The 57,671-nt window shown below is 46.5% G+C and carries 47 protein-coding genes (2 of these 47 cut by a window edge); 34 read left to right on the forward strand and 13 right to left on the reverse strand.

Annotated features, from left to right (window positions below; genetic code table 11):
- On the reverse strand, positions 1-651 hold the beginning of the coding sequence (locus tag MKZ13_RS05210) for a DUF5689 domain-containing protein (protein WP_339185339.1). It extends 2,097 nt beyond the left edge of the window; the window shows 651 of its 2,748 coding nt (coding positions 1-651); the start codon lies at positions 649-651; its stop codon lies off the left edge, out of view.
- A gap of 261 nt (positions 652-912) precedes the next feature.
- Positions 913-1,389 (reverse strand): RNA polymerase sigma factor, encoded by a 477-nt coding sequence (locus MKZ13_RS05215; protein WP_076213502.1) that lies wholly within the window; start codon positions 1,387-1,389, stop codon positions 913-915.
- A 215-nt stretch (positions 1,390-1,604) separates the two neighbouring features.
- On the opposite strand from MKZ13_RS05215, the gene MKZ13_RS05220 reads away from it, so the two are divergent.
- From MKZ13_RS05220 to MKZ13_RS05255, 8 genes are all read left to right on the forward strand, one after another.
- A complete protein-coding gene (locus MKZ13_RS05220; RefSeq protein WP_036606313.1) occupies positions 1,605-2,318 on the forward strand; it encodes a response regulator transcription factor in 714 nt (237 codons plus the stop codon).
- Entirely contained in the window at positions 2,315-3,781 is a 1,467-nt protein-coding gene (locus MKZ13_RS05225; RefSeq protein WP_339182393.1) for a HAMP domain-containing sensor histidine kinase, read from the forward strand. The genes MKZ13_RS05220 and MKZ13_RS05225 overlap by 4 nt, the downstream gene beginning before the upstream one ends.
- A complete protein-coding gene (locus MKZ13_RS05230; RefSeq protein WP_339182395.1) occupies positions 3,778-4,941 on the forward strand; it encodes a hypothetical protein in 1,164 nt (387 codons plus the stop codon). The genes MKZ13_RS05225 and MKZ13_RS05230 overlap by 4 nt, the downstream gene beginning before the upstream one ends.
- A 219-nt stretch (positions 4,942-5,160) precedes the next feature.
- Entirely contained in the window at positions 5,161-5,844 is a 684-nt protein-coding gene (locus MKZ13_RS05235) for an ABC transporter ATP-binding protein (protein ID WP_221818935.1), read from the forward strand.
- 18 nt (positions 5,845-5,862) lie between these two features.
- Entirely contained in the window at positions 5,863-7,233 is a 1,371-nt protein-coding gene (locus tag MKZ13_RS05240) for an ABC transporter permease (RefSeq protein ID WP_221818936.1), read from the forward strand.
- Between the two features lie 28 nt (positions 7,234-7,261).
- The gene (locus tag MKZ13_RS05245) at positions 7,262-8,338 is read left to right on the forward strand and encodes an efflux RND transporter periplasmic adaptor subunit (RefSeq protein WP_339182398.1); all 1,077 of its coding nucleotides are present in this window, start codon (positions 7,262-7,264) and stop codon (positions 8,336-8,338) included.
- A 570-nt stretch (positions 8,339-8,908) separates the two neighbouring features.
- Positions 8,909-11,353, forward strand: a complete 2,445-nt coding sequence (locus MKZ13_RS05250) for a glycoside hydrolase family 6 protein (protein ID WP_221818938.1) — start codon at positions 8,909-8,911, stop codon at positions 11,351-11,353.
- A gap of 557 nt (positions 11,354-11,910) precedes the next feature.
- Positions 11,911-14,247 (forward strand): rhamnogalacturonan lyase, encoded by a 2,337-nt coding sequence (locus MKZ13_RS05255; RefSeq protein ID WP_221819300.1) that lies wholly within the window; start codon positions 11,911-11,913, stop codon positions 14,245-14,247.
- 202 nt (positions 14,248-14,449) lie between these two features.
- On the opposite strand, the gene MKZ13_RS05260 is transcribed toward MKZ13_RS05255, so the two are convergent.
- Positions 14,450-15,076, reverse strand: coding sequence for a histidine phosphatase family protein (locus tag MKZ13_RS05260; protein WP_221818939.1), 627 nt, complete (start codon positions 15,074-15,076; stop codon positions 14,450-14,452).
- A gap of 181 nt (positions 15,077-15,257) precedes the next feature.
- Here MKZ13_RS05260 and MKZ13_RS05265 point away from each other — a divergent pair, with 181 nt between their 5' ends.
- From MKZ13_RS05265 to MKZ13_RS05285, 5 genes are all read left to right on the forward strand, one after another.
- Positions 15,258-16,274: a helix-turn-helix domain-containing protein gene (locus tag MKZ13_RS05265; RefSeq protein ID WP_221818940.1), complete on the forward strand. Its 1,017-nt coding sequence runs from the start codon at positions 15,258-15,260 to the stop codon at positions 16,272-16,274.
- Positions 16,275-16,557: 283 nt separating this feature from the next.
- Complete coding sequence (locus MKZ13_RS05270) at positions 16,558-17,409, forward strand: PRD domain-containing protein (RefSeq protein WP_221818941.1); 852 nt, start codon at positions 16,558-16,560, stop codon at positions 17,407-17,409.
- A gap of 197 nt (positions 17,410-17,606) precedes the next feature.
- Positions 17,607-19,448, forward strand: coding sequence for a beta-glucoside-specific PTS transporter subunit IIABC (locus MKZ13_RS05275; protein WP_221818942.1), 1,842 nt, complete (start codon positions 17,607-17,609; stop codon positions 19,446-19,448).
- A gap of 27 nt (positions 19,449-19,475) precedes the next feature.
- Positions 19,476-20,240 carry a ChbG/HpnK family deacetylase gene (locus MKZ13_RS05280; protein ID WP_221818943.1) on the forward strand — a complete coding sequence of 255 codons (765 nt, stop codon included), beginning with the start codon at positions 19,476-19,478 and terminating at the stop codon, positions 20,238-20,240.
- A 171-nt stretch (positions 20,241-20,411) separates the two neighbouring features.
- Positions 20,412-21,917, forward strand: a complete 1,506-nt coding sequence (locus MKZ13_RS05285) for an alpha-glucosidase/alpha-galactosidase (RefSeq protein WP_339182404.1) — start codon at positions 20,412-20,414, stop codon at positions 21,915-21,917.
- 48 nt (positions 21,918-21,965) lie between these two features.
- Here MKZ13_RS05285 and MKZ13_RS05290 read toward each other — a convergent pair whose 3' ends face one another.
- Positions 21,966-22,556, reverse strand: coding sequence for a hypothetical protein (locus MKZ13_RS05290; protein WP_339182406.1), 591 nt, complete (start codon positions 22,554-22,556; stop codon positions 21,966-21,968).
- A gap of 89 nt (positions 22,557-22,645) precedes the next feature.
- On the opposite strand from MKZ13_RS05290, the gene MKZ13_RS05295 reads away from it, so the two are divergent.
- The 7 genes from MKZ13_RS05295 to MKZ13_RS05325 all read left to right on the forward strand — a co-directional run bounded on the left by MKZ13_RS05295 (position 22,646) and on the right by MKZ13_RS05325 (position 27,624).
- Complete coding sequence (locus MKZ13_RS05295) at positions 22,646-23,005, forward strand: PadR family transcriptional regulator (protein ID WP_047841826.1); 360 nt, start codon at positions 22,646-22,648, stop codon at positions 23,003-23,005.
- Entirely contained in the window at positions 23,002-23,697 is a 696-nt protein-coding gene (locus tag MKZ13_RS05300) for a permease prefix domain 1-containing protein (protein WP_339182409.1), read from the forward strand. Before MKZ13_RS05295 ends, MKZ13_RS05300 begins: the two co-directional genes overlap by 4 nt.
- A complete protein-coding gene (locus MKZ13_RS05305) occupies positions 23,694-24,251 on the forward strand; it encodes a DUF4825 domain-containing protein (protein ID WP_339182411.1) in 558 nt (185 codons plus the stop codon). Before MKZ13_RS05300 ends, MKZ13_RS05305 begins: the two co-directional genes overlap by 4 nt.
- Positions 24,252-24,383: 132 nt before the next feature.
- On the forward strand, positions 24,384-25,154 hold the full coding sequence (locus MKZ13_RS05310; protein WP_237176757.1) for an amino acid ABC transporter substrate-binding protein: 771 nt from the start codon (positions 24,384-24,386) through the stop codon (positions 25,152-25,154).
- Between the two features lie 112 nt (positions 25,155-25,266).
- The gene (locus MKZ13_RS05315) at positions 25,267-25,926 is read left to right on the forward strand and encodes an amino acid ABC transporter permease (protein WP_221818950.1); all 660 of its coding nucleotides are present in this window, start codon (positions 25,267-25,269) and stop codon (positions 25,924-25,926) included.
- A gap of 33 nt (positions 25,927-25,959) precedes the next feature.
- Positions 25,960-26,715: an amino acid ABC transporter ATP-binding protein gene (locus MKZ13_RS05320; protein ID WP_339182415.1), complete on the forward strand. Its 756-nt coding sequence runs from the start codon at positions 25,960-25,962 to the stop codon at positions 26,713-26,715.
- A 567-nt stretch (positions 26,716-27,282) separates the two neighbouring features.
- The gene (locus MKZ13_RS05325; RefSeq protein WP_237176756.1) at positions 27,283-27,624 is read left to right on the forward strand and encodes a DUF4190 domain-containing protein; all 342 of its coding nucleotides are present in this window, start codon (positions 27,283-27,285) and stop codon (positions 27,622-27,624) included.
- Between the two features lie 124 nt (positions 27,625-27,748).
- Here MKZ13_RS05325 and MKZ13_RS05330 read toward each other — a convergent pair whose 3' ends face one another.
- Positions 27,749-29,935 (reverse strand): YhgE/Pip domain-containing protein, encoded by a 2,187-nt coding sequence (locus MKZ13_RS05330; protein WP_339185341.1) that lies wholly within the window; start codon positions 29,933-29,935, stop codon positions 27,749-27,751.
- 76 nt (positions 29,936-30,011) lie between these two features.
- On the reverse strand, positions 30,012-30,590 hold the full coding sequence (locus MKZ13_RS05335) for a TetR/AcrR family transcriptional regulator (RefSeq protein ID WP_339182418.1): 579 nt from the start codon (positions 30,588-30,590) through the stop codon (positions 30,012-30,014).
- A 650-nt stretch (positions 30,591-31,240) separates the two neighbouring features.
- On the opposite strand from MKZ13_RS05335, the gene MKZ13_RS05340 reads away from it, so the two are divergent.
- The 3 genes from MKZ13_RS05340 (at position 31,241) to MKZ13_RS05350 (ending at position 33,073) form a co-directional block, all read left to right on the forward strand.
- Positions 31,241-31,501 carry an AbrB/MazE/SpoVT family DNA-binding domain-containing protein gene (locus MKZ13_RS05340; protein ID WP_100528578.1) on the forward strand — a complete coding sequence of 87 codons (261 nt, stop codon included), beginning with the start codon at positions 31,241-31,243 and terminating at the stop codon, positions 31,499-31,501.
- A gap of 2 nt (positions 31,502-31,503) precedes the next feature.
- Positions 31,504-31,902 (forward strand): PIN domain-containing protein, encoded by a 399-nt coding sequence (locus MKZ13_RS05345; RefSeq protein ID WP_221818954.1) that lies wholly within the window; start codon positions 31,504-31,506, stop codon positions 31,900-31,902.
- A gap of 394 nt (positions 31,903-32,296) precedes the next feature.
- Positions 32,297-33,073 carry a hypothetical protein gene (locus MKZ13_RS05350; protein ID WP_339182420.1) on the forward strand — a complete coding sequence of 259 codons (777 nt, stop codon included), beginning with the start codon at positions 32,297-32,299 and terminating at the stop codon, positions 33,071-33,073.
- A gap of 182 nt (positions 33,074-33,255) precedes the next feature.
- On the opposite strand, the gene MKZ13_RS05355 is transcribed toward MKZ13_RS05350, so the two are convergent.
- A complete protein-coding gene (locus tag MKZ13_RS05355) occupies positions 33,256-34,992 on the reverse strand; it encodes a HAMP domain-containing methyl-accepting chemotaxis protein (RefSeq protein ID WP_221819304.1) in 1,737 nt (578 codons plus the stop codon).
- Between the two features lie 457 nt (positions 34,993-35,449).
- On the opposite strand from MKZ13_RS05355, the gene MKZ13_RS05360 reads away from it, so the two are divergent.
- The 3 genes from MKZ13_RS05360 (at position 35,450) to MKZ13_RS05370 (ending at position 40,148) form a co-directional block, all read left to right on the forward strand.
- Positions 35,450-37,408: a CotH kinase family protein gene (locus MKZ13_RS05360; protein ID WP_339182422.1), complete on the forward strand. Its 1,959-nt coding sequence runs from the start codon at positions 35,450-35,452 to the stop codon at positions 37,406-37,408.
- Between the two features lie 371 nt (positions 37,409-37,779).
- A complete protein-coding gene (locus MKZ13_RS05365) occupies positions 37,780-39,468 on the forward strand; it encodes a methyl-accepting chemotaxis protein (RefSeq protein WP_339182424.1) in 1,689 nt (562 codons plus the stop codon).
- Positions 39,469-39,503: 35 nt separating this feature from the next.
- Positions 39,504-40,148: a Vat family streptogramin A O-acetyltransferase gene (locus MKZ13_RS05370; RefSeq protein WP_221818959.1), complete on the forward strand. Its 645-nt coding sequence runs from the start codon at positions 39,504-39,506 to the stop codon at positions 40,146-40,148.
- Positions 40,149-40,487: 339 nt separating this feature from the next.
- Here the strand turns inward: MKZ13_RS05370 and MKZ13_RS05375 are convergent, their stop codons facing one another.
- Both MKZ13_RS05375 and MKZ13_RS05380 read right to left on the reverse strand, forming a co-directional pair.
- Positions 40,488-40,760: an HU family DNA-binding protein gene (locus MKZ13_RS05375; protein ID WP_036606368.1), complete on the reverse strand. Its 273-nt coding sequence runs from the start codon at positions 40,758-40,760 to the stop codon at positions 40,488-40,490.
- 103 nt (positions 40,761-40,863) lie between these two features.
- Complete coding sequence (locus MKZ13_RS05380; RefSeq protein ID WP_017690333.1) at positions 40,864-41,064, reverse strand: cold-shock protein; 201 nt, start codon at positions 41,062-41,064, stop codon at positions 40,864-40,866.
- A 169-nt stretch (positions 41,065-41,233) separates the two neighbouring features.
- Here MKZ13_RS05380 and MKZ13_RS05385 point away from each other — a divergent pair, with 169 nt between their 5' ends.
- The 7 genes from MKZ13_RS05385 to mglC all read left to right on the forward strand — a co-directional run bounded on the left by MKZ13_RS05385 (position 41,234) and on the right by mglC (position 51,025).
- Complete coding sequence (locus tag MKZ13_RS05385) at positions 41,234-42,136, forward strand: tyrosine-type recombinase/integrase (RefSeq protein WP_339182427.1); 903 nt, start codon at positions 41,234-41,236, stop codon at positions 42,134-42,136.
- A gap of 334 nt (positions 42,137-42,470) precedes the next feature.
- Positions 42,471-44,204, forward strand: coding sequence for a response regulator (locus tag MKZ13_RS05390; protein WP_339182429.1), 1,734 nt, complete (start codon positions 42,471-42,473; stop codon positions 44,202-44,204).
- 26 nt (positions 44,205-44,230) lie between these two features.
- Positions 44,231-46,027: a sensor histidine kinase gene (locus tag MKZ13_RS05395; protein WP_339182431.1), complete on the forward strand. Its 1,797-nt coding sequence runs from the start codon at positions 44,231-44,233 to the stop codon at positions 46,025-46,027.
- Entirely contained in the window at positions 46,005-47,177 is a 1,173-nt protein-coding gene (locus MKZ13_RS05400; RefSeq protein WP_339182433.1) for a substrate-binding domain-containing protein, read from the forward strand. Before MKZ13_RS05395 ends, MKZ13_RS05400 begins: the two co-directional genes overlap by 23 nt.
- Positions 47,178-47,348: 171 nt before the next feature.
- Positions 47,349-48,410, forward strand: coding sequence for a galactose ABC transporter substrate-binding protein (locus MKZ13_RS05405; protein WP_036672480.1), 1,062 nt, complete (start codon positions 47,349-47,351; stop codon positions 48,408-48,410).
- 74 nt (positions 48,411-48,484) lie between these two features.
- Positions 48,485-49,990, forward strand: a complete 1,506-nt coding sequence (locus tag MKZ13_RS05410; RefSeq protein ID WP_339182435.1) for a sugar ABC transporter ATP-binding protein — start codon at positions 48,485-48,487, stop codon at positions 49,988-49,990.
- A gap of 15 nt (positions 49,991-50,005) precedes the next feature.
- Positions 50,006-51,025 carry a galactose/methyl galactoside ABC transporter permease MglC gene (mglC, locus tag MKZ13_RS05415; RefSeq protein WP_339182437.1) on the forward strand — a complete coding sequence of 340 codons (1,020 nt, stop codon included), beginning with the start codon at positions 50,006-50,008 and terminating at the stop codon, positions 51,023-51,025.
- A 279-nt stretch (positions 51,026-51,304) separates the two neighbouring features.
- Here mglC and MKZ13_RS05420 read toward each other — a convergent pair whose 3' ends face one another.
- Positions 51,305-51,640 (reverse strand): hypothetical protein, encoded by a 336-nt coding sequence (locus MKZ13_RS05420; protein ID WP_339182439.1) that lies wholly within the window; start codon positions 51,638-51,640, stop codon positions 51,305-51,307.
- A gap of 274 nt (positions 51,641-51,914) precedes the next feature.
- Here MKZ13_RS05420 and MKZ13_RS05425 point away from each other — a divergent pair, with 274 nt between their 5' ends.
- Positions 51,915-53,471, forward strand: coding sequence for an ATP-binding protein (locus tag MKZ13_RS05425; RefSeq protein ID WP_339182441.1), 1,557 nt, complete (start codon positions 51,915-51,917; stop codon positions 53,469-53,471).
- A 359-nt stretch (positions 53,472-53,830) separates the two neighbouring features.
- Here MKZ13_RS05425 and MKZ13_RS05430 read toward each other — a convergent pair whose 3' ends face one another.
- The 3 genes from MKZ13_RS05430 to MKZ13_RS05440 form a co-directional block, all read right to left on the reverse strand.
- On the reverse strand, positions 53,831-55,663 hold the full coding sequence (locus MKZ13_RS05430) for an ABC transporter ATP-binding protein (protein WP_339182443.1): 1,833 nt from the start codon (positions 55,661-55,663) through the stop codon (positions 53,831-53,833).
- A complete protein-coding gene (locus MKZ13_RS05435) occupies positions 55,656-57,440 on the reverse strand; it encodes an ABC transporter ATP-binding protein (protein ID WP_339182445.1) in 1,785 nt (594 codons plus the stop codon). Before MKZ13_RS05435 ends, MKZ13_RS05430 begins: the two co-directional genes overlap by 8 nt.
- 83 nt (positions 57,441-57,523) lie before the next feature.
- Positions 57,524-57,671: the 3' portion of a MarR family transcriptional regulator gene (locus MKZ13_RS05440; RefSeq protein ID WP_339182447.1), read on the reverse strand. The gene runs 287 nt beyond the window's last position; the window shows 148 of its 435 coding nt (coding positions 288-435); its start codon lies off the right edge, out of view — the gene reads right to left on this strand; the stop codon is at positions 57,524-57,526.

The raw sequence follows: 57,671 nt of genomic DNA on the forward strand, positions 1-57,671 counted from the left end.
GGCTACAGCCGATACCCCTTCTGTGATGCCGAAGGCTTGATCTGCCGGTACGACGATATTGGCGTTGATATCGCCAAGTGCGTTATAGCGGAACCGTACGCCAAAGTTATCGGACAACCAGTCCGAGCCGGTTACATTTTGCATCACTTCAGAATTACGCTCATCAGTGCTCATACCTTTGGCTGGATCTTCGAATGCTCCCCGACGATAGCCGTTGATGACCTCAGAGCCATCCCAGCGGTTTTTGTTACGGTCGGCATTATAGTGATCTCCAACAAAGAAGATGCTGCCGCCTGTTTCAACATATTGTTTAAGTGCTGCTTGTTCGGATGTTTTGAAAGGAATTTGAGGCTCTGCAATAACGAATACGTTATACTCTTTCAGATCATCATAGGTAAATGGAGTTGTCTTGCGAAGTTCTTTGACATCGTAACCATCATTCGCGAGTGCATTCCCGAAGTCGGAGAAACCTCCATCAATCACCCAGTCTGCAGCTCCAGCCGTTTGGCCGTGAGAGTTGTCGAATAGTACTTTCTTACCTGCATTTTGGTTCACAATCTTTGCCTGGATGAACGGTGCCGGGTCTGTCGGTCCTTCCGCATGAACCGATGCATCTCCGTTCCATAATCCGATCTGAAGTGGCAAAGCCATGGACAATGCCAGGAGTGATTTTAAAAATACTCCTCGCATACCTGTTAATTTATCCAACCAAATCCCTCCCAAATATTAGTTGATTCATGAGTTCGTCCATATTCTACCACATGAAAATCTCACATAGTCATAACAATTTGTAAAAATTAACTCGATATTTGTAAAATTGGGTCTTTTGACATATCCATAGGTAATTCGATCCTGTCTTTATTTATCCAATCTACCTTCGTATATTGATTTCGGCATTAAAAAAGCCATCTCTTATGAGATGACTTTGGCCCGAATTCGATTGACGGCATGGAAGACAGAGGATTTAATCATACCTTCACTCCGATTCACCAGCTCTGCCGTTTCCTTAATGGAGTATCCATGGATGAGGCGAAGTTCTAATATTTTACGATGTTCGGTGTTGTTAATATGGGAAACAAGATCATGAACACCTTCGCTAATTTCAAGGTGGGATGTATCGACGTGGTGGGTAGGTACCTCCAGACGGCTGTCTCGTCTCAGTGTACGGGTCCGCCTGCGGAAGCTGTCCATCGCCAGGTTACGGGCAATGCGTTTGAGATAATAGAGAATGCGATCTTCAGGGATATCCACGGTAACGTTCATTAATCGAATGAAACAATCCTGTGCCAAATCTTCTGCATCTTGCGGTTGTTTGACGATATGGGATAGATACCTCGTGATTTCTGATTTATAGTTGATATAAGCTTCATTAATTCGTGTGCTGTTCATATGATGTGAATCCCCCTTGGATACAGATCAGGCATGGGTCCGGTCTGGTATGAGTCTCTTATGATCCAAGTATATCGGGAGGTTGTTTCCAAAAGGTTCAGAGTTGTATCGGAGTTGTAACATTTCGTGCTTCCCTCTATCCAAGCATACGGCTTGGGATACAAAATATAGGCAGATGAAGGAAATTCATAGAGCAGGGAGATTACGAAAGTATCATGAGACAAAAAGAGATTTTAATTATTGAGGACGAGGAGTCCATTCGCGATATTTTGTCCTATTCGTTACGTAAGGAAGGATTTGAGATCAAGGAAGCAGCTACGGGAAAAGAGGGCCTGGATCTGCTTCGGGATTCGAAGCCGGATCTGATCCTGCTGGATCTGATGCTGCCGGATATGAGCGGTTTTGATGTGTGCAGACAATTATCTGTGAACTCCAAGATACCTGTCATCATGATCACTGCGAAGTCGGACATGCTGGACAAGGTACTTGGCATGGAGCTTGGGGCGGATGATTATATCACGAAACCTTTTGATATCCGGGAGGTGGTTGCGCGCATTCGGGCGATTTTTCGCCGGATTGATCTCATCAGCGAGACACTGGAGAATCAGTCCTATGAGGTTGTAAGGCTAGGCAAGCATATTGAGATTCGCAAGGATGAACGGGAAGTGTGGAAAGACGGGGAACGGGCAGGACTTACGAACAAGGAATATGATCTGTTGTTATTTCTCGTGACCCATCATCGTAAGGTTCATACACGTTCTGAACTGCTGGACAAGGTATGGGGATTTGATTTTGCAGGGGATACCCGAACAGTGGACATTCATGTGCAACGGATTCGCAAGAAACTGGATAGTGGTGTGCAAGGCATTTCGATGATTGAAACGGTATTCGGTGTGGGGTACAAGCTGAATATTCAGGTACAGACATGAAGTGGACGATCCAGTTCAAAATGGTGGTGTTATTCTCTGTCATCGTCTTTATCGGATTCTCCGTTCTGCTGATTCTATCCAATAAGGTAGCTCAGGAGAATATGTACCGGGAAGTGCATGAGGATATGGTGCAATCCAAACGAAATCTGGACATCGCGCTGAATCAATACTTCCTGATCCATAACAAACGAATGAGCAGAGACTCGCTCGAAGCCGGAAGTCGCGAGCTCGCGGAGCAGATTGGATCAGCCGTTGGAGGGGAGATTACAGTATTTCGTCCTGATGCCTCGTCATACGGATCGGTGGGCAACGAGGTTAACGTGGCTAAGCAGTCTGACCATCCTGATATGGAAGAAGCCAAACACTCCCGAATCGCGTACACCACAGTTGTGGATAAAGGCCAGGTCACGGCCAGTCTGTCCTTCCCGCTCCAGATGGATCAACAATTGATTGGAATCGTACAGATGGAGAAGGATTATACGGATTTGTTCAAACGCAACCTTCGTTTTCAAAATACGATCAAGCTGTTCGCAGCGGTTATTTTTGTATTTTTATTTATCGCATCTATCTTTATTTCCCGGAAAATTACACAACCCATCCGTGTACTCACGAAACGTTCTGCCGAAGTGGCCCAAGGGAGTCTGAACGCAGACATCCAGATTACCACCAAGGATGAGATCGGTGAACTGGCTTCAAGCTTCACCGTCATGATTGATCGGATAAGGGAGCAGATTGATGTGATTGAGCGGGAGCGGGATGAAGTGAAACAAGTACAGGCGCGAAGCAAAGTCTTTTTTGACAATGTGACGCATGAATTAAAGACACCGCTCACGACGATTCTGGGATACGCCCAGATTTTGCGAGATAACGGATTCACCGATCAGGACTTTTTTGACAAAGGCATGAATTATATTATCAAGGAAAGCCAGCGTCTCAACACGATGGTTGCTGATATTCTGGAGGTGTCGGTCTCGTCTGCGGTCATTCAGGCGTACCGATTTGAACGTATAGATGTATCGGACATCATTCGTGAAGCTTGTGAGGACATGTCGATTAAGGCGGGCAAGTACAATATAGGCATCCATTATGAGCTGGAGGAACATCAGTATTTACAGGGAGATCGGGATAAGTTGAAGGAGGTCTTCCTTAACGTTCTGGATAACTCAATCAAGTACAGTGATGTGAATTCAATCATCGAGGTGCAATCTTTCCGGTTGGCTGATGTCATAGCTATCGTAATTCGTGATCAGGGAGAGGGTATTGGTGCTGAGGCACTTCAGCATGTATTTGAACCTTTTTACCAGGATAAAGAGATCAATAGGGCGGAGAAAGGCAGCGCGGGGCTCGGCTTGTCTATTGTGAAGAACATCGTTGAACGTCACGGAGGAACAGTGGAGATGAAGAGTATCATGCGTCAAGGGACACAAGTAAATATCAGTCTTCCGGGGGAAATGAACACATGAGACATCCCGGATTTTGGCGTAAAAACCGCGACAGATTGATGCTGTCAGGGCTGTTAATTGCATTTGTCAGCGGAATCTTCGGGATTGGCAGCCTGTTCAGTATCGCAAACCTCAAACCAAGAACCGTAATTTTGCCAGGTGAGCAATTCAATAGCCGTCTGGCGCCGCCACCGAGCAGCACAATTCAGATCGAGTCAGCTACCAAGATTCCAAATGACTTTCCGATCTTTGATTTTGAAGTGGTAGACCGGAACACGATTATATTAAATCAACTGGAATCTTCCTATTCCAGACTTCAGTTGTCTCTCCTGCATCTGGATGATAATGAAGTGAAGAGTATTGCGAGTAATACAGATTACGGTGTAGCGATCAGCCCGGATCACAAGAAGATCATATACTCCCAATACCGGGCGGGTCAGACGCTGAAGACGACGTATGAGTATGTGATTGAAAGCGGGGAACGTCGCAAGCTTCCGAACGACAACTCCTATTATAGAGTGTTTGTAGGGAACGAATCCTACATCGGTCAGGATGATCTCTTATTCAAACAAGTAGATCTGAGCCAGGGGACGAGTCAAGTCATCTACACATATGATGAGCTGATGGACATGTTCACAGGACCAAGACAAGGGAAAAGTTCGAATGATACGTTTATCGTGATGGATGTCTTGCAGGTTAGTGAAGACCTGAAACAGTTTTATATGCTGGTGATGCTAAAAGACAATTATGCCATCTATCGTGTATCGCTTGAGGACGAGCATGAAGTGATGGCATATGCTGCAATGGAAGACATTCAACAATTCAAGTTACTGAAAAGTGGTGACATGCTCATCCAGGGAACGATGAATAAGGTACAGGGGCTGTATCGGTATCGTGCAGCACAGGAGCAGTATGATCTGGTATTAAAAGGTTCCATCTGGAACTTCGAACTGGATGCAGAGGAATCGCGAATCGCATACTTTTACCCGATGGATAATCAGAATCAGAAGAATGAGTTGCATATTGCCTACCTGAATGACAGCAATCTTTCGTCGGATACGGTGATCTACCGCAATATTGATAACTTCATCAATCTGAAATGGAATGACGATGAGCTATTTGCAGTGGGCAGCACGATGGATAAAAGTGAGATGTACCGCTTTAGTTTTAGAGCCTGGTAAGCGGCAAAAGGTACAAGAATATTAGACCTTGGGTCTGGATGGAGCTGGCGATAGCTACTCTGCGGACAAGGTCTTTTTGTTTTGATATTTTACAAGTTGGATACAACTCCGGCCAGTCCGGATACATCTCGACCCTATAATAAAAGGGAATGTACGACGCGAATCTTTACATAACAACCTCTGTACATATTTAGTAAGTAGAAAGGAAGACATGTAGCAATGCTTCAAGTTGAACAGTTATCCCACTCGTTCCGCAATGGCCAGGGAACCGTGCCGGTTCTTCAAGATATCAACCTGACGATTGGAGAAGGCAAGATGGTGGCCCTGCTGGGCAGTTCGGGTTCAGGCAAGTCTACACTGCTTAATCTGATGGCGGGGCTGATGAAACCGGATCAGGGCAAGATTCTAATTGCTGGACAAGATATTGTACGTTTCAGTGAAAATCGCCTGGCGGAGTTCAGGCGCAATCATATCGGGTTTATTTTTCAATCCTATGAGCTGCTGTCCAATCTTACGATCCGGGAAAATGTAGAGTTACCCTTGGTGTTCATGGGTGTAAGCCCTTCGAAACGCAAAGCAAAAGCATTGAAGCTGTTGGAGCAGGTTGGACTGGGGGAAAAGGCAAGCTTATTCCCGTCCCAGTTGTCGGGCGGTCAACAACAACGTGTCAGTATTGCACGTTCGCTCATTACCGAACCTTCGGTGATCTTTGCAGATGAGCCGACGGGAAATTTGGATACCGAGACGGAGGAAGAGATCATTGCGATTTTGCAGCAGCTTAACCGGGATATGAATACAACCTTTGTGATTGTGACACATGAAGCAGAGGTCGCCGAGCAGATGCAGGTCGTTCTTACCCTGCAACATGGGATACTGGTCGAAGAAGCTGTAAGGAAAGTTTGAGGCAAAAGGAGAGGAAATGTGAGAATACGGGATGTAGCACGTATGGCCTGGGGACAGATCATTCGCAGAAAAATGGTCACTCTGTTGTGCATGATGGGGCTGTCCATCGGCTCTGCCGCCATGATCATTGCACTTAGTGTGGGGCAGTCCGTACAGACCTATAGCGAGAGAACATTAAACGACAATTACAAGATGGATGAGATTACGATTACGCCCAATGAAGGCATTCGTACAGGGAACGGCAAGGGGAGCGGTCAGACATCGAAGTTTGAACGGGGCGCGTTGACGTTGGAAAAGATCCAGATTATCCAAAGGCTCCCCCATGTGGTTGCCGTGGCTCCCATGTTAAAGCTGGATTCGCTGGAAATGGTGCTTCCAGATGGTCGCAGTACCTATGTTGAAGTCATTGGTACACAGCTCGAGACCCTGGGTGGGTTTGGATACAAGTATGCTGAGGGGCGTGGTGCGGAAGATGGTCGTATGGCGGTGACCAGTTATGGGACCGCATTCGGACTCGTAGACCCGAAAGTAACTCAGAAGTTATTCGAGCAGTTGAATGCTGATCCATACAACAATGCGCTTTTGGAAGAGTATATGGCGATTGCATCGAAGCAGGATCAGCTCGTCCAGCAGCATGTTCAATTTCGATATGAAGACTTTGTGAATGCAAGCAAAACCAGAATGAGCGGCTCCATACGTGTATCTGGAGAACTAATGAAACCCTCCAATATGGATGATATGACTGCTCAGGGTGACAAAAAAGTATATCTGCCACTCGATACAGCTCGTGCATTGCAGGATGAGCTTGGATTGCAACAGACAGACAATAGTTCGGCCAAACATCTTAACTCGGCCTTGGTCAAGGTAGAGGATAAACGCTATGTATCTCAGGTGGAAGAACAGATCCAAAAGCTAACGTTAAACACACAGAGCAATCTGTTCCAGGAGGAAGCGATGTCAGGTCAATTGGCGATGTACCAAAAAGCGGCATTGGGCATCGGTGGTTTTATCATGCTGCTGGCCTCATTATCCATTATTGTAGCAATGATTATGTCTACGCATCAACGGCGTAAGCAGATTGGTGTAATGAAGGTGCTGGGCGCAAATCTGTGGCAAATCCGCCAGATGTTTATTACGGAAGCAGCGATGCTTGGATTAATGGGCGGTGTGGCTGGTGTGGGGATTGCCTTTGCTGCCCTCGGCGGGGTGAACAGTCTGCTGGCGAGTCAGATGGCAGATCAGATGAATGGTCCGATGACCGTCGTTATTCAGCAGTCGGCTCTGCCACTGGGCATCGTTTTTGCTGTTCTGGTTGGCATTGTATCGGGTATATATCCGGCAATCAGCGCATCTCGGACCAATGCATTAACTGTGATCAAATCGATGTAATTTTATCAGCGAAAGGGAAATAGGGCACATGAAGAAATGGATTAAAATCATCATCACCGTTGTACTTTTGGCAGGTGCGGGGTACTGGTTATATGAAAAGTACAAGCCAAAACCGGAGGCACCTATAGAGATGCCACCCCCGATTACCTTTGATGTGACACAGGAAACGATGACGCAAACGATACAGGTGAAGGGGAAATCCGTATACACCGATCAGACGGATATCTTCGCTCCGTATGCTTCCAACATCAAGCAGTGGAACGTGAAAAGTGGTGAGCAGGTGAGCAAAGGCGATATCCTGTTCACCCTCGATACTTCCACGTTGCAAACAGAAGTTGAACAGTTGCAGAGTGATCTGGAGAAAGCCCAGCTGGAAAATAAGATGAATCAGGTTAGCTTGGATCAGGCGAATATGAGTGAGACGCTTGGCGTGACGGAAGAGGAGCGCAAGAAGGCATTTGCAGACCGGGAAGGCAAACGCCTGACGAATGAATTGAATCAAAAAGCATTGGTTCTCAAGGAGAAGGAGATACAGAAAAAGCAGGCAGTGATAAGTAAGTCTGTTGTATATGCTTCCGCTTCCGGTATATTTCAGATGAATGAAGAGGATAGCAAGACACGTGCGGTGACGGAAGGACAGCTGATCGGATCCATTACAAATATCAGCAAACTGAAATTTATGACGATCGTCGGTGAGGAAGAAATGTTCAGGCTCAAGGTGGGAATGCCGGTTAAGGTGCGAATGACAGCGCAGAAAGACCTGCAATTCACCGGGAAGGTGAGTAAGGTATCCAAATTCGCCCGCAAGAGTACCGATACGGACCTCAAGCAAGCTTCACAGTTTGACGTGGTCATTGATCTGAAGCCGGACGCCAGAATGTATGGAGGCGTGAGTCTGGAAGGCGATATCGAGACAATGCGGAAGGATAAAGTGACGGTAGTGTCCAGTCTCGCGATCATGCGGGATCAGACTGAGCCTTACGTACTGTTAGACAAAGGGAACGGACAGACCGAGCCGCTGACGATCCAGGCTGGAATGGAAACGGGGGACAAGACGGAAGTGGTTAGTGGGTTGAAACCGGGAGACATTGTCGTTTTACCGTAGACGTAGGAAACTATGAACAAGGCATTATATGTAATGACTAGCTAGACGAGCGGTCGATTCGACCTTGAAAAACACAAGGTTCATTGTGGCATATGGCCATGATGAGCCTTTACTGTGGTGAGGGGCAAGGGATGTTCAGATTCCTGCCTGGATTATGGAAAAAAATATAATTAAATTTATATAATTCAATTTACAGTAATATTTACATGTCGTATAATTAGAACATAAGGAGGTGACACCGAACATCATGTTTGTAGATGGATAGGCGAAGACCTTTTTTTTAACTGCTTGAAGAAAGCGCTTACCCGATTTAGGAATCAGACATCCCACAAGTCTTTTTTCACACTTCTTCATGTCTAACACACGTACAACCACACCCACCATATTATACTCATTCGCATGATTCGCCCTCACACACTATTTGTTTGCTCAAGATTCCAGTTATACAACCATTTCTTTTGGAGGTGATACAACCAACTCATCCGAACGTTCTCTTCGTGCGAAGCATCATAATGACACAGAGGATCAGACATGAGTACAACCCAATCTAACTAAAGGAAAGGTGGAACTATGAAGACTAAATTGAAAACCAAATCGAGAGGTAAGAAGATCCTGCGCAAAGGTGTAAAACAAATGCTTGCAGCAACGCTGCTCGCTGCGGGGATTTTCCCTGGACTGTCTCCAGGCTTGACTCAGGCCGCTGAAGCACATGTGGATAATCCATTTGTAGGGGCAACCGCTTATCTGAACGAGGATTATTCAGCTCTCGTGGATACATCCATTGCGATGACCAATGATGCATCGTTGAAGGCCAAGATGGAGACAGTCAAATCGTACCCAACCGCAGTATGGGTTGACCGGATTGCTGCAATCTATGGCGGGACGGACAACGCTGGTCGCAAAAGTGTAGAGCAACATCTGGATGCCGTTCTCGCTCAAAAGAAACCGGGTACGCCTATAACGGCTTCATTTGTTATCTATAACTTGCCTGGACGGGATTGTCATGCACTCGCATCGAATGGTGAACTTCCACTAACACAGGCAGCACTGCAGACATATAAAACAGATTATATTGATGTCATTGCAGATATCTTTGCAGATCCGAAGTATCAGGATATTCGTATTATTGCCGTCATTGAACCGGACAGTCTGCCTAACCTTGTGACCAACCTGAGTACACCAGCTTGTGGTCAAGCCAGCTCAACAGGTATCTATGAGGCGGGTGTGAAGTATGCATTGGACAAGCTGCACGCCATTCCGAATGTGTACAACTATCTGGATATCGGCCATTCCGGCTGGCTTGGATGGGATAACAACCGTTCTGCAGCAGTCGCGCTGTATACAAGTGTTGTGCAAGGGACAGCCGCGGGTCTGAGCAGTGCAGATGGCTTCATTACGAATACAGCGAACACCACACCGCTGGGGGAGCCGAACCTGTCTAACCCTGATCTCAATATCGGTGGACAACCGATTAAATCTGCCAAGTTTTATGAGTGGAATCCTTATTTTGACGAAACCGATTTCACCGCTGCGCTGTATGCCGATTTTGTACAAGCTGGCTGGCCAAGCAGTACAGGTTTCCTGATTGATACTAGCCGGAATGGCTGGGGCGGGGTAGACCGTCCAGCATCTGCTACGGGCAGCAACATCAACGATTATGTGAATACCGGACGTGTAGATCGCCGGGAGCATCGGGGGAACTGGTGTAATGCCAGTGGCGCAGGTATTGGTGAAGCACCTAAGGCTGCACCAGGACCAGCGCATCTGGATGCTTATGTATGGGTGAAACCTCCTGGTGAATCCGATGGCTCCAGCTCTGAAATTCCGAATAACGAAGGCAAAGGTTTCGACCGGATGTGTGATCCAACCTTCACAACGCGGGATGGTGTATTAACAGGTGCATTGCCTAATGCCCCAGTATCGGGCCACTGGTTCCATGATCAATTCGTGGCACTGGTGAAAAACGCATTCCCTGTACTGCCTGCCAGTAACGGTGGAGGCAACCCTCCGGGCGGAACAACAGCTCCGGCAGCACCAGCAGCATTGACGGCTTCTGGCGGTAATGCCCAGGTCTCCTTGACGTGGACTGCTTCCACAGGGGCTACAAGTTATAGTGTGAAGCGGGCACTGAGTGCATCAGGTCCATTCACAACAATTGCAGCTAATGTAAGTGGAACGTCTTACAGCAACACCGGCCTGATCAATGGTACAACCTATTATTATGTGGTAACAGCAACAAATGCAGTAGGTGAAAGTGTTAACTCTGCAACAGCAACAGCTACACCCGTTGCAGGTGTGACGGCGCCAGCAGCACCGACTGCTCTCACAGCAACCGCAGGCAATGCACAGGTGAGCCTGACGTGGACCGCTTCTACAGGTGCAACAAGTTATGATGTGAAACGCGCGCTGAGTGCATCAGGTCCGTTCACAACGATCGCCACGAATGTGAGTGGCACGTCCTACACCAACACTGCCCTGACGAACGGCACAACGTATCATTATGTGGTAAGTGCAGTGAATGCTGCAGGGCAAAGTGCCGATTCCGCTGTAGCTTCCGCGACACCTCAAAGTGTCGTTGTACCAACCAGTGATCTTGTCGTGCAATATCGTGCTGGAGATACCAATGCTCAAGATAGCCAGATCAAACCGTATTTCAACATCAAAAACCTGGGCAGTACTGCTGTGAATCTGAGTGATCTGAAGATCCGGTATTACTTCTCCAAAGAAGGCTCAGCTGCGATGGATTCTGCCATCGATTACGCTCAAGTTGGCGGAGCCAATATCCAGCGGACCTTCACAGATTCGTATGTGGAGCTGAGCTTCACATCTGGCGCTGGCAGCATTCAGGCTGGTGGACAGACTGGAGACATCCAGCTTCGCATGTACAAAACAGACTGGTCCAACTTGGACGAGACGAATGACTACTCCTTCGATCCAACGAAAACATCCTATCAGGATTGGAACAAGGTAACACTCTACCAAGGTGGAAACCTGGTATGGGGCATTGAGCCTTAAACTTTATTTGTAACTGTCTTAACCGCGATCCTCTGTGTGTTAGAGGATCGCGGTTTTTTGCTATGCATTACAAGAGTCATCTGGAAAAGGGATAGAAGAAAATCCGGAGATAACAGCGATCATAAGAACGATTCGTAACCGGAGCGGCTATCCCTCACAGTTGCAAGTACTTTTTTTCAAAATGTCTCCTATAAACACTGATTATTGATCGTTTTGGACGGATATTTGCCTAGGGTCTGGTAAGCAGGATGTCTATAATAGAACCCGATGGGCGAGATCACCTCGCTCGGATTGGAAAGAGAATGGAAGGGGGACCGTACTCTGGTAGTCGGGCAAGCTGATTTCTCTTTTTTAATTTTGTAAGCGTAATCATTGCGGGTTGAAACCTTCTTTCGAAGAAGGCCTCTATGAATTATCGAACGTCCAATCATTATCAATGTGTATATGCGTCACCTATTCTGTCTCAAGGAGCGTGAAGGTGGATGAACTCAGGAACAACAGCGCCGGTACATAAGGGATCGGTGTCAGGTCGACAATCAGGTCGCAGGAAGGCACGTATGCCACTTGCAGCCAAGGTGCTCTCTTCGGCACTCAGCGTAGCTTTGCTCATTGGAGGAACAGCTGGCGTTACGGGAGCGGAAGCTTCGAACGGTAATGGGGCGCCGGAGGCCAGCCTGCAATCACATAAGGGGGGCAGTCACGTGAAAGAGATTCAACTGGAATATCTGGATCGGGGTTTGGTGGCTGCATCGACATCTGAAGGTGTTTTTCTCAGTTGGAGATTGCTTGGTGATGAGGCCACAGGGTACAGCGACAACGGGCTGACAGGTACGGACTTCAACGTCTATCGTGATGGCAAAAAGATCGCTACCGTCACCGACAGCACCAACTATGTTGATGCCGCGGGTAAATCGTCTTCCCGTTATGAAGTGGCAGCGGTGAACAAGAAGGGCAAGGAAAGCAAACGCAGTGCATCCGTCAAACCTTGGGCGAACGGATATGTGGACATTCCACTGCAAAAACCGGCTGATGGCGTGACGCCAGCAGGAGAAGCCTATACGTATTCCGCCAATGACATGAGCGTGGGTGATGTGGATGGGGATGGCCAATATGAGTTTTTCGTCAAATGGGACCCTTCCAACGCCAAGGACGTATCGCAAAAAGGGTACACCGGTAAAACCTATATTGATGCTTACACCCTGGACGGACAATTGTTGTACCGGATCGACCTTGGGGTCAACATCCGTGCAGGTGCTCATTATACACAGATGCTCGTTTACGATTTTGACGGGGATGGCAAAGCCGAGATGATGTTTAAGACCGCTCCGGGCACAAAGATTATTAAATATAACAAAAAAGGAAAAGTAACCTCCGAGAAGTACATCACACTTCCCAAGCAGGATCGCAAGGCAGGGTACTCGAACGAAGATGATTATCGTTTAAGTGCGGATGGTTACTACGATCACGTGGTGGATATGTTCAAGAACTGGCATAAACATGATGAGGTTGTGAAGGGCAACTGGCCTGCGACATTGGAAGAGGCTTTTGGAATGGAGAAAAAGTATAACTACCCATTATCTCAGCAAGATGCCGAGAGCCTGGCCGACTACTTCATTGATGTGTATGCGGTAGAACGCAGTAACCGAAATGAGCTGCGCAAGTTTGAAGGTTTTATCGTGGATGGACCGGAGTATGTTACGGTATTTGAAGGAAAATCAGGCAAAGAGCTGGAGACCATTCCATATGAACCCGAGCGTCATGATGATGGTCTGATGTGGGGCGATTATGCCATGGCACGGATTGAACCGGGGAATCGAGTGGACCGTTTCCTGGCAGGAGTGGCCTATCTGGACGGCAAGAAACCGTCTGCAATCTTTGCACGCGGATACTATACACGTTCGACGATGGTTGCCTACAATTGGGACGGCAAGAAGCTGAAAAAGGAATGGAAAGTGGACAGCGGCTGGACGCCAATGAAGAACCCATTCAATGACGGACCGCATGGTGTGGATGGCACAGATCCGCAGTATGGCTCCATAACAACCCAGGGAGCGCACTATTTCAGTGTGGCGGATGTGGATGGAGACGGCAAACAGGAGATTATCTATGGCTCCGCTACGATTGATCATGACGGCAGCGTGCTGTACAGCTCCACAGACCTGATGCCTGCCGAGAGTGCTGCGCCGGGAACCATTGCCCGTCTGGGTCATGGGGACGCACTTCATGTGGCAGATATCGACCCGGATCGTCCGGGACTTGAGATTTTCATGGTTCACGAGGGCGGCCCGTGGGCGCCGTACGGCTATTCCCTGCGTGATGCGAAGACCGGAGAAGTGATCTACGGTGGATACACAGGGAAAGATACCGGTCGCGGCATGGTGGGGGATGTTGATCCGACTCGTCGTGGACTGGAGACATGGGCTGTAGGCTTGTGGACAGCTAAGGGTGAGAAAATCAGTGATCAGATGCCGGGAACGAATATGAATATCCGTTGGGCTGGTGATATGACGACACAGATCGTTGATGGTGCCATCGACGTCACACCTACAATCAAAGACTGGAATCGTGGCACGTTGCTGACGGCAACAGGCACATTGACCAACAATCACACCAAAGGTACACCTTCTCTCGTAGCTGATATCTTCGGGGATTGGCGGGAAGAGATGTTGGTGAGAACCACGGACAGTTCAGCGATTCGTATCTATCTGAGTACCGAGAAAACGGACCGCAAATTGTACACGCTGATGCATGATGCGATGTATCGTGTGGGCATTGCCGGACAGAACAGTGGATACAACCAGCCTTCCTATCCGTCCTTCTACATGGCATCGGATATTGACTGGTCCAAAGTAACGCTGCCTAAGTTTTACACGCCAGGTAAGGGTGGAAAGTAAGCAGACCGGATGAGCAATAGCAACATAACACATGTTCAAGATCAGGCTGTAACGTAAGGAAGCATCGTTAGTTTTGAGAGTTAGCATCGAAGCTTGGAAGCTCTGGAATCCCAATGTGTATAGCACATGGAGGTTTCAGAGCTTTCTTCACATTAGGATCTGCGAAACAGACCTTGGCGAGTTCCCAGCCACCCATGTTACGTCATTCTTTTACATCGTTGGAGTCTAAATGCTCGGTAGAAGCGAACGCTTTAATGGTGTAATTTCCTTGATCATAGATCAATGTGGTAATGGAGCACTCGGGGATCAATTGGTTCTGCATAGCTATAAAATTGGAATGCCAGACGTTAAGCTCGCCCTCGCTAAAGGTTTGCACCAGAAAATCAGTAATGAGTCCACCATGTGCAACCACAATAATGTTACTGTTCTCTGGCTCTTCATTAGCTAATGCGGTTAGGAGGGAGGCCAGACGTTCACCAGCCTGTTTGGCCGAGTCTCCCACGGCTGGAACGTAATCTGGATCAGACGTACATCGATCCCACATTGCAATGAATTCTTCGAATGACTGATCGGGGCAATCGCCCCAATTGGCACGTTCGCGCAGGCGAGGATCTTCGGTTATATGGGAATGGGTGTGGCGGGCAATCATATTTGCGGTTTCTTGGGCTCGTCGAAGTGGGCTGGTAAGGATTTTAGTAACGGGAAAGGTAGCTCTGGCAAAATGAAGTGCCGTGGCTTCGGCTTGTAAGACCCCTTCGGAAGTGAGGGAGACATCACCGATTCGTCGTTCTTTGAGACCATGTCTCACGAGATGATAGGTGGTACTCATGCGTGGAAACCTCCTTAAGTATAGATAATTTACACAGATAATTAGATGATATACTAATTATATATTTATCTAATTTAACAATGCAATAAAGCTTTTAACGAAGACAGTTTATATTCAACCTACGGAATTGTTACAATGGAGAAAATTGAGGATCGATCGTCGCAGGAATGGAGGCATGGACATGAGCATCAGAAAGCGTTGGACAGGAAGCCTGTACCAGGAGGCATTGCGAACAGAGGACTGCGGGCCGCGTTTCTACGCGTACTATTACAAGCAGTGGGACAACTATCGTATGTCCTATCACCATCATGATTCCACAGAGATCATGTATATTATTTCGGGAATGTGCCGGGTGGATGTGCAGATGTCGGATGGGAGTTCGGAGCAGACCGTTTTGAAAAAAGGGCAGTTCATTATGCTCGACGCAGGTGTCCCGCACCGTTTGCTGGTGGAAGATGGTGTCCCTTGCCGGATGCTCAATGTGGAGTTTGGTTTCTCCACCTCGTCTCCCGGACAGCTATCCATCCGCCAGCTTGCGCTGGAAGAGGAAGAAGTTCACACTCTACTCACTAATGCTTCGCCATATCTGGTACTGCCTGACCCGGAAGAGGTGTATCACATTATGAAAAGTCTGGTGTTGGAACTCGATCAGCGTGGTCTACTGGAGCAAGGAAGATCAACTGTGCCGATGAAGATCATTCCACCAGAGGAAAGGTTGTATCACCGCGAGGCGCGCAATCTCTCGTCCCCGGAACAGGGCATGCTGGTGCGTACGCTGTTTATCCAGTTGCTGGTCCGTGTTGCGCGTCTGCGCGGAGAAATGAGCCGGAGTGCGCCAGATCAGGCGGAGTTGTATGTCAAACGAACCATTGAATTCATGCATCACAATATGGATCGCAACATTCAGATGAAGGATATCGCGGCAGCCGTCAATCTGCATCCAGGTTATTTACATCGTATTTTTCGTCAGCACACGCAGCGCACACCTACCGACTACCTGACGATGCTTCGAATGGAAAAGGCCAAGATGTTGTTACAACAGTCCAATATTCCCATCTCCGAAATTTCAGACTATGTTGGTGTGGGGAGTCGGCAGTATTTTCATATGCTTTTCAAAAAGTATACGGGTAAGACACCTGTTCAATACAGGGGTTCCATGGAGCGAATAGAGTGGAGCTACCCGGAGGAATCGGAGTAGGCGCAACACCTGGGGCTGACAAGGCATGGTAGAAACTAAATGTTGAACTGAAAGGGTATTCATGATATCCTTTGTTCAGAAGTAACAGATTCGTCGATAATGTAGTGGTTAATCTCATATATTCAGGATTGTGACTGTTCGGCAGGCGATACCTAAATTGTTCGTAGTAGACATGAGTTGTACATGTTGCTGCTTCAATTTAGGTTTTTTTTATGGGAGATTTTTTTGAAGTTCTAATGGAATATTAATGGGATGAGCGTGTGATGAGTTGGGGGTGATGCAGATGAAGATCAGGAAAATCTTTAATAACAATGTGATTTTACTGACGGATGATAACGGGGACGAAATGATCGTGATGGGAAAAGGGATTGGGTATAACAAACATAACAGTGATGTGATTGATTTCTCGCAGGTAGAGAAAAAGTTTGTGGTTGAAAAAGCAACATCTGACAAACTGATGGGTCTGATTGGTGAGATTCCAACCGAACATCTGGAGTTATCGAATGAAATTATTGAATACGCCGAACAACAGCTTGCCCTCAAATTCAGTGATAACATCTACATCACCCTGACGGATCATATCAGTTTCGCGATAAGAAGGTTTCCAGAAGGCATTATTGTCAAGAATGCTTTGCTGTGGGAGATCAAAAAGTTCTATGCAGCCGAGTATGAAGTTGCCCTGAATGCGCTGAACATTATTGAACAGAAAACAGGTGTGAAACTGCCGGAGGATGAGGCAGGTTCCATTGCCCTACATTTTGTCAATGCACAGCAGCGAGGACAGGATATGAAACAAACCTATCAGATGACAAAGATTGTTAATGATTTGGCGAATATTGTGAAATATCATTTTGGAATTAAACTGGACGAAAGCTCGATTAATTATAGCCGTTTCCTCACACATCTGCGGTATTTTGCTTACAGAATTCTACATGATGAGTTGATTCCGGAAGAGAGAGATTCTTTGTATGATCATGTAAAGGACAAGTACCCCGAATCGTATGCGTGCGCCAGAAAGATTAGAAACTACCTGGAGATTAATTACGAGAAGAAAACAACGAATGAGGAAATGGTTTATTTCATGATCCACATTCACCGGGTCACGAACCGTGAGCAGGATCTGACGGAAGAATGAAGGAATACTGATACAACTATATATTAAGGGATTGTGACTGTTCGGCAGGCGAAACCTGAATTGAGGCTTGTGTATTGACTAAGGTCAGTAGACGAGCTTCAGTTCAGGTTTTTATTTTGCCATCGTAATATGTTATTCGAAATGATGGAGTCAAGACGTGAACTGTAGGAATTAAACAAATGTATGGGGGGAACAACATGGATCATCTCAAATTAGCACAAAACATTGTAGACCGCGTTGGAGGAAAGGATAACATTCAATCGCTGACTCACTGCGCTACCCGTTTAAGATTTGTCTTGAACGATAACCGAAAGGCTGATGCAGACATATTGGAAAACACAGCAGGCATCCTGAAGGTTGTTGAAAGCGGTGGGCAATTTCAGGTTGTTGTAGGTAATGATGTTTCCGAGGTGTACAAACATATCGTTGCCGAAGGGGAATTCGACGGAGCAGGGTCCGATGGAAGCTCAGAGAAAGAAAAAAGGAGCATCCGTTCAGCCATCTTTGGCCTGATATCGGGTAGTTTAACGCCATTAATCCCGGTATTTGCTGGAGCAGGGCTAGTTAAGGCTCTGTTAATTGTTCTTGAAAGAGCAGGCTGGATCGCTGTGGATAGTGGAACATACGCTATATTGGCTGCGGCGGGGAACTCGATCTTTTATTTCCTGCCGATTCTTCTCGGCATCACGATTGCCAAAGTTCTAAATGTGAATTCTTATGTGGCAGCGGCGATCGGGGCCGCATTGATGGAACCGAATTTTACGGCTTTGACAGCAGCAGGAAGCACCACTCATTTTCTCGGGATACCCGTATCGTTAATGAACTATGCTTCGTCGGTCTTTCCGATGTTTATCGCCGTTAGCATCTATGCGGTTTTGGAGAAGTTTTTGAAGAAAATCATGCACAAAAATGTGCAGCTGTTCGCAGTTCCATTCCTGTCACTCGTCATTATGGTACCACTAACAGCCATGTTGATTGGTCCATTCGGGCAATATGTGGGCCAATGGATTGGAAATATTGTTAATTTCCTGATTAACAGCAACTCTGTCATCGCAGGGACTATTCTTGGGGGTACCTGGTCTTTTCTCGTATTGCTTGGATTACACTGGGCGACGGTGCCTATTATTATGGGGAACCTAAGCGCTGGGGGAGATCTCATTGCACCCCTTGCGGCAACATCGGTAGCTGCTTCCATGGGTATCGGTCTCGGGGTATTCCTGAAAACAAAGGATAAAGATCTCAAGGCTTTAAGCGGCTCGTCTTTCCTTTCTGCAATTTTGTCAGGGGTTACTGAACCAATTCTGTACGGTATCATTCTGCGTTACCGCAAAACACTCATTTATCTGGTGGCCGCTGGAGCCATTGGCGGTGGTCTGATGGGTTATCTCGGCGTGAAGTTGGTTGTGTTCAATTTCTTCCTTAATGTGTTCACCCTGCCTGCTCAGAGTCCGATGTTGTATTACATTATTGGTGTATTGACTGCCATTGCGGGCGGAGCCTTGTGCGTGGTGCTGTTTGGCTACGAGAGTAAGAAAAATGATCGGGGGACTGAAGCTCCTGATGTACACACGAATGCAGCGATGGAAAGCTTGATTACCAGTCCGCTTGAAGGCACTGTTATTACACTTCGTGAAGTGGAGGATGTCGTGTTTTCCTCAGAGTCGATGGGTAAAGGCGTAGCGATCATTCCGTCCAAAGGTCAGCTGGTGTCCCCGGTAGACGGCGTTGTTTCTGTAACAATGAAAAGCGCACATGCCATTGCGGTTACTTCGGATGAAGGCGTCGAAATTCTCATGCATATCGGCATAGATACGGTGAGATTAAAAGGGAAGTATTTTACACAGAAAGTTCAGCAAGGTGACCGAATCCGTAAGGGGGAGGTACTGATTGAATTTGATCTGGATCAGATCCGGAACGAAGGCTTTAAACTGACGACTCCGATTGTTGTAACGAACTCTGATCAATTCCGCGTCATTACGCCGTTGCAGTCAGAAGGGACAGTTGCTGCAACAGACGAGCTGTTGTCTGTTCGATCATAAATGGATACAGAGAAGGGGAGGAGCAAAATGAAGCTGATTGTTAATGCAGATGATTATGGCATCACCATGAGAGTAAGCGAAGGCATCCTTCATGGGATGAAACAGGGTCTGATTACAGATACCTCGGCGTTGGTGAATTCGGTACATTTTGAGAAGAGTAGTGTCATGGCTCTTGAAGCAGGCATCACGGCTATGGGCGTTCATTTGAATCTGACATTCATGGCTCCGGTGCTGGAAGCATCAGCAGTTCAGAGTATCGTCGACAAGTCGGGTCGTTTCTATCGAAAACCTGGGCTTATTCCTGCATCCTATGATCCTGGGGAAGTGCGCACGGAGTTGAAGGCACAAATCGAGAAGTTTTTGGCTTCCGGATTGAAGTTAAATCATCTGGATACCCATCATGGGGTGAGTATTAAAGATACGCAAATTCTTGATTTGGTGATGGAACTGGCTCGGGAGTATAACGTTCCTATGAGAAGAGATGACCTCTTATCTGGCCAGTTTGAGGGGAAGCTGGCGGATGCAGGTATTCGGTCTACAGATAGGTTATGTGGTGATCCAGCTATGCCTTCTCTACAGGAATCATGGTTTCGCAGCGTGCTGGAGCAGTATAAGGATACAGAATATATCGTTGAAATTGCTGGACATCCAGGATATGCAGATGAAGAATTACGCAATATCTCATCTCTGGTAGATGAACGGGAGCACGATCTTGCTTTATTGATGAATCCAGCGTTGAAAGAATATGTGACAGAACAAGGTATTCAACTCATTAGCTACAGTCAGTTGTAGCAGAGGTACGGCTGTTTCATCGAGTCAGAAGATTAAGTTAGGATTTTTGACAACAAGATCATGAACAGGTCATGATTTTGATAACGCTTCCCTATTTGCGGTTGGTACAATGATTTCATGAAGAGAGTCATTAACCGAAGCGAAAGATTCGGATTAGGGGAGGACATAGGGATGTCGTTTAAAGTGGCGTTTATCGGGGCAGGAAGTATCGGATTTACACGGGGATTGTTAAGGGATTTGCTCACGGTACCAGAGTTTAACAACATTGAAATTGCGTTCTGCGATATTAACCAACACAATCTGGACATGGTGACTGAGCTGTGTCAGCGGGATATCCGTGAGAATGGATTGAATATTCAGATTCAGCCGACAACAGATCGGAAAGAAGCGTTAAAAGATGCGAAGTATGTACTGTGTACGATTCGTGTAGGGGGACTGGAAGCATTTGCAACCGATGTGGACATTCCACTGAAGTATGGGGTAGATCAATGTGTCGGCGATACGCTGTGTGCAGGCGGCATTATGTATGGACAACGCGGAATCGCCGAGATGCTGGACATCTGTAAAGATATTCGTGAACAGAGTGCACCCGACGTGCTGCTCTTGAACTATTCCAATCCGATGGCGATGTTGACTTGGGTATGCAACAAATATGGTGGTGTGCGGACGATTGGACTGTGTCATGGCGTACAGCATGGTCATCATCAGATTGCGGAAGCTTTTGGATTGAAAAAGAGTGAAGTGGATATTGTCTGTGCCGGCATCAACCATCAGACTTGGTATATTCAAGCGTCTCATGAGGGCAAAGACCTTACAGGTGATCTGCTCGAAGCCTTCGAGAAACATCCAGAGTACAGCCGCACTGAGAAAGTGCGGATCGATATGCTGCGCCGCTTCGGTTACTACAGCACAGAATCGAATGGTCACCTGAGTGAATATGTGCCGTGGTACCGCAAACGTCCGGAAGAGATTAACGAATGGATCGACCTGGGCAATTGGATCAACGGAGAGACAGGTGGTTATCTGCGGGTGTGTACAGAGGGGCGCAACTGGTTTGAGACTGATTTTCCTAACTGGATGAAGGATGAACCGATGCAATTCATTCCGGAAAAACGGGGCGAGGAGCACGGTTCGTATATTATCGAAGGTCTGGAGACGGGACGTGTCTATCGTGGACATTTCAATACCATTAATAATGGAGTAATCTCGAACCTGCCGGATGATGCGATTATTGAAGCACCGGGATATGTGGACCGCAACGGCATCTCCATGCCTCATGTAGGCGATCTGCCACTTGGTCCGGCTGCGGTATGTAATGTGAGTATTTCCGTGCAACGTCTTGCGGTTGAAGCAGCGGTGAACGGAGACGACAAATTACTTCGTCAGGCGTTCATGATGGACCCGCTCGTGGGTGCCGTGTGTAATCCGAAAGAGATCTGGCAGATGGTCGATGAGATGCTAGTTGCGCAGGCCCAGTGGTTGCCGCAGTATGGGGATGCGATTGTAGCTGCAGAAGCAAGACTTGCTGCTGGCGACCTTATTCCAACAAAGGAATATGAAGGTGCAGCACGTCTTAAGGTGAAAACCGTTGAAGAGATGCAACAGGATCGCGATGCTGCCAACAAAAACGCGGGTGAATCCGATAAAGGGAAAGATCGCGAGAAAGTGCAGCATTAGATAAAAATGTGTAAGGGCCTCTCCAAAATTGGAGGGGCCTGTTTATTTCTATTTTTTTTCGACACCACGGATAACAAAGGCAAAAGAGGTATCACCCAAGGAAACCTGCGAATTTTGAGAGGAAGTCCAGCGGGCAAAGGCTCCATAATAATGAGTACCTTTTTCCTGCGCTAACTGGAATGAACCTTCTCGCAAAGAGATGGGACGTGCCACTCCATTTACATATTCGACAAGAGTTAACTCGTCAGGTGGTACATTTGTACCCAGATGAATAGATATATTCTCGCCTACCAACACGGAGACAGGTACTTGACCTTCCAGCAGTTCCATATGACCTGCATAGTCTGCACACATACTTTCCCAGCAATAACTGCCCTGTATAGCAGGAATAGGAGTGCCACTTTCAGTCTGTATCACTGGTGTAGGCAGTTCCTGATTTTGTTTTAATTCCGTTTTGGCTTGATTTGCATTGGTTGTTGAGGGTGAGGCAGTTTTGTTTGTACCATGACTTGGAGTAGGATTACAGCCGGATAATATAAGCAAAGTTGAAAGAAATAACAATGTGGTCAATGTTCTTATCGTATTGAAGAATTTTATTTGCAAGAGAGGAATGTTGCTAGTGTTACTCTTGCGATGCATATTTACCATGTGATACATATTACCTTTACAGACATAGTAATGTGTCTTATAGTATACACAGGACGGAAGAAAGTCGGTGAAACTCGTAGATGGATGTGCAAGTGATTAACAGTGATCTGATTCGGGGCAATATTGACCCCATCATTCTGAGTGTACTTATACCCGCAGATAACTATGGTTACAGCATTATTAAGGAGATCTACCGTAAGAGCGGAGAGCAGTTTGAATTGAAGGAACCTACGCTTTATTCCAGTTTGAAGAGGCTGGAGAAGAGTGGATATGTGGAGTCCTACTGGGGGGAAGAGACGCAGGGAGGACGACGCAAATATTACCGAATTACAACGCAAGGCCTTGAAGCCTATAGAGAGCAGGTTCATGCTTGGCAAGCAGCCAAGGCACTGATTGATTGCATGATTGTCACTGGAGAAAAAGGAGATGAAGACCTATGAGATTGGAAGCTCGCATCACTCGTCATGTGAATCGTTTGTTCGCTCACGCACAAGATACATTAGACAATCGAGAATTAAAAGAAGAGATTCACAGCAATCTCGCTGCGCGGATTGACGATTATATCTCGCAGGGTATGAGTGAAGAGAAGGCGTTCCAGACCGCCATTCAGCATATCGCTGGTATGGATGAAGTGATGAGTGACCATCGAAGGGTACAACGTGTTCCTTACTGGACAGCGTTGTTGCAGTCTGCTCTGATTTATAGCCTCATAGCCTGGATCATTACCATTCCAATGAGAGTGCTGATGCAAGGCTCCGCCATAAACAATCTGCTTATGATCGTGAGTCTCATTGTTGGTGGCATGTATGTATTGTATCTGTTGATCAACAAGACGAACGATTCTGCAACTTCCGTGAAAACCACGGTTATTCGAATCCCTGCCTTAGTGCAGTGGAATCGCAGGATATGGTGGTTGTGGGCGGCATTAATACTCGTACTATGGGGAACGCAGGCAGCGTTGCGATTCGGAAGCAACATCTGGTTTAATCGACCCATTCAGGTGGATGGACCCTACCAGTTTGCTGTGATCGTCATTGCCTTTGCCATCCCGTTACTAAGCGTTATTATCCCTTTGGTAGTGCATCGGGCGTATCGGATCGTTAGTAAGTATGAAGTGAGTGATGCGTTATGAGAATTAGAAACATATGGATTATAACACTTGTTGTGTTGGGCATCATTGGCTTAGTGATTGTTGAAGGCTACGTTAATCCGAAGATCGAGGCGAAACAGGCTCGGTACGAGGAAGAGCAGCAGAATCCGCTGACACATGATTTTGCCGCTTTAGCCAAATATCGCAGTCCCTACATGGGTGATAATTCAAACCTTAGTCATCTGAATCAGGCTTTACCTTTACGTGAAAGATTGAATGGTTACCAACTGTACCCGGAGACGTTCACGGTCCAAGTGAATTATAGCTTGGATACGCGTGAGATGGATGCAGAGGAACTTGAGCGGATACTTGTATATAATGCGGTTGCGAACTTTGTTATGATTGATAATCTGGAGCAGATCGTCTACCAGTTTGAGAATACCAGCCATACCTTACGTCGTGAATCTGCCCAACAATGGACAGGTACGGAATTAAAGGAGCTTCAGAACCTGGAGCTATGGAATTCGACTGTACGCGAGAAGCTGGTAGAACCGGCACAAGTGAAAAAGGCTTTTTCACAGATTGTTGACAATTAAGCTGCATGAAATAGAAGGAAATAGGCAAGAGACTCGACTCTTCTCCCATGCTATGTTATTATAAATCTCTGATAACGTGGTAACGAACTAAAGCGTTTGGGTTTTGGTTATAGACATGGAGGGGTTCGAGAGATGAGAAAAAAAGCGATTCTACTATTATTCATTAGTATATGTGTATTGATTGTGGCTGGTTGTTCCAGTTCCGCAAGCAAAGACGATAACACGATTGTTGTAGGAATTGATGACAAGTTTGCTCCAATGGGCTTCCGGGACGAGCAAAATGAAATTGTTGGTTTTGATATTGATTACGCAAGAGCTGCAGCGGAGAAAATGGGTAAAGAAATCACATTCCAGCCAATCGACTGGTCTTCCAAAGAATCAGAGCTGAACAGTGGCCGGATCGATATGATCTGGAACGGGTACACCATTACGGATGAGCGTAAAGAGAAAGTGCTCTTCACGAAGCCGTATCTGGAAAACAGCCAAGTAGCTATTACCTTGGCAGACTCGCCAATCACAAAGCTGGATGAACTCGATGGCAAAAATGTGGGATTGCAGGCGCTGTCCTCCGCGGCAGATGCATTGGCAGCAAGTCCTCTGAAGGATAAAGTGAAAGCTTCCGAATTCAAGGATAACGTGCTTGCACTGACGGATCTGAAGACAAAACGTCTGGATGCGGTCATCATTGATGAAGTGGTAGCGAGATACTACATGTCCAAAGAAGAGGGAACATTCAAACTGCTGGATGAATCTCTTGCACCGGAACAATATGGCATTGGTATCAAAAAGGGAAATGAAGAGCTTCTGAATCAGCTACAAAAAGCGCTGGATGAGCTGAATGCAGACGGAACAGCGGCTAAAATCTCCGCCCAATGGTTGGGTGAAGATAAGGTTCTGAAATAGGCAGGTTACACACCTGATATATAGTTAGAAACAAAACGGACCCCGTATTCCATGCTGGAGCGATTTATGCCCCAGAGGAATGCGGGGTTAACAGATTAGAGGAGACGAAACAATGAGTTGGGATTATTTATCGACCATTTTAAAACCGATGCTAGAGGGTGCGCAGACCACCATTTTCATGTTCTTGCTAGCGATCGTGTTATCTGTACCGCTTGGATTTGCGGTCACGCTTGCGATGAGAAGCCAGATTAAACTGCTGGCGTGGATTGCCCATACGTATGTATACGTGATGCGAGGAACACCGCTACTGCTCCAAATTCTATTCTTCTGCTTCGGTTTACCGTTGCTTCCGGTGATTGGAGAGTATCTGGTGTTTGATCGTTTTGTTGCAGCGGGGATTGCGTTCATCCTGAACTATGCGGCGTACTTCGCTGAAATCTTCAGGGGCGGACTGCTTTCCATTGATAAGGGGCAACATGAAGCAGCCAAGGTCCTTGGATTAACGAAGTGGCAGACGATGACCAAAGTCATTATTCCTCAGATGATTCGTGTAGTATTGCCTGCAACGGCCAATGAGTCCATTACGCTCATCAAGGATACGGCTCTGCTCTATGCCGTGGCTGTGCCTGAGCTGTTGTATTACGCCCAAGCGGCGGTAAATCGCGACATAAAGCTGTTACCTTTCTTCGTGGCGGCGGTTATGTATCTGCTCATGACACTTGTACTCACCGTGCTGTTCAAGGCACTTGAGAAGCGGTTTTCATTTGAATAAATTAAATCTGATCAATCAAAGGACTGTCTGCATATGACACATATAATAGAAGTAAATCAGTTGAGAAAATCATTCGGCACACTTGATGTGCTGAAACAGGTATCCTTCAACGTGGAACCAGGCGAAGTAATTGCCGTGATCGGGCCTTCTGGTTCGGGGAAAAGTACGATGCTGCGCAGCCTGATTCATCTGGAGGATATTTCGGGCGGAACGATTCGCATTCAGGATCAGACGTTGGTCGATAATGGCCGTTACGCAGGTGCCGCGGATATTCGCAAGATTACGGATCGCATGGGCATGGTGTTTCAGCATTTTAACTTGTTCCCGCATCTGACCGTACAGGCTAATCTGGAACTCGCACCGAAGACTTTGAAAAAAGAAAGTTCAAGCGTCATCAGGCATCGCAGTCTTGAATTACTTGGAAAAGTAGGGCTGTCGGACAAGGCCGATGCCTATCCGGCCAATCTATCCGGTGGACAGAAACAGCGTGTAGCTATTGCCCGAGCACTCATGATGCAACCGGATATCCTCCTGTTTGATGAGCCAACGTCGGCACTCGATCCAGAGCTGACCGGGGAAGTGTTACGTGTAATCAAACAACTGGCGCAGGAAAATATGACGATGTTAATCGTCACGCATGAGATGGGCTTCGCCCGTGACGTTGCGGATCGTGTATTTTTCATGGATAACGGCGAGATCGCAGAGGCGGGGCCTCCAGAACAGATCTTCGGCAATCCAAAGCTTGCACGTACCCGGACGTTTTTGCAGCGGGTGGAAGTGGAGAGGTAGAAGAAACCTCAAATTATATGATGTGAAAGAACGCAATCCGTTGATTAATAAGGGATTGCGTTCTTTTTTGAAATAATGGCTTATGTCCACAGGTATATGTTCCAGATCATCAATACAAGGGTCAACACGATATAAGTTACTACATTCCAACGTGTTCGCATTCGATAAGTGGTGTAACTCATGATTCCAAACAAAACAATACTAAAACATAATACAGCTACATTATTTCGATATAGAGCAATAGGTAGAAGCATCACAATCATAAGTATGTTCATTACTTTATCGATTTTCATCGTAGTGATCCCCCAAAGATATTCAGAAAAGTATTACGACTATAATAATATCTATATGTTAGAGGTATTCTTGGTTTATATCATCACACGGATAAACGGTTCTTAAATTCATATCCTTGAAGTACAATTTATAAGCTTGTGGATGTAGGTATATGTCCGGGGATGATGAGAATAAAATAAATCTAATGGTAATTCATAATTAACACAATATGGATATTATTTTTCCTAATAATTGATTATAATGAACATACTTAAAGAACAGGGAGGATTTACCTTGGAACATCACGAAAATGATGTAGATCGTTATTATAACGACACATTGCCACCACCGCCTTATGTAGTACCAAAGACCAATAGCAAGTCGATTGTATCACTAGTTCTGGGGATTCTGTCCGTCACGATTCCTTACGTGGGAATTTTAATCGGAATCGTCGCGATTATATTTGCATCTTTAGCCTTCAAAGAGATCAGAGTTCGCATGGAGCAAGGCAGAGGATTGGCCATTGCTGGACTTGTTTGTGGAATCATCGGTACAGCGATGTATGTATTACTTATTTTGCTCGTGCTATTGTTTAGTTTCGCTATCTCAAGTTCTGAAATTTACTCTACATACTAGAAATATGAAGTTAGCAAACTTAGATTGTATCTAAAACTAAAAAAAGCAAAGGCGTACCTTAGCTCACATCTCCTGTAGAAGAGGATGGAGCTTAAGTATACACCTTTGCTTTTTATTTTACTTTTTACAGGTGAAGTGAGACTTCACTGCTGACGTTTGCGTTCTCCGTGGTATGAGGCATCAGGAAATACGTTAAGGTTCCTCCCAGGCCAATCACGGCGAAGATGCACAGAATACCAATCTGATCCCAAGCCACACCGAACTGTCCACTTGAGATAACTGCTTTATAACCTGTTACCGAATAGGTCATAGGCAGCCATGGATTAAACACTTTCAGCCAATTTGGAATCAGTTCGAGCGGGAAGGTGCCTGCGCTGGTGGTAAGCTGAAAGATCAGCATCAGAATCGCGAGGAATCGACCCGGATTCTCCAGCCAAGTCACCAGTGCCTGAATGATGTACATGAAGCTTAGACTGGTAACAAAGCTGAACAAGAGGAATAATGGAACGCTCTGAACATCCAGACCCAAGCCGTATAAGACCAGCCATGAAGCAAGTAGGGACTGCACTGCACTCATGAGTGTGAAAGCCAGCGTTTTACTCACAAAACAATTCCAGCCACTTGCCTCGCTAACCGTGCTGCCGCGTGTTGGCACAACCAATGTCGCAATCAATGCCCCGACAAATAGCCCAAGTGACAGGAAGTATGGCGAGAATCCTGTACCGTAGTTGGGTACCTCATTATATTTATGCTCATCGACCTGAACAGGCTCTGCATACATGGTTACCAGCTCATCCGTCTTTTTCACACTACCCGTCTGCTCAGCCGCTTCATTCAACTTGATGGCAAGTTCGCCAGAGCCGTCGGTTAATTTGGTAGTGCCTTCTTTTAATGTTCCCGCACCATCATCCAGCTTGCGGGAACCTTCGGTAATGGTGGTGATTCCGTCTGAAAGCTGGTTTATACCCGTAACCAATTGGCCTGCACCTGTATTTAACTGACTCGAACCTTCTGCAAGTTTGGCTCCTCCGGCTGCTGCTTCGGTCAACTTGGTGTTAAATTGTTGAAGGCCCGTTGCAAGCTGCGTATGTCCGGTTGATAATTGTGTTGCTCCTTGTAAAAGTTGCTGTTCACCCTGCACTAGCTGACTGCTGCCTTGATGCAGTTGCTGTTGCGCAGCCTGAAGGCTTTTGCTGCCTTCCACTAATTGCTGTCCACCTTGATAGACCTGTTCGCTGCCAGCGGCAACGGCCTGACTTGCTGCCAGTAATTGCTGAACAGCCGGGTTAGCGGCAAGATCGGGACTTGCTTCGGCTAATTGGGCAAGCCCTTGTGCAACGGCCTTGGCACCTTCACTTACTTTGCTGCTGCCTTCCACTGAGGTTTGCAATCCGGCTACCAGCTTCGCACTTCCTTGTTCGGAAGCTTCCAGTCCAGCATCCAACTTAGCCGCGCCTTCTTGAGCGGACTGAATACCTGCCTGTAACTGTTTGCCGCCAGTTTCAGCCTGCAATGCACCGTTACCCAGTTTCGTGCCTGCTGCCGCCAATTGGGACAATCCATCCGACAGGGAGCTGGCTCCTGCATGAAGCGTACCGATTCCTTGTGCCAAGGTAGCTGTTCCCTCTTTTAATGGTGCCATACCTGTTTCCAATTTGTCGGTTCCATCCGCCAGTTTGGACAGGTTCTTTTTCAAAGTAGAGGCACCATTATCCAGCTTGGCTGCGCCCTCGTTGATCTTGCTAGCACCATCTCCGGCATCCGATAAACCGCTAGAGATCTTCTCCACCTGATCCAGTAGCGTTTCGGTATACGATTCTGTGATTTTGGCAGCGACTTTGGAGCGAATTTGTTTGACCGCCGTGCCGCCAATCTGACCCGCGAGGAAGTTGTATCCTTCATTGGGTTCGTAGATCAGGTCGGCCGGCTCGGGGTGCTCATCCATCAGGGTTGTTGCTTTGGTGGAAAAGTCCTCTGGAATCACAATCGTCATATAATACGTGTTGTTTTGCATACCTTGTTCTGCTTGTTCACGAGTCACGAATTGCCAGTTGAAATCATCACTTTTTTTCAATTCATCGACCAGATTCTGACCGACCTCCAGTGATTTGTCATTGTAGACTGCACCCTGATCTGTGTTGACCACGGCTACAGGTAATTCATTCATTTTGCCATAGGGGTCCCAGAATGCGTTCAGGAACAGGCCGCTATACAGCACCGGAATGAACAGTACAACGAGAATTGGAATAAATACTTTTGGTTTCTTAAAGGCGGACTTCAGATCCTGCCCAAATACGTGGAATGATTTCATCATGTTCTCTCCCTATCCTTACGCTAATCCGTTTGTTCTATCTCTATTATGTGTTGAATCTAGTGCATGCCTTTCTCTAGGTGGGGGATAAGCCATTCTTGAGAAAGAGGCCCACAAAATCCTTGATCTGATCTTTGTGCAACGTTGGATGCGCTTTGTTCCAATCTGAGGTTAAGGTGACATACAGCTTCAGCAGGACAAAAGAAACCAGCTTGGGATCGTCCCTGCGAATCTGCTCTAACTCCATGGCACGGCTCACCTGACGCTCCAGATATTCGAGAATGGCTGTCTCCACTTTTTGCAGACCTTCTTTGGCCTGTGGTGTACCGAACTCGTTAACCTCCTGAAAGAGCTTGATCAACAGCTCATGTTCCTCACGATACTCCAGCAAAGAATCCATACTCATATGCACGTTATCTAGAAAGGAATTCTCTTCTTTCACCGTCTGCTCTGTAATCTGTCTCATATCCGCAATGATCGAGCACAGAATCTCGCTGAACAGTTCTTCTTTATTTTCGAAAAAAGTATAGATCGTTCCCTTGCCCACATTGGCAAGTCTCGCAACCTGCTCCATCGTTGTGGCTTTGTAGCCAAACAGGGCAAAGGATTTCTCGGCAGAATCCATCACCTGTTGCCTTCGATCTATCGTTTTCATCGCATATACACCTCCTTGTAGGTTGAAAGGATAATGGTAAGGTAAGTCCTATATTGACCATTTTACTATTATGGTCAGTTGGTCGTTAACAACTGTAGCACTTGAACAGGGGAGCTAGATATGATCATTGTCATAAACGGATGGGACAGGTGCGAATGTGATGCTCACATGAAAACCCTGGGGGATTCGCACCTCAGAATTTGTCGAAATGGGCAAAATTGTTACCTTAAGGCAACACGTAGGCATAATGTGATTGAATAATGATATGGAAAGTCATAGAATAATAGTGAAAAAACGTGTTTTGGATGGCTCAAATCGTTAAAATACGTACTTTTTCGCTGTCGCACTCCGTATGGAGTGCGTGGATTGAAATATTGTCCTTAATGACCATGTTAATGGGAAATAACTCACATTAAAGAAGTACATTGGAACGGCAAATACCTACTTATGACTGGGAAGTTGAAGTTTATAATACACATGAACATGTAAAACAGCTTTGGGCTTACATATTGACGCTGAAATTACTCAGCATTAGAAATTCAATTCCAAATGACTATACTTGGAATGTATATTACTTGATGTAAAAAGTAATACTTGAACATTAAAGTAGTACATTGTAATATAGGTAATAGAGTAGGAGGTAGTAGTGTATGAGTATGTATGAATCAGGTAAGGTAACTTCGAAAGGACAAGTTACAATTCCAGTTGAGGTAAGGAAACAACTAGGTATAGCTACAGGCGACAAAATTATTGTAATTATCCAAAATGGCGAAGCAAAATTAGAAGTTAGGAAACAGAAAAAGTTAACTGATCTTGTAGGAATCTTAAAGACAGGGCAAGAACATGATCTTCAGGAAGCTAGGAAGTCAGCGATTGACTGGGTGGGGAACAGTTACAAAAAAGGGGAATAGCAATGGATTTTTTGGCTGATACAAACATACTAGTACGGTTGTTCACTCAAGACGATAAGGAGCAGTTTGAAAAAGTTTCTGAAATGCTAGATAGCGGAGATTTTCAGATAATTGTTTCATCACCAGTAATTATTGAAACATGTTGGGTACTGAGATCACATTACAAGCATTCTAATGTTGATGTAGGAAATGCCCTGTTTAGTCTATCGCAAATTGATAACATTATCTTTGAGGAAGATTACATGAAAGATGCGTTAAGGCTGTTTGTTGAAAAGGGTAACGTTGACATTGTGGACTGTTATCTTAGCGCAAAATCAAAAACAATTAACATGCCAGTAGTAACATGGGACAGTGATTTTAAGAAGCTGGGATGCGAGTATTACAAGCCAAATCAACTTTAAATGTTGTTTAGGTAATTGAAACCAGCGGTAGCAGTAACATTACAGTAAATAATGCTGGTACAAGTATTCTAAATCGTACTCTGTATGGAGTGCGTGATTGAAATTTTGGTAAGAGGACGAGAATGGATTTTGTATCTAACTGAGCTCCCATACCTGTAAAAAAACACAGATAGTTGTACTGTCTGTGTTTTTTTGTATAACGACGGATAGAACTACGAGTACCTGTTTTTTGAATGATACAGAGATGCAGCTTGCATGAAGTGCACCAAGGAGGAGCACATTGGCCCAATAACTGTTCCCTGTTCTTAGGCGTTTATTGAGTTGAATAGCTGATCGTAAAAAGCTCGTAACTAAGTCTTAGTTAAATCCGTCTAATAAGTTGAGGTGATTGAACATGAAACCATTTAAATATTGGAGCCAGCGCTTGAGTATACTTTTTGTTCTAGTCATTATTGTTGGCTGTGGAACATCGAATAAGGGTGAAATAACATCCAAACCCCAGGAAACGGATACGGAAGAAGTTTCAAAGGAATCAACGAAGCGATGCCCGGGAACCCTTGAATGGATTGATTTTCTAATGCTCAATAATATTACATATTTTCAAAACAACGAGGGGACCAAAGAGGTACCCGCAGAGCAAATTGGGGATAGGGTAGGGGAAGTGAGCTTCATGCTGAACGAGCATGCGTGTGCGGATCACGTGACCGAGAATGGTGATGCGGCATATCTTCCAATTGGAACTGTTATATATGAACTAAAAGGTTATAAGTCGCATTATCGCGTAGTAGCGAATAAAAAGGTTTACGAAGCAAAAGAAAATCCCAATGCTAAGACAATGGGAGACCTGATGGACATTGAAGACAAAGTGGAAAAAGTCAGCCTTGAAAGCGGGAACGATGGCAGCCCAATCGGTGACTTTCCCCAGGAAGCCGCATCCGAATTCATGAACGAGCTTTTGCTGTTGCGATATGTTGGCTTTGATGAGGTGTATAAGAAATCCAAGCATGAGACAGGGATTTTTTTACGTGTGCACCTTCAAGATGGAACATCTTTTCGAATGGTTTATTATCCCAAAGCGAATGCTTTCTCAGCAGGTACATTTGGAACAGAAAAGATACAATCATTAATCGTTTCTCAGAGAAAAGAAATTAAAGCAGCTGCAGGATTATAGTGGATTGGAGGTTCAACAATCAGTTGATGACACCACTGTCTGTTAAATGATACCGAGAAGTATAGAACTAGAACCTACCCACCTACCCTGGTAACAACAAAAAAACCAAGGCTTTGAGTTCAGTCACTCATGAGCCTTGGTTTTTACTGTGTCTTATTACTTTTATCTATATCCTATTAATTCTATTCTGCGCGTACTTTAAAGAATGAGATCAGTTCTTGCAGTTGTTCGGATACAACCGAGAGCTCATCGGAGGCACTCACAATGGCTGCCATGGAGGCTTCCTGCTCATCAATTGACTGCTCAATTTGTTTACTGCTGCTTGCTGCCTTGCTGACATTGGCAGACAGTTCATCGGCCGTAGCAGACATTTCTTGTGTGCTTGCCGAGATCTCTTCAGTAGAACTGGAGATATCCTGAATCTGGTTTGCAACTTTATTCGTAGCAGTCAGAATATTCTCGAAGAATACACCAGTCTCTTGGGTAACTTCCAAGCCTTTGGTAACTTCCTTGGAACCCAACTGCATCGCTTCGGAAGACTGCATGATATCCCGTTGAATTTCTTCAATTAACTGTCGAATTTGCTTCGCTGATTCCTGCGATTGCTCTGCCAGGTTACGTACCTCACCTGCAACCACCGCAAAACCTCTTCCTTCTTCACCTGCACGGGCTGCCTCGATTGAAGCGTTAAGTGCAAGCAAGTTGGTTTGTCCGGCAATCTCCGTGATTACGTTAACAATGTTGCTAATCTGGTTCGAGTTATTTTCCAAAGACTGAATCGAGTTTGACGTATTTTGCACCGCACCGGAGATCAGGCGCATCTGCTCAATGACTTGTTGCATCACCACATTACCTGTGCTGGAGCGCTGCTCCATGCTGAGTGCTTCATCTGCCACATCGGCTGAGCTGCTGGCGATCGTCTGCACTACCGTTGACATCTCAGTCATGGCACGTGCGTTCTCCACAGTGGCTTTGTCTTGTGACACCAGTCCAGTAGATATTTCCCGAATATTGGTGCTAATGGATTGAATGTTCACATTATTTTTCTCGGAAATGCCCAGTAGTTGTTTGGAAGATTCCGAGAGGTGATGCGAAGTATTCTGTACTTTATAGATGGTTGTATTGAATCGATGGATCATCGCATTAAACTTCTCGTTGATGATACCCAGATCATCTCGCCCGGTATCGATGGTTACGTCCAGATTACCCGTGCTGACTTCTTCGATACCTTTCATCAGATTGCGGATCGGAAGCAACGTTCTTTTCAGCAAAATGAATTGCAACACCATGAACAGGATCAAGAAACCGATCAGGAACATCAAACCGTACGTAAGCAGTTTGTTAAGGCCTTTTGGAACGGCACTTGCATCTACATCGAAGTAAAGAGCAGCGTACATGGAGCCATCTGCGTTATTAATCGGATAGATCAGAGTGGTCCAGGTTCCGTACTCATCCGTGTAGAAATCACTGAAGGCAGGTTTCCCGTCCTTTTTCATCTGTTCCAGCACTACGACGTTATTCTCGGGCAGCGGGTACATGGCACCTGCAGGCAGATTACCTTCCTCGAATGGTTCCAACAGGTTCGTTGGAATCGCGATGATGGACGTTCCGTTTCCTTGCTCAAGTTCTGAACCGAAAATGTACGCTTGCGCGATGTTTGGATAGAATTCATGGATGGAATCAAGATAAGTTTTCATTTCCAGCTGTACAGGACCGGAGTAGCTTTTTTCCTTAGCCGCTTCTGCCACTTTGGCAGTGTCGAGATCGTCATACCATTTCTGGGTGATGACGGTAGCTTGGTCGTGCAACTGTTCAACCAAGATATTTTTTTGCAATTGATACGCGGCAGTAATCAGGATTACACCGATCAACATGATGCTGCCGAATGAAATCACCAAATTTTTGATGAAGAAAGGCATGGTACTCCAGCGAAGCTTATTAAACAAGATGGTTCACTCCTTCTACGATTGTGACGAAGGACTTATCCTGGGGGTTTACACGCTATGTAATTGTTGACTTAAAAAATGTAATGAGGTCCCTAAATATCTTTTCTGCTCAAATTCTCTTTTGTTTCTAAAAGCTTTTTGTAATGAGTTTTGCTATTCACGTATATGAACTCCAGGTAAGTTCTACTCTTCAGATATATCGTTATAAAGGCATATTAATGTTAGATAATTGCAATAAAATAGGACTTATGAACCGGTTCCAAGGTTATAATTGCGCTTTTTTTCATTATATTTCTTGTATGTCCATGAAAATTTCATAGTGATACATATCATTTTTAATCGCGTTTAAGATTCACTAAAGGTTAGTCCCCTACCATGGTTACATAAGCCTCAGTAGCTTAATAGAAACCAAGAAGGAGGATTCATCATTTTGAATATTTTATTACGAAAAGTTACAGTAACGGCATTGTCCGTGACGATGGTAACGACATCTTTTGGGCTGATCGGAAGTCCGAATGCGGCATATGCTTCAGAAAGTACAGCGACAACCACGAGTGCAGGCGTGACGCAAGCTTATGAATCATTGTTCCAGACGGATAACGTCATAGATGTGAATGTAACGATTGATGATGCAGACTGGAAGAGCATGCTCGAAAGTCCGCTGGATAAGGATTATAAGAATGTGAGTGTGGAAGTGGACGGCAACAAGCTGGACAACGTCGGTTTTTCCACCAAGGGCAATCTGACCCTGAAAGCTGTAGCCTCAATGGAAGATTCGGACCGTTACAGCTTCAGACTGAAGTTTGATAAATACGATAAAACACAAAGCCTGCTTGGACTGGACAAAATGGTGCTGAACAATAACTACGCCGATCCGTCGTATATGCGTGAAGTTCTACACTATGAAGCACTGCGGAGTATTGGCATGGATGTCCCAATGACGAACTATGTTAATCTGTACGTTAACGGCGAGTTTGTTGGTTTCTATACTGGCGTTGAAGCAGTGGATGATAGCTATCTGGAGCGCAACTACGGTGAGAATTACGAAGAAGGTGACCTCTATGATACGGATGAGAAGAGTTATCTTCAATACGAAGAGGGCAGTGACTACAGTACAATCACCAAAGACTTGGGTACGGATAAGGACAAAACCAAACTCAAAACCTTCATCCAAACACTAAATGAGATGCCAGAAGGAGAAAAGGGTGATATTGAAAGTGTACTGGACGTAGATTCGGCGCTTCAATATATTGCAGGCAACATGGTTTTTGGCAACTATGACAGCTATAACGGCGACAAAGGACACAACTACATGCTCTACAGTGATGCCGCTGGCAAGTTCACGGTTGTTCCTTGGGACTTCAACATGTCCTTCAACGGGTACTCGGGCGGAGGCGGACATGGCACAACAACCGGATCAACCACGACTAACACCAATGCTACGAACGTATCTGTAGACGAGCCTGTATTGGGCATCAGCATGGAAAATGTACCGATGATCAATAACCTGCTTGCTGTGCCGGAGTATAAGGAAAAATATTTGAGTTACGTCAACGAACTGACGGACTACATGGAAGGCATTCAAGATCGTATTACTGGCCTTGCCGATGAGATTCGTCCTTATGTAGAAGCAGATCCAACGAAATTTTATACGACAGAACAGTTTGAATCCAACATCGCTTATTCTGCCAATGCAGATGCGGCAGGTGGTATGGGCGGTACACCACCAGAAGGATTTGAGGGAATGACCCCACCTGAAGGCATGGAAGGTATGACGCCGCCTGAAGGTTTCGAAGGAATGACACCTCCGGATGAAGCAACAGATCCAACAACGAATACAGGAAATACTCAGACACGCCCTGGTGGTAACTTTGGCGGCGGGGGCGGAGGCATGGGCTCCATGGCAGCCGTATCACTGACGACATTTGCACTGAACCGTCTTGCAAATCTGCAAGGACAACTCGGACGTGAAGTAACGCCTTTACCTGAGAATTCGGAAGAGACAGGTTCGAATACTTCATCCGGAACAACCGACAAAACTATTACCGTAACACTCGATGGTAAATCGATCACATTCCCGGATCAGGACCCGCTGCAGCAAAATGGACGAGTAATGGTACCTGTGAACGCAATCCTCGAAGCAATGGGTGCAGAAGTGACTTGGGACAAAACGGCTAAGACGGTAACGGCGGTTCTGAATGATCAGACCTTTGTGCTCAAGGTCGGAAGCAGCACCGCAACCGTAAATGGAGAGACACTCGAAATTGATGCACCAGCGATCATTCAAAACAGTCGCACACTCGTTCCTGTACGCTTCATCTCAGAAGGACTGGGACTTACCGTGGACTGGGATCAAACCGCTGCACAAGTAAGCCTTACATCCAAATAAGAGATATCTTCTCAAGAGCAACGTTGTTGTATGGAGAATAAGAAAAGGGATTCGATGGTCAGATCGAATCCCTTTTTGCTCTGCTTTGTCAGGTTAGACGGAGCGAACATCCAGCAAAATCCGGCCTCGTTCATGTCTGGCCTTACTTTTGGCATGTGTTTGATTGGCTTCACTTAAAGAACATTCTTACATGATTACGGATAATTCGTAAAATATTAGGCTTCAACAAGTTATTTTTGTGATAAAAGTCACTGAAATATTATAAATATTGTTATCACTCCTACCGATAAGACTATAGTGATATTCGAAACGGATTCGAAATTGGCTTGAATATCCCCACAACTACATAGGGAAAAGGGTGGCTCACACACATGCCAAGCATGAGCATCGGTACCAAAATCAGTTTGATCGTTATCAGTATATTTATCACCTTCTCTTCAGCCGTGGCGGTAAGTGTAATCCTGGAGATGAGACAGGGGATTACGACATTTGCTACAGAGAAGGCAAAGCGAGATTTGGAGATGGCGAATAGTATCATTACATATAAGCATCCAGGAGATTGGGCCATTAAGGATGGACAATTATTCAAGGGAGATGCCGCGCTGGAAGGCAACTTTGAATTGGTGGATGAGATTGGACAAGCGTCTGGGGACACGGTGACGATCTTCCGAGGTGACGAACGTGTTGCAACAAATGTCATGGTGGACGGAAAGCGTGCTGTCGGCACGAAGGTATCGGACGAGGTCGCCCAGACCGTTTTGCAGCAAGGGGAAAAATACTACGGTGAAGCCGTGGTTGTGGGTCAGAAATATCAGACGGCCTATGAACCAATCAAGAACGCATCCGGAGACATTATTGGAATTTTCTATGTGGGTGCTTCTCAATCGTTAATTGATGTGATTATCTCCTCGTTCCTCAAGACATTCCTGATCGTATTCCTGCTTGCAATGTTGGTCGCAATTACCCTGATCCTGCTGTACGTTCGCAGGGTGAGAGTAAGAATCGAGCGGGTATCTGTGGCGATTAAACGTGCGGGGACGGGCGATTTCACACAGCCAGTTGTGGACAACATCCAAGACGAGATTGGCATGCTGGGTACGGGATACAATGAGATGAGAAGTAATCTCCAGGTCATCATTCAAGACGGACTTCAAGCTGCGGAGAAAGCAGAGCATTCGACTGGACTGCTACTCAAGATTGCGGATCAAACGGCCAAAGAATCGGCGCAGATTGCATCCTCCGTTGAACAAGTGGCGCACGGAGCCGATAGTCAGACGATCAGTACAGAAGAAAATCTGCAGGCCATGGAAGAAGTGGCTATAGGTGTACAACGTATGGCGGACAAGGCCTCCAGTATCTCGGACTCTGCCTTGTATTCACGCAAACAGGCAGAAACCGGAGGTGAAGCGGTGCAACTTACCGTTCAGCAGATGTCTACAATTGAATCTTCCGTTACCACAACGGATGAAGTCATTCGTATGCTGGAAGGGAAGTCGGCACAGATTAGCCAGATGGTTTCCGCCATTCATGAGATTGCAAATCAAACGAATCTACTCGCCCTCAATGCATCCATTGAAGCGGCAAGAGCAGGGGAGCATGGCAGAGGATTTGCCGTCGTATCTACCGAGGTTCGTAAACTGGCTGAACAAGCTGGAGACTCTTCAGATCGTATTGAAGAACTGGTCGAAGCCATGGAACAAGATATGCAGCAATCGCTATCGGCCATGTCGAGAGTGAAGGACGAAGTACAGGAAGGACTGCGCTTGACCCGGGAAACGGAGCAAAACTTCAGCCTGATCCGGGATACAACCCTGCGTATTGCTACAGAGATTGAGGACATGGCTGCGACGAGTGAAGAGATGTCCGCAGGCGTGGAACAGATCGTGGCTTCTGTGCATGAGATCGCTCGCCATGCGCAGACGGCCAGTACCAATTCACAGCAGGCTGCAAGATCTGTTCATGAACAGCTCAAGTCGGTAGAACAGATCAAGGCATCTGCGGCTATTTTGTCTGATGTGTCGACAGAGCTCCAGACCTCACTTAGTCCGTTTAAGATTTAATATCTGTTACAATAGGGAAAAGGAGGGACTACAATATGGCCCCTGATAAAACAAAACTTTTCCCGAATGAGAATATCCGTACGGTATGTTATATTCAAAACCTGCCGCCGCGTTCCAACGTGGACATCGGTGATTATACCTATTATAGCGATAACACGAATCCGCCAGAGCAATTCTATGACCGGATACAGCATCATTATGACTTTATTGGTGATCGCCTGGTCATTGGGAATTTCTGTGCAATTGCGGAAGGTGTGACATTCATTATGAATGGCGCTAATCATCGGATGGAGGGTATGACCACTTATCCGTTCAACATTTTTGGTGGAGGATGGGAACGTGTGACACCTACACTGGAACAACTTCCATATAAGGGTGACACGGTACTGGGGAACGATGTATGGCTTGGACAAAATGTAACGATCATGCCTGGTATCACGATTGGAGACGGGGCAATCGTTGCCTCCAATTCAACCGTTGTTAAGGACATTGAACCCTATACGATTGTTGGTGGTAATCCAGCCAAGACTATTAAAAAGCGTTTTGACGAAGAGACGATTGGACTGCTGCTGGAATTGAAGTGGTGGGATCAGGATGAGGAATGGCTGGATACGCATTTGGAACGTCTTGTCTCTACATATGATCTCCAGATCTTGCGCGAACTACTGAACAGCAAATAGGATGGTTGTACATTGTGCATAAAAGACAAAATAGCTGGTTCCTGACGGAGCCGGCTTCCAAGCAAATCAGACCCTGGACCGTTTTGAGCGGATCAGGGCCTCTTGTTGTCCAAGATGAAATGTTAATTTAGCGGGTGGGTGGTCGTAGGTTGCAATCAGACTGTACTGATGGGGGCTTTAAATGAGTATGAGCTTCTGTATGATCCGAGTTTGTCTGTTTGCCTGAATAAAAGTTAATGATATCATCAACGGTAGTAAACACGACATTTAAATCCATATTATCATTGTGTGTTTGAATAAAAACCTCTTTTCAATGGGTTGTTACGTTTGTTACGTGGTTTAATTTAAAGCTTCTTTCATGCTTAAACCTGCTGTGAATACAGGAACTTTACCTGCAGGTAGTTGAATTTCCTTGCCTGTTTTCCGGCTTCTTCCCGTTCTTGCCTCACGCTTCTGCACTTCAAATTTCCCGAATCCAACCAGTTGAACTTCTTTACCTTCTTTGAGAGCCTCGAGAATCGAGTCCAGTACAACGGTTACAGCTTTTTCAGCATTCTTCTTGGAGAAACCGCCAGCCTTAGCTACTTCTGTGATCAATTGTTCTTTATCCATGGGAATACCTCGCTTTCATTCTTGTGATGTGAAATCTTTTCTTTACTGTGCAACATATGTGTAAATAAAAAGCTGCCTTATTAATAAGGCAGCTTTCATATAATTAAAGTTTAGTAACGTTCTCAGCTTGTGGTCCACGGTTACCTTGAGTTACTTCAAATTGAACGCGTTGACCTTCGTCCAAAGATTTGTAACCTTCACCTTGAATTGCACTGAAATGAACGAATACATCTGTTCCTTCTTCAGTTTCGATAAAGCCGAATCCTTTATCCGCGTTGAACCATTTCACTGTACCTGTTTGCATGTGATTCCTCCAAAAAATAAGTTTTTAGCCGATCATTATGACGAGTATTATTTAAAAATTGACACTCACCTGGTGCATTTAAACCACGAACTTGATGTCCGCTAATGTATCGATTAATATGATAATACCATGTCCGCTAATATAAGTCAAGATTTGGAGGTATTTTCTAATGAATCAGTCATCAGGGATTTCGGTGCAGCGGGAACCGACGATAGAAGAATTCATACATATGCTTGCTAATGAGGGAGAATTGCATCCCAAAACCGTGAAGGAATATACAAGTGATCTGAAACACTTTATCGAATGGTACAAGGAAAGCACCATGCTTAGCGAAGAGTTCTCACTGCGAATTGAAGATGTGGATACATCCACTTTAGTCAGTTATCGTGAAAATGCTCACAACGTTATGTTATTGAAACCAGCCACCATTAACCGGAGGTTGATTACGCTGAAGCGTTTTTTCAAATGGGCTGTCTTGGAATCCAGGCTCAGTCATGACCCTTCCAAACCATTAAAATTCATTCCGGAAGACAAAGTAAGTCCACGCCGAATGACATTAGAAGAAGAGCAGGCATTCCTCGCGGCAGTGGAGTGCGGTAATTCCCTTCGTGATCAGACGATCCTGACCTTAATGTTTCACACAGGCTTGCGAACGATGGAGGTATGCAACCTCAAGCCTCAGGATATCGAACTTGGTAGACGAAGCGGTCACCTGACAGTGAGAGCCGATAAACGCAACGTGCAACGTAAGATCCCATTGAATATACAGTGTGTTGTCATGTTGAATCAGTACTTATCTGATCTTGCTACCGATCCTGCTTACCTTTTTCCTTCAGAGAAGACAAACGATCGTTTAACGGAGAGAGCATTGCGACACCTGATTAAAAAAGTAATGATAACAGCAGGGCTGGAAGGATTGAGTTCACACGATCTGCGTCATCGTTTTGGCTACGTCATGGCTGAGCATACGCCACTGCACCGTTTAGCCGAGATAATGGGACACACCAACCCAGATACAACCATGATTTATTTTAAAGCATTAAGTACAAATCATCGTAAAGAACAAGAATGAAGTCTGAATTATAGTTAGAATCAAAACACCTCTTATTAGAAGCACTTCGAAATTTCCCGTGTTTGTATTACTTTAACCTGCCTTCAGCACTCATATACTATCCTTCACATTTCACTTAGGCATTGCCCGACAGGGTTGCCTTACCTCTAATAAAGAAAGCGATTACATATCCCTGATAATATTGTATATTATGATGGCAACCTTGGAGCAGATCAACATGAGCCTTTGCATTTTGCTTCAATTCGGTGAGCCATAAGAAATCAAATGATTCACAATGCTACATATATATTCGTTGCTAGGGCATAAGGCCGTCATCAAAAGGAGGAATCCAAACATGTACCGGGTACTGTTGGTGGATGATGAAGAAGATGTGCGTGAAGGACTTGTTGTAGAGGTCGATTGGGAAGCGCTCGATCTGCGGATTGTCGGTTTGGCTGAGAATGGGCGGGAAGCATTGGAGATGGCGGAGCGGGTAGAACCGGACATTGTGGTGACAGATATCAGCATGCCATTCATGAATGGTCTGGAACTCGCACAAAGATTGAGGAAGCGTAATCCACTCGTGAAGGTGGTCATTTTGACTGGATATGATGAATTTGATTATGCGAGGCAAGCCATCTCATTAAGTGTGGATGAATATCTGCTGAAGCCGTTCTCGGCAGGACATCTCACCGAACTGCTCACAAGATTGCGCGCCCAGATGGCGGCTGAAGTGGCTGAGCGTGAAGATGTACAGCAGCTGCGTGAGCACTATTATACCAGTTTGCCTTTATTACAGGCAGATCTGATGGCGACCTTGCTCCATCGGCAGAAATCCTCGACATATATTCATAGTAAAGCCAAACAATGCGGATTGGACCTGATAGGAGAACGCTATGGTGTGTCCGTATTGACACTGCACATGGATGGAGAAGTACAGAAGGAGAAGTCTGAGGGAGTATTTATCGAGCCCCCACAGCGACATAACAAAACATCATCCGAGGTAGCGGATCAGTCTGAGATATTGGTTCCCGGAGGTTCCTTGCGTCAATCTGAGGATGCTGAGCTGAAACGCTTTGCTGCACTTAACATTGCGGCAGAAGTCTGGGCGGAGCATGGGGCTGGTCATGCCTTTATGCATCAGGAGACGATTGTCCTGCTCTATGTGGATCGCTCGGGCGGTACAGATGGAGCGAAGCGGCAACAGAAAGCGTTAGAAAATGTGATGCGCAGCATCAACCACTATTTACGTATCCCGGCTACGGTGGGATCTGGTCAGATTGTGGATACACTTGCGGATGTGAATCATGCCTATGAAGATGCCCTGCTGGCATTGGATTATCGACTTGTGCCCGGAACGGATTCAATTATATACATCGCGGACGTGGAGCGACAGACAGCGGGCAAGCTGCGGTTCGACGAGTTGAAGCAGCAGACGCTGACACGTTGCCTGAAGGCGGGTACACAAGCGGAGCTGGAGGAAGCACTTGCGATCATTTTCCGGGAAATTACAGTGGAACACGGGCGAAGTGATATTCAGCTCTATTTAATTGAAGTATTAACAACAGTATGGAAGGCGGCACAGGCATCAGGGGAGGAAATGGAGGACATCTTTGGTGCAGGGTTCCAGTTGTATGCGGATTTGTTCCGACTGCCGGGACTTACTGATGCACAGAAGAAGGTACGGGAAGTCTGTCTACTCGTACAACATCGCATTGCCAGCGGACGCCAGCATGTATACAAGGATATTGTCGAGCAGGCGTTAGTCTTCACCAAAGAGCATTATGCCGACCCGGACCTGTCCATTCAGAAGGTGTGTGGGCATTTGCATATCAGCTCCGGTTATTTTTGTGGCATTTTCAAAAAAGAAGTACAACTTACCTTTCTGCAATACCTAATGCAGATCCGAATGGAGGCAGCGCGGGAACTGCTTCGCTCGACAGAACTGAAGTCATTTGAGATTGCGGAGCAGGTTGGCTTTGCTGAACCCAATTACTTCAGTTTTTGTTTCAAAAAACATACTGGCGTCTCGCCCAAAGAATATCGTAAACAGGCTTCTCAGACAGCAAGTGAAGGTTCGATCCGATGAAGTTTTTGTCCAGATGGGTGAAGTCCATGGGACCTCAATTACGCTCTCGTCTGCGTTCGTCCAGAGTCAGCAGTATCCGGTTTATTATTACGTGGTCCTTTTCCGTTTTCATCGTCTTGGTACTGACCATCATGGCGATGCTTCTGCATGACAAGTTCACGCAGGCTGCCGAGCGAAGTGCGGAACTGACGACGAGACAGATTGTGGATCAGGTCAGTTATAACCTGGAGGATTACGTCCGCAGTATGTCTCATCTGTACCGTGCCATTGAGGAACATATGCTGCGTGACGGGACATGGGAAGGGGAACTGGTGGACAAACAACTCGACACACTGCTCAGCAGTCGTGAAGATATCATCTCGATTACTCTGCTTGATTCCACGGGGAAATTGCTCAAGAACCGACCTACAGCTGAATTAAAACCAAGTGCCCATGTGACACAGCAAGGGTGGTTTCAGTCTGCGCTTCGTGTGCCGGATCACCTGAGTTTCTCGTTACCTCATATTCAGAACATGTACACAGGCCCATATAAATGGGTCGTTTCCATGAGCAAAGGCATAACGATACGGCAAAATGGTCAGGATCGGCAGGTTATTTTGCTGGTCGATATCAATTTCAAACAGATGGATGAACTGAGCCGTCGGGTCAGTCTGGGGCGACGAGGATACGTGTATATCATCGATGAAAGTGCAGGCAATATCGTGTACCATCCGCAGCAGCAATTGATGTATATGGGGCTCAAAAGCGAGAATATTGAACAGGCTTTGGTGGCTTCCGGCAGTTACGAAGATGAAGCAGATGGACAGAAAAGGCTGAATACCGTGAAGTCCGTTGCCAATATCGGGTGGAAAATCGTCGGTGTTGCTTATCTGGATGAGATTATGACAACGCGTCAGGAGGTCAATGGATATCTCATTCGTGTACTGGTCGTTGTTCTGGTACTGGTCATTCTCGTATCCCTGTTTCTTTCCTCCAGTCTGACGCGTCCGATCCGGCGAATGGAACGTAAGATGAAGGCGGTGGAGCGCGGGGATTTCAACGTGGAGTTGCCTATTGAAGGGCCGCTGGAGGTGGAACGACTATCCCGTCGCTTCAACCTGATGGTCAATAAAATTCGCACCTTGATGGATGAGATCATCCATGAACAGGAACAGAAGCGGCGTCTGGAGCTGGAGGCTTTACAGGCTCAGATTAATCCGCATTTTCTATATAATACGCTGAATTCTGTGGTGCGCATGGTAGGCATGAGCCGCAATGAAGAAGTGATCACGATGATCACATCTCTTTCGCGCCTGTTCCGCATAAGTCTTAGCCAAGGCAAAACGATTATCACGGTCAGGGAAGAGCTGGAGCATGCGCAGCATTATTTGACGATTCAGCAGATGAGGTTCAAGCGCAAATTCAACTTTACGATTAAGGCCGATGATACGCTTCTGGATTGCCTGACATTAAAGCTGGTGCTTCAACCCCTGATTGAAAACGCCATTGTTCATGGCATCGAGTACCACATGGACGAAGGAAGTATTGAGGTCGATGTCTATCATGAGGACAACAAGCTGGTGTTTCGCATTACAGATAATGGGGTCGGCATGACGGAAGAACAGATGTCGGGATTATTGAGTGGTCGTCCTGTGGTCAAAAGCGGTGCAGGCTCCGGCGTAGCGGTACGCAACGTACATGACCGGATTCGGCTTTATTATGGGGAGGGCTTCGGCCTTGAATTTGCAAGTGAGTTGGAAGAAGGCACCACGGTCTGGGTTCGGATTCCCATTCAATTGCAGCAGAAGGAGGGCGAGCCTGATGTCAGACAACCAAGTGAATAAGAACGATGCTCATAGAGTTACAGGATTGAATATCCGTACATTTTGGAAAAAGGTTGCTGCGAGCTTCCCTGGAATTCGGAAACGTCGGTTAGTAACCCAGACAGTTGCAAGCTGCTGTCTGATCATATGCAGCGCCTGTGGCTTATCGAGTCCCGATGCTACGGCAGCAACGCCACGTATTGCGCTGATTACGCCAGCTGGGACAGGGGAACTTGCGGAAGCCATCCGGCTTGGCGCCGAAGCAGCTGCCAAAGAGAGTGGGGCCGAACTGATTACCGTGGAAGCATACCCTTCCGATGGTGATGTGTACACGCCTGCCATTCTGGACTCTGCTGGAAGTCAGATGCAGGTCCAACAGGCAAATATCAATAGCCAAACGTTGTCTCGCAGTGCGCGAGAGCAGGCTCAAGTGGGGGCCGCCGTATCGGCTCTGAAGCAGGGGGCATCAGCTCTATTGGTTGATCCCCTAAGTGAGAAGGCACTTAGTGACATCATTCAGGAGGCACAGACAACAAATTCCGATGGAACCATTGTTCCTGTCATTGTGCTTAACGATGAATTTCCCGTGAAAGGCATCACCAGTTTCATCTCGATGGATAATGTTGAGGCGGGAAGACAGGCCGGCCAGGCTATGGCGGAGCTTCTGGAAGGAAAAGGGCTTGTGGCCTTATTGGGCCCCGATCCTCTTAATTCTGGTCTGATTCAGAGAGAGCAGGGAGTTATGGAAGCCTTGGTACAGCATCCTGATATTCAAGTGGAACCCAAATCGATATGTAATACACGGGATGGATGTTGGCAGACTGCAAAGCAATTGCTGGACCAGCAGGAGGTGGATGGCTTCATTACTCTTCAGGAACCGGCTTCTCTGGGAGCAGCCGATGAACTGAATCGACGCAAATCTGCGGCCAAGGTAAGGATTGTTGGATTCGGCAGTGAACAACAGCAACTGGAGCAATTGCAAGAAGGGGTCTTTGATCATCTCATCGTCCAGAATGGATACAGTGCAGGTTATCTGGGGTTGAATCAAGCCGTTGCGCGGCTGAACAATCAACAGGTGCAAGCGAGAGTGTTACTTGAGACCAAGCTGGTTAGTACAGACAATATGTTCTGGATGGATAACCAGAAGCTGTTGTTTCCTTTTGTACAATGAACCAATGCCGGAACGAATGCTGAATGAAGAAATTAAGGAGTTTGTTAACTTGAGGAAGATTTCGATAGAACAGGTGAAGATATTGTATTCGAATTTAATGTAAACCCTTTCATAATAAAGACATCGGTGAAGCCGAATGAACTTGGGGGAGGTCATTAGGATATGAAGAATATGAAGAAAACGTGGATGACACTGTTGATTACGGCATGTATGGTTGTGGCGGCGGGGTGTAGCAGCGGCGGAGACAGTGCAGGTGGAAGTACGGGAACAGATACAGGAGGTCAGACAGCAGCCGGTACGGAAACGCCAAAGATTGGTGTTGCCATCTACAAATTCGATGATACATTCATGACGGGTGTACGTAATGCAATGACCGCGGCAGCGGAAGGCATTGCGACTCTGGATATCGTGGACAGCCAGAATGCACAGCCGACCCAGAATGAGAAAGTGGATCTGTTTGTATCCAAGAAATACAATGCAATGGCCGTGAACCCGGTGGACCGGACGGCGGCAGGTGTCATCATTGACAAGGCTAAGGCAGCGAATATTCCAGTAGTATTCCTCAACCGTGAGCCGGTGGCGGAAGATATGAACAAATGGGATAAAGTGTACTACGTAGGAGCCAAAGCGGAGGAGTCCGGTACGATCTCCGGTCAGCTGATTGTGGATTACTGGAAAGCACATCCGGAAGCGGACAAAAACGGTGATGGCAAACTGCAATACGTCATGCTGAAAGGGGAACCGGGTCACCAGGATGCAGAGCTTCGGACCAAATATTCGGTTCAGGCGATCCAGGATGCCGGAATTGAAGTGGAAGCGCTGGCGGAAGACACGGCGATGTGGGATCGGGTAAAAGGTCAGGAGAAAATGCAGGCGTTCCTGGCTTCACATGGTGATAAGATTGAAGCCGTTCTCGCAAACAATGATGACATGGCCTTGGGAGCCATTGAGGCATTGAAAGCAGCCGGATACTTCAAGGACGGCAAATCCATGCCGGTTGTAGGTGTGGATGCAACAGCTCCAGCCATTCAGGCTCTCCAGGATGGTACAATGCTGGGCACGGTGCTTAATGATGCCAAGAATCAGGGTGCGGCCACGGTGGCACTGGCTTCCGTACTTGCCAAAGGTGAGACACCAACAAAGGAAAATACCAAATACGATATTACAGATGGTAAATACGTCTGGATTGCATACAAAAAGATTACAAAAGACAACATCGCCGACGCCCAATAACAGCACGAGACAGGGACGTCCGACATTCGGGTAGCGTCCCTTTTTTGCCGGTCATATGGAAGGGAGGAACCAAGATGGAGTCAACTTACCTGCTGGAGATGAATGGAGTTTCCAAAGCATTTCCGGGTGTGCAAGCACTAAGTCAGGTCACATTGAAAGTGAAACCGGGGACGGTTCACGCCTTGATGGGAGAGAATGGAGCGGGGAAATCTACACTTATGAAATGTCTGTTCGGGATGTATCGCCAAGATGAAGGAACGATACGCATCGAAGGAAAGGATGTGGATATTCCGAATTCCAAAGCGGCACTTCAGCAAGGCATATCCATGATTCATCAGGAGCTGAATCCGGTCCCGCATCGTCCGGTGATGGAGAATATATGGCTGGGTCGTTTTCCGATGAGGGGAATACTGGTGGACGAGAAACGGATGTATACCGATACGCTGGCCCTGTTCAAGGACTTGAACCTGGATATTGATCCGAAGGCTCAGGCGGGAACACTGTCTGTCTCTAAGATTCAATCCATGGAAATCGCCAAGGCGGTCTCGTTTCAATCCAAAGTCATCGTCATGGATGAGCCAACTTCTTCCCTGACAGGCAAGGAAGTGGATCAGCTCTTCGCCATTATTAATGAACTGCGCAGTCGCGGCGTATCCATTATCTATATTTCACACAAGATGGAGGAGATCCTGACGATCTCGGATGAAGTGACGATCATGCGTGATGGTTTCGTTGTAGGAACTTGGGATGCTGCTGATTTAACAACAGATCTGATCATTACGCGTATGGTTGGCCGTGATCTGGACGAACGTTTCCCGGAACGGACGAACGTACCCGGTGAAGTGATATTAAAAGCCGAGGGTCTGACATCAAGCCAGTCCAAATCGTTTTGTGATGTATCCTTTGATCTGCGAAAAGGTGAAGTGCTTGGCATTGGTGGCCTGGTTGGAGCACAGCGGACAGAACTGATTGAGTCCTTGTTTGGACTGCGGGGACTCGCTTCAGGTACGATTTCGATTCATGGGTGCAAGGTGAAGATTAACTCCCCCGCAACAGCGAAGCGTCATAACATTGCGTTGCTCACCGAAGAACGAAGAGTCACAGGAATCTTCCCGGTGTTGTCGGTGTATGAGAACACGATCATTGCCAGTCTGGGGCGCTACCGAAATCGCGTGGGCTTGCTGGACGAGAAAAAGGGCCGCGAAGAGGCGCGTGAGCAGACGCAGAAGTTCAGAACCAAAACACCTTCAGTTAACACGCTGATTCGCAACCTGTCTGGTGGTAATCAGCAGAAAGTTCTGCTGGCCCGTTGGTTATTGACCGACCCGGAGATACTCCTGCTGGATGAACCGACACGTGGAATCGATGTAGGGGCCAAGTTTGAGATTTACACCATTATTACGGAACTGGCTCGTCAGGGCAAAAGCATTATCATGATTAGCTCGGAGATGCCCGAACTGCTGGGTATGTCGGATCGCATTATGGTGATGAGCGAAGGGCGTCTCACCGGAATCGTGGACGGAGCCGAGGCAACCGAGCAGGATATTATGAGGCTGTCCGCGCAGCAGCGGATGGCTTAGTCAGGAGGAAAATAGATGAATACACAGATGATCAATCAAGTAAAACAATATGTAACACAACGCGCCATCTTTATTGTACTGATCCTGCTCATTATTGGTATTGCGATTGCCGATCCGAATTTTCTGGCCTTCTCCACACTGCGGGACATCTTGCAGCAGTCCTCCACACGGGCCATTATTGCGCTCGGTGCAGCCTTTATCCTTGTCACGGGCGGGGTCGATCTGTCCGCTGGACGGGTGGTTGGTCTGACAGCGGTTGTATCGGCATCGATGCTGCAAATTGACGAGTATGCCAATCGCTTTTTCCCCGATCTGCCCCACTTATGGGTAGGTCTGCCGATCCTTGTCGGGATTACCGCAGGTCTGTTTGTGGGATTGGTCAATGGACTCATTGTCGCCAAATTACATGTGCCCCCTTTTATCGCAACGCTGGGTACGATGGTTGCCGTGTACGGGCTGAACTCCATTTATTTTGATACGGAACCCAATCAGTCACAGCCGATCGGAGGATTGCGACCGGACTTCACTGTTATTGGCTCTGGATACATTGATCTGGGCGGAGGTTATTCCATCCCGTATATTGTCCTCATTGCTATTGCGGTGGCATTAATCTGCTGGGTGGTCTTTAACAAAACACGTCTCGGCAAAAACATGTACGCAATTGGTGGCAATATTCAGGCAGCGCATGTATCGGGGATTCATGTGGCACGCAACCTGGTTGTGCTGTATGCCATTGCGGGTGCACTATATGGTCTGGGCGGTGTACTTGAGGCAGCACGCACAGGTGGAGCAACAAACAATTACGGTAACATGTATGAGCTGGATGCGATTGCCGCATGTGTGGTAGGCGGTGTATCAACGGCAGGAGGTATTGGAACGGTACCTGGGGTTATGGCGGGTGTGCTGATCTTCGGGGTCATTAACTATGGTCTGACGTTTATTGGTGTGAGCCCATACTGGCAGTTGATTATCAAAGGATTGATCATTGTTGCTGCGGTGGCTTTTGATATCCGTAAGTATATGGCGAAGAAATAAGATGAGTCTCAAGAGGTTACACCAGTCACTCCGATGACAGAACAACCTTCTGATCGCTGTTATCCCCAGATTTTTTTTGATTCTCTTCTAAAAGAAGTGAAAATCCGGGGATAGCATATGCTTCCGATGCAGCTTTCTTTCAGAAAGCTTTTAGGCGAACGCTCCGCTTCTTCAGGTTATTTCTGTCCTCTACGTTATCGTGTAAACAATTTGTTCATCTTATATGGAAAAGCAGCAAAGAAGCCAGCCCTCTGAATATAGAGAGCTGGCTTTAAGCGTTTAACCATTGACCATCCAATCGATAACGGGGATAACTGGTCCAATGATGCATAAGAGCAACATAAATCCGGCGACGTTATAAGATACACTTGTGCCATAATGTGAACGATTTTTTTTGGCGATCAAGAAGGCTGGAATCCAGAAGAGGGCTGCTACTACAAAAGGAATGTGCAGTCCTTGAGTTCCGTTGCTATAAATAGGTATGTTTATTAAGTTAAAAAGATAGTGACTGATCATAAAATTTGTTTTGCCCCATTGGAAATTAAAGGCGAGACCCATCAATAGTACGAGTAGAGAGAGCGTTCCGAGGCCCAGTGGTTTTCGTTGTGTTATCATGTGATATCCTCCATAACCATGTATTTATCCTAAGTTAATCCATTACTGTATTGTACCACAATAATGAAATATGCGAAGAGGAATTGTTTCACTTTTGTTGATTACAATTACATCATATGTCCTATTGCCTTCATAATTTATACATTCGTGCGAATTTGACGAGCCTCCACTAATCGACAACATCAGCTAATCATAATCGATATAATACATGTACATAAGTTGTTTGATGTGAGTTTTATGTCAAAGGGGGCGAGGCTGTTTGCTTAGTTACACGATGAAAATGGTGATATTCCCGCTAGGTTGTCTGCTTGTCATTCTGTCCTCTTATGTTCTCAGGCTTACCCCTAATATGGCAATAATGTCACTTTCGGCGACATTATTGGTAGCAAGTATTTATGGGGAGAGACGATATCCTGTGCTGCGAAAATTTCAGTGGATTTTTCTCGGGATATTCCACTATTTCAGTGAACTGAACTGGTGCAACATGCTGTATTATATGCTCATTATTTCAATGATCCAGGACAAACCAAGGTTGGCACAGACCTTGCCGATTTCGTTGCTGCTTATGCTGCAATATACGTTGATTCGGCTTTCGTATGTGCCTGTAGATACATATGCTTTGCTGGTTTCATTATTTGACCTGTTAACCTCGGTTGTTATCATTTTTTTGTATCATACCTTAATCAACAGTGAGGTCGAGAAGCGCAGGCTTCGGGAAAAGAATCGGTTCCTGACCCTGCATGATCCGCTTACCGGACTGTTGAATTACGAAGGTTACATGGAGATGTTACATAAGACAGTAGAAGAGCAACGGTCTTTTTTGCTTGTCCTTTTGAACGTCAATAACTTTAGCGGCTTTAAAAAAGATTCAGAAGATCCTTGGTGTACGGTAATCACAGGTACAGGCCAGATGATCAGCAATCATTTCACCGAAGCCTATGGCATATCTCGGTATGCAGGAGACCGATTTGCGGTCGTTTTGCCAGAGATACAGGATGTGGAAGAACGAATGTCGTCACTGCTATCCTTGCAGCTTCAAGGACTCCAGGTGAGCTACAGCATCTCCCTGTACCCGGAAATGTCAGATTCGTTGCAGCACTTTATGACGGTAGCCGAGGATAGGCTGCTTCAACAACAGCGCAGCAAATGGCTGAAAAATGAAGAAGAAGTATTTCGTTCCGAAAGACTGAGGGCTGTAGGTGAACTGGCTGCGGGTATGGCTCACGAAATTCGGAACCCGCTTACCGCAATTCGGGGATTCCTGCAGCTGTCCCGTGGACAAGCGTTTAATATCGCGCCATGGTATGAAGTGATTATGGGTGAGGTGACGAGAGTAACCGATCTGACAGCTGAATTTTTGCAGTTTTCCAAACCACATGCCAATCACATGAAGCCTGAACATTTGGGTCACTGCCTTGAACGAGTGATGTCTTTGACTGAGTCAGATGCGGCATCCCGAGGGCATCAAATTACGCTTGAAATGACTAATGAACCAGTTGTGATCATCATGGATCGAGATAAAATTGTGCAGGTATTGATTAATCTGATTCGTAACGCTTTTGAAGCAATGACAGACCCTGGTGAGGTTCATATGGATTTGTTGCAGGACGGGGACGCAGTACTCATTTCAATTACAGATACAGGAAGCGGCATTCCGGAAAATTCGCTATCCACCATCTTTAATCCATTTTATACAACCAAAGAAGAAGGTACGGGGCTTGGACTTGCACTCTGCCAGAAAATCGTTCAGGATCACAATGGTAAAATTACCGTCCATAGCGAAATGGGGGTTGGCTCTACCTTCACGCTTCATCTGCCCATGGAGACGTAAATCGTATAACCACCCAGAGATAGCAATAACATAGTCATTAGTCAAAAATATAAAAACGCCGCTTGGGTCCTGAAGAACCCCATGCGGCGTTTAGTATTTCAATTCAGAAGTTAATGTGTGGAGACCACATCGGTTCAGATCAGACTATATTGGGTTGAACTAATCATTTACACGTAAGGGAGAGGACAGAAAAAACTGAAAAAGCGGAGCTGAAAACTTTCTGAAAGGAAGCTACTTCGGAAGCATGCACCTCGCCTTTATCCCCGGATTTTCCCCTTGTGAAAAGGGAATCGATAAAATCTGGGGATAACAGCGATTGGAAGGTTATTCTGTCATCGTAGTGTCTGTGTAAATAATCATTAGTTCGACTTATTGAGCTGTCCCTGATGTAACTGATAGTAGAACCCTTGTTGTTGCATCAACTCGTCATGGCTGCCCCGTTCAGCGATCTGTCCATCATCAATGACGAGAATCTGATCGGCTTCACGAATCGTGCTCAGTCTGTGGGCGATAACAAAGCTGGTACGGTCTTTCATTAAAGTGCGCATCGCATCCTGGATCTTCATCTCTGTACGCGTATCAATGCTGCTCGTTGCTTCATCCAGAATAAGAATGGCCGGATCAGCCAGAATTGCCCGGGCAATGGTCAGCAGTTGTCGTTGTCCCTGACTCAGGTTGCTTCCCCCGGAAATGATGGGGGTATCGTAGCCCTGTGGCAGTTTGCGGATGAACGAATGTGCATTCGCCAGCTCAGCCGCTTGTCGGATCTGTTCATCCGTTGCGTCCGGCTTGCCGTAGGCAAGATTGTCGCGAATGGTACCCGAGAACAGGTAGGCATCCTGAAGCACAATACCGAGTTGCCGACGGAGTTGATCCTTCTCCAGTTCCGAGATGTCACATCCATCAATGGTAATCCGTCCGCCTGTAATCTCGTAGAAACGGGGCAACAGGTTGATAATGGTCGTTTTACCTGCGCCGGTGGGTCCAACAAGTGCAATCATCTCACCAGGTTTTGCAGTAAAACTAACCTTCTTGAGAATGTCTCGCTCCGCACTATACCCAAAAGAGACGTCTTCAAATACAACTCTACCCTGAATCTGATCCAGCTGTTTCTTCTGTTCCTCCACGTATTCGCCAGGTGTATCCATAATGTGGAACACACGTTCAGCACCTGCGATTGCAGCCTGAATCAGATTGTACTGATTGGCTAGATCGTTGAGTGGCCGCTCAATCTGGCGGGAGTAAGCGAGAAAGCTGACGATCAGTCCAATGGACGTCATTTCATGATAAGCCATCCATCCACCTACAGAAGCGAGTATGGCAAACCCGATATTGTTCATCACGTTCATCGTGGGTCCAGCCAAACCTGAAACGGTCTGGGCCTGTGTGCTGGATGTGCGCAGTTTCTCGTTCAGATTCTGAAAATGCTGATGTGCCTGATCCTGACGGTTATAGGCAGCTACGACTTTTTGTCCAGCAATGGTTTCCTGAGCATACCCATTAAGCTCACCAAGCAATTTCTGCTGGGCGGTGAAGTGTTTGCGTGTTCTTGACGCGATCAGGCGAGTGGCGATGGTTATCAAGGGTACAGTCACCAGACTGAGCAGGGTGAGCCGAACATCGAGTGCAAACATGATCGACAAGGAGCCAACGAGCAGGATGGCACTGGACATCAATTGGGTTACGCTTTGATTCAGCGTTGTAGATACGTTATCGATATCATTGGTGGCCCGGCTCATCAGGTCCCCGCTTTGATTTTTATCAAAAAAGCTAATAGGCAGCTCTTGCAGTCGGGAGAACAACGCATGTCTCAGATCTTTGACGGTCAGTTGGGACACACCAATCATGACATAGGATTGAGCCCACATCAGGAATGAGCCAAGGACATAAACACTCAGCAAGAGGAGACATTCCTTCAGCAAACCCGCAGTTACTTTCGGCACGATATGTTCATTAACGGCGCGGCCGAGAAGATAAGGTCCTGCCAGGTTAAGCAGTGTTCCAAGAGCCGTCAGCACTAATGCAGCAATAACTCCTTTGCGATGACGTCCCATGTACGACCATACCCGAATCAGGACGTGGCGAGCATTTTTGGCTCTGACTTTGGGAACAGGTCCTCTGCCCGCAGGTCCGGGTCTTCCGATGGGAGACACGACTGTTTGTTGTATGGAGGAAGATGCAGGTTTAGCCAAATTGAATATCCTCCTTCCGTTGCTGCGAATAATAGATGGCTTGATAGTGTGATGAATGAGCCATAAGGTCATCATGTGTGCCCCTGGCTACGATCTGTCCTTCATCAATGACATATATACAGTCTGCATCCTTCACGGAGGAGATCCGCTGTGCAATCAAAAAGGTGGTACTGTCTTTCATCAAGGATTGCAAAGCCTTCTGAATGCTCGCTTCCGTGCGTAGATCCACAGCACTGGTGCTATCATCCAGAATCAGCACTTCAGGTCGCATAAGCAGGGCGCGTGCAATGGAAATACGCTGTTTCTGCCCACCGGACAGATTAACCCCGCGCTGACCCAGCTCCGTGTCATACCCATCTTTCAGTTTCATAATAAAATCATCCGCAGCCGCCGCTTGTGCCGCAGCATGCAATTCAGCATCCGTTGCACCGGGCCGGCCGAAACAAATGTTATCCCGGATGCTGCCGCTGAACAGAATGGATTCCTGGAGCACAATGGACACACGGCTGCGAAGATCCTGAAGATCCCAGTGACGAACGTTCACTCTATTCACGAGCACTTCACCTTGCGAAGCATCATACAGACGGGGAATTAGCTGCACCAGCGAGGTTTTGCCTGAACCTGTAGAACCGATCAGAGCCACTTTCTCACCCGGGCGAGCCTTCAGATTAATTCCGGTGAGTGCATGGTCTCCATCATAACGGAAAGATACGTCTCTGAACTCCACTTGACCGCCTGTGTGCGAGGGAAGGGGAGACGTCAGGTATCGGGATTGATCACGGGTAGACGGGGGTGACTGTACATTCCCGGAGTTGTCAGTTCCCGATTGAATATCTGGCTCTGTATGTAACACCTCGTTGATCCGGGCAGCAGATACCTTGGCACGGGAGAAGCTCATCATCATCATGCCGATTGACGTGAGGGAAGAGAGTACAACCGTGACATAGTTGATAAAAGCAATCAGATCCCCGGCGGCAATATCGCCTCCCACTACCTGGAAACCTCCAAACCACAGCACCGCTACAATGGTAGCGTTCAGCATCAGGCTGAGTACGGGTGCGTTCAGCGTTACAATACGCCAGGCTTTGACGGCGGTTGTAGTGTAATCTTCGTTGGATTGCTTGAACCGTTTTTTCTCCAGACGTGCACGTGCAAACGCCTTGACGACACGAATGCCGGCAAGATTCTCCTGAAGCACGGCGTTGACCTGATCAAGCTTGATCTGCACACTGGCGAACAGCGGATAGGAAGCTTTTATTAGAATAAATAAAATAATAAACAGTACCGGTACTGTCGCAATAAGAATCAAAGCCAGTTTCACACTGATCGTAAACGCCATGATGATACTTCCGATGATCAGCATTGGCGAACGGATAAACATCCGCAGCAGCATCTGTACAAAGGTCTGCATCTGGGTAATGTCACTGGTCAGACGAGTGATCAGAGAACCTTCCTGAAACGTATCCAGATTGCGGAAGGAGAAGGTTTGAATATGGTCAAACAGTTCCTGGCGCAGATCTGTGCCGTATCCAACGGCAGCTTTGCTTGAATAGAGTGTACAGCCTGCGCCGCCAACCCAGCCGATTAACGCAACAAGTAACATGATCAGACCTGTGGTCACGATATGGGGCAGGTTCCCTGCAAGTACACCATCATCCACAATGCTGGACATCAGCTTGGGCTGGAGCAGGTCCATGGTAACCTCAAGTACCATGAGCAGCGGGGCGACGATTGCCGCCGACTTATACGGGGTCAAGAATCGTTTTAACGTCCACAATAGGGAATCACCTCAATCTTCATTGCATAAGTGAATCAATTTCATAATACCTCTAGCTGCTTCAATTGCGAGTCTGCATCGCCTCAGGATTCACGCAGGTTTTGGAGCATACGCTGTGCAAGTGCAGACATGATCCGGAGTTCTTCCGGTGTAAAATCTTTCTGGGCCTGCTGTTCCAACTTCTGAATCACTTCTCTCAATTCTTGTAGCGCGGATCGCCCCTGATCCGTC

The sequence above is a fragment of the Paenibacillus sp. FSL R5-0701 genome (assembly GCF_037973995.1).
Lineage (GTDB): Bacteria > Bacillota > Bacilli > Paenibacillales > Paenibacillaceae > Paenibacillus.

Coding starts and splice junctions, on each gene's coding strand:
- MKZ13_RS05215 (WP_076213502.1), bottom strand. CDS start 1,389: ATGAACAGCACACGAATTAATGAAGCTTATATCAACTATAAATCAGAA.
- MKZ13_RS05220 (WP_036606313.1), top strand. CDS start 1,605: ATGAGACAAAAAGAGATTTTAATTATTGAGGACGAGGAGTCCATTCGC.
- MKZ13_RS05225 (WP_339182393.1), top strand. CDS start 2,315: ATGAAGTGGACGATCCAGTTCAAAATGGTGGTGTTATTCTCTGTCATC.
- MKZ13_RS05230 (WP_339182395.1), top strand. CDS start 3,778: ATGAGACATCCCGGATTTTGGCGTAAAAACCGCGACAGATTGATGCTG.
- MKZ13_RS05235 (WP_221818935.1), top strand. CDS start 5,161: ATGCTTCAAGTTGAACAGTTATCCCACTCGTTCCGCAATGGCCAGGGA.
- MKZ13_RS05245 (WP_339182398.1), top strand. CDS start 7,262: ATGAAGAAATGGATTAAAATCATCATCACCGTTGTACTTTTGGCAGGT.
- MKZ13_RS05250 (WP_221818938.1), top strand. CDS start 8,909: ATGAAGACTAAATTGAAAACCAAATCGAGAGGTAAGAAGATCCTGCGC.
- MKZ13_RS05255 (WP_221819300.1), top strand. CDS start 11,911: ATGCCACTTGCAGCCAAGGTGCTCTCTTCGGCACTCAGCGTAGCTTTG.
- MKZ13_RS05260 (WP_221818939.1), bottom strand. CDS start 15,076: ATGAGTACCACCTATCATCTCGTGAGACATGGTCTCAAAGAACGACGA.
- MKZ13_RS05265 (WP_221818940.1), top strand. CDS start 15,258: ATGAGCATCAGAAAGCGTTGGACAGGAAGCCTGTACCAGGAGGCATTG.
- MKZ13_RS05270 (WP_221818941.1), top strand. CDS start 16,558: ATGAAGATCAGGAAAATCTTTAATAACAATGTGATTTTACTGACGGAT.
- MKZ13_RS05275 (WP_221818942.1), top strand. CDS start 17,607: ATGGATCATCTCAAATTAGCACAAAACATTGTAGACCGCGTTGGAGGA.
- MKZ13_RS05280 (WP_221818943.1), top strand. CDS start 19,476: ATGAAGCTGATTGTTAATGCAGATGATTATGGCATCACCATGAGAGTA.
- MKZ13_RS05285 (WP_339182404.1), top strand. CDS start 20,412: ATGTCGTTTAAAGTGGCGTTTATCGGGGCAGGAAGTATCGGATTTACA.
- MKZ13_RS05290 (WP_339182406.1), bottom strand. CDS start 22,556: ATGCATCGCAAGAGTAACACTAGCAACATTCCTCTCTTGCAAATAAAA.
- MKZ13_RS05295 (WP_047841826.1), top strand. CDS start 22,646: ATGGATGTGCAAGTGATTAACAGTGATCTGATTCGGGGCAATATTGAC.
- MKZ13_RS05300 (WP_339182409.1), top strand. CDS start 23,002: ATGAGATTGGAAGCTCGCATCACTCGTCATGTGAATCGTTTGTTCGCT.
- MKZ13_RS05305 (WP_339182411.1), top strand. CDS start 23,694: ATGAGAATTAGAAACATATGGATTATAACACTTGTTGTGTTGGGCATC.
- MKZ13_RS05310 (WP_237176757.1), top strand. CDS start 24,384: ATGAGAAAAAAAGCGATTCTACTATTATTCATTAGTATATGTGTATTG.
- MKZ13_RS05315 (WP_221818950.1), top strand. CDS start 25,267: ATGAGTTGGGATTATTTATCGACCATTTTAAAACCGATGCTAGAGGGT.
- MKZ13_RS05320 (WP_339182415.1), top strand. CDS start 25,960: ATGACACATATAATAGAAGTAAATCAGTTGAGAAAATCATTCGGCACA.
- MKZ13_RS05330 (WP_339185341.1), bottom strand. CDS start 29,935: ATGAAATCATTCCACGTATTTGGGCAGGATCTGAAGTCCGCCTTTAAG.
- MKZ13_RS05335 (WP_339182418.1), bottom strand. CDS start 30,590: ATGAAAACGATAGATCGAAGGCAACAGGTGATGGATTCTGCCGAGAAA.
- MKZ13_RS05340 (WP_100528578.1), top strand. CDS start 31,241: ATGAGTATGTATGAATCAGGTAAGGTAACTTCGAAAGGACAAGTTACA.
- MKZ13_RS05345 (WP_221818954.1), top strand. CDS start 31,504: ATGGATTTTTTGGCTGATACAAACATACTAGTACGGTTGTTCACTCAA.
- MKZ13_RS05350 (WP_339182420.1), top strand. CDS start 32,297: ATGAAACCATTTAAATATTGGAGCCAGCGCTTGAGTATACTTTTTGTT.
- MKZ13_RS05355 (WP_221819304.1), bottom strand. CDS start 34,992: ATGCCTTTCTTCATCAAAAATTTGGTGATTTCATTCGGCAGCATCATG.
- MKZ13_RS05365 (WP_339182424.1), top strand. CDS start 37,780: ATGCCAAGCATGAGCATCGGTACCAAAATCAGTTTGATCGTTATCAGT.
- MKZ13_RS05370 (WP_221818959.1), top strand. CDS start 39,504: ATGGCCCCTGATAAAACAAAACTTTTCCCGAATGAGAATATCCGTACG.
- MKZ13_RS05375 (WP_036606368.1), bottom strand. CDS start 40,760: ATGGATAAAGAACAATTGATCACAGAAGTAGCTAAGGCTGGCGGTTTC.
- MKZ13_RS05380 (WP_017690333.1), bottom strand. CDS start 41,064: ATGCAAACAGGTACAGTGAAATGGTTCAACGCGGATAAAGGATTCGGC.
- MKZ13_RS05385 (WP_339182427.1), top strand. CDS start 41,234: ATGAATCAGTCATCAGGGATTTCGGTGCAGCGGGAACCGACGATAGAA.
- MKZ13_RS05390 (WP_339182429.1), top strand. CDS start 42,471: ATGTACCGGGTACTGTTGGTGGATGATGAAGAAGATGTGCGTGAAGGA.
- MKZ13_RS05395 (WP_339182431.1), top strand. CDS start 44,231: ATGGGACCTCAATTACGCTCTCGTCTGCGTTCGTCCAGAGTCAGCAGT.
- MKZ13_RS05400 (WP_339182433.1), top strand. CDS start 46,005: ATGTCAGACAACCAAGTGAATAAGAACGATGCTCATAGAGTTACAGGA.
- MKZ13_RS05405 (WP_036672480.1), top strand. CDS start 47,349: ATGAAGAAAACGTGGATGACACTGTTGATTACGGCATGTATGGTTGTG.
- MKZ13_RS05410 (WP_339182435.1), top strand. CDS start 48,485: ATGGAGTCAACTTACCTGCTGGAGATGAATGGAGTTTCCAAAGCATTT.
- mglC (WP_339182437.1), top strand. CDS start 50,006: ATGAATACACAGATGATCAATCAAGTAAAACAATATGTAACACAACGC.
- MKZ13_RS05420 (WP_339182439.1), bottom strand. CDS start 51,640: ATGATAACACAACGAAAACCACTGGGCCTCGGAACGCTCTCTCTACTC.
- MKZ13_RS05425 (WP_339182441.1), top strand. CDS start 51,915: ATGAAAATGGTGATATTCCCGCTAGGTTGTCTGCTTGTCATTCTGTCC.